Origin of the sequence: Nocardia sp. NPDC058114 (assembly GCF_042884695.1) — a bacterium.
GTDB lineage: Bacteria > Actinomycetota > Actinomycetes > Mycobacteriales > Mycobacteriaceae > Nocardia.
In genome coordinates, this window is sequence record NZ_JBHVTK010000009.1 from 112,407 (window position 1) to 170,077 (window position 57,671).

At 69.6% G+C, this 57,671-nt stretch carries 43 protein-coding genes (2 of these 43 cut by a window edge); 21 read left to right on the forward strand and 22 right to left on the reverse strand.

Annotated elements, in window-relative coordinates; genetic code table 11:
• The 5 genes from ACFVVI_RS28100 to ACFVVI_RS28120 form a co-directional block, all read right to left on the reverse strand.
• On the reverse strand, positions 1-2,456 hold the 5' portion of the coding sequence (locus tag ACFVVI_RS28100; protein ID WP_387447511.1) for a multifunctional oxoglutarate decarboxylase/oxoglutarate dehydrogenase thiamine pyrophosphate-binding subunit/dihydrolipoyllysine-residue succinyltransferase subunit. It extends 1,339 nt beyond the left edge of the window; 2,456 of the gene's 3,795 nt are visible here — the first part of the coding sequence; its start codon is at positions 2,454-2,456; its stop codon lies beyond the left edge, outside the window.
• A gap of 105 nt (positions 2,457-2,561) precedes the next feature.
• Positions 2,562-6,167: an ABC transporter ATP-binding protein gene (locus ACFVVI_RS28105; protein WP_387447512.1), complete on the reverse strand. Its 3,606-nt coding sequence runs from the start codon at positions 6,165-6,167 to the stop codon at positions 2,562-2,564.
• On the reverse strand, positions 6,167-6,952 hold the full coding sequence (locus ACFVVI_RS28110; RefSeq protein ID WP_378993440.1) for an ABC transporter permease: 786 nt from the start codon (positions 6,950-6,952) through the stop codon (positions 6,167-6,169). Before ACFVVI_RS28110 ends, ACFVVI_RS28105 begins: the two co-directional genes overlap by 1 nt.
• Positions 6,949-7,911 (reverse strand): ATP-binding cassette domain-containing protein, encoded by a 963-nt coding sequence (locus tag ACFVVI_RS28115; protein ID WP_387447513.1) that lies wholly within the window; start codon positions 7,909-7,911, stop codon positions 6,949-6,951. The genes ACFVVI_RS28110 and ACFVVI_RS28115 overlap by 4 nt, the downstream gene beginning before the upstream one ends.
• Entirely contained in the window at positions 7,908-8,627 is a 720-nt protein-coding gene (locus tag ACFVVI_RS28120; RefSeq protein WP_387447514.1) for a hypothetical protein, read from the reverse strand. Before ACFVVI_RS28120 ends, ACFVVI_RS28115 begins: the two co-directional genes overlap by 4 nt.
• 174 nt (positions 8,628-8,801) lie before the next feature.
• On the opposite strand from ACFVVI_RS28120, the gene ACFVVI_RS28125 reads away from it, so the two are divergent.
• Positions 8,802-9,596: an enoyl-CoA hydratase/isomerase family protein gene (locus tag ACFVVI_RS28125; protein ID WP_387447515.1), complete on the forward strand. Its 795-nt coding sequence runs from the start codon at positions 8,802-8,804 to the stop codon at positions 9,594-9,596.
• A 78-nt stretch (positions 9,597-9,674) separates the two neighbouring features.
• Positions 9,675-10,919, forward strand: coding sequence for a class I adenylate-forming enzyme family protein (locus ACFVVI_RS28130; protein WP_379314358.1), 1,245 nt, complete (start codon positions 9,675-9,677; stop codon positions 10,917-10,919).
• A 10-nt stretch (positions 10,920-10,929) separates the two neighbouring features.
• Here the strand turns inward: ACFVVI_RS28130 and ACFVVI_RS28135 are convergent, their stop codons facing one another.
• Positions 10,930-11,673: a tyrosine-protein phosphatase gene (locus ACFVVI_RS28135; protein WP_387447516.1), complete on the reverse strand. Its 744-nt coding sequence runs from the start codon at positions 11,671-11,673 to the stop codon at positions 10,930-10,932.
• A 303-nt stretch (positions 11,674-11,976) separates the two neighbouring features.
• Between ACFVVI_RS28135 and ACFVVI_RS28140 the strand changes: the two genes are divergently transcribed.
• Both ACFVVI_RS28140 and ACFVVI_RS28145 read left to right on the forward strand, forming a co-directional pair.
• Positions 11,977-12,546: a TetR family transcriptional regulator gene (locus tag ACFVVI_RS28140; RefSeq protein WP_378638373.1), complete on the forward strand. Its 570-nt coding sequence runs from the start codon at positions 11,977-11,979 to the stop codon at positions 12,544-12,546.
• Positions 12,547-12,591: 45 nt separating this feature from the next.
• On the forward strand, positions 12,592-13,770 hold the full coding sequence (locus ACFVVI_RS28145; RefSeq protein ID WP_387447517.1) for an amino acid deaminase/aldolase: 1,179 nt from the start codon (positions 12,592-12,594) through the stop codon (positions 13,768-13,770).
• 14 nt (positions 13,771-13,784) lie between these two features.
• Here ACFVVI_RS28145 and ACFVVI_RS28150 read toward each other — a convergent pair whose 3' ends face one another.
• Together ACFVVI_RS28150 and ACFVVI_RS28155 are read right to left on the reverse strand one after the other, a co-directional pair.
• Complete coding sequence (locus tag ACFVVI_RS28150; protein WP_387447518.1) at positions 13,785-14,405, reverse strand: phosphoribosyltransferase; 621 nt, start codon at positions 14,403-14,405, stop codon at positions 13,785-13,787.
• Positions 14,406-14,416: 11 nt separating this feature from the next.
• Entirely contained in the window at positions 14,417-15,274 is an 858-nt protein-coding gene (locus tag ACFVVI_RS28155) for a carbon-nitrogen hydrolase family protein (RefSeq protein WP_387447519.1), read from the reverse strand.
• A 62-nt stretch (positions 15,275-15,336) separates the two neighbouring features.
• Here ACFVVI_RS28155 and ACFVVI_RS28160 point away from each other — a divergent pair, with 62 nt between their 5' ends.
• Together ACFVVI_RS28160 and ACFVVI_RS28165 are read left to right on the forward strand one after the other, a co-directional pair.
• Entirely contained in the window at positions 15,337-17,139 is a 1,803-nt protein-coding gene (locus ACFVVI_RS28160) for a DEAD/DEAH box helicase (RefSeq protein WP_378993449.1), read from the forward strand.
• Positions 17,140-17,270: 131 nt separating this feature from the next.
• Positions 17,271-21,071, forward strand: a complete 3,801-nt coding sequence (locus tag ACFVVI_RS28165; RefSeq protein ID WP_387447572.1) for an AAA domain-containing protein — start codon at positions 17,271-17,273, stop codon at positions 21,069-21,071.
• Between the two features lies 1 nt (position 21,072).
• On the opposite strand, the gene ACFVVI_RS28170 is transcribed toward ACFVVI_RS28165, so the two are convergent.
• Genes ACFVVI_RS28170 through ACFVVI_RS28185 form a run of 4 tightly spaced genes read right to left on the reverse strand, consistent with a single transcriptional unit; the run spans position 21,073 to position 24,144 of the window.
• A complete protein-coding gene (locus ACFVVI_RS28170; protein ID WP_379313689.1) occupies positions 21,073-21,777 on the reverse strand; it encodes an ESX secretion-associated protein EspG in 705 nt (234 codons plus the stop codon).
• A complete protein-coding gene (locus tag ACFVVI_RS28175; RefSeq protein WP_387447520.1) occupies positions 21,774-23,129 on the reverse strand; it encodes a hypothetical protein in 1,356 nt (451 codons plus the stop codon). The genes ACFVVI_RS28170 and ACFVVI_RS28175 overlap by 4 nt, the downstream gene beginning before the upstream one ends.
• Complete coding sequence (locus ACFVVI_RS28180) at positions 23,122-23,520, reverse strand: hypothetical protein (protein ID WP_378993453.1); 399 nt, start codon at positions 23,518-23,520, stop codon at positions 23,122-23,124. The genes ACFVVI_RS28175 and ACFVVI_RS28180 overlap by 8 nt, the downstream gene beginning before the upstream one ends.
• An 18-nt stretch (positions 23,521-23,538) precedes the next feature.
• Positions 23,539-24,144: an alpha/beta hydrolase gene (locus ACFVVI_RS28185; RefSeq protein ID WP_378993454.1), complete on the reverse strand. Its 606-nt coding sequence runs from the start codon at positions 24,142-24,144 to the stop codon at positions 23,539-23,541.
• 161 nt (positions 24,145-24,305) lie between these two features.
• Between ACFVVI_RS28185 and ACFVVI_RS28190 the strand changes: the two genes are divergently transcribed.
• The gene (locus ACFVVI_RS28190) at positions 24,306-25,220 is read left to right on the forward strand and encodes an SMP-30/gluconolactonase/LRE family protein (RefSeq protein ID WP_387447521.1); all 915 of its coding nucleotides are present in this window, start codon (positions 24,306-24,308) and stop codon (positions 25,218-25,220) included.
• Between the two features lie 92 nt (positions 25,221-25,312).
• Here the strand turns inward: ACFVVI_RS28190 and ACFVVI_RS28195 are convergent, their stop codons facing one another.
• Positions 25,313-26,116, reverse strand: coding sequence for a hypothetical protein (locus ACFVVI_RS28195; protein ID WP_378993456.1), 804 nt, complete (start codon positions 26,114-26,116; stop codon positions 25,313-25,315).
• A 197-nt stretch (positions 26,117-26,313) separates the two neighbouring features.
• Between ACFVVI_RS28195 and ACFVVI_RS28200 the strand changes: the two genes are divergently transcribed.
• Positions 26,314-27,486, forward strand: coding sequence for an acyl-CoA dehydrogenase family protein (locus ACFVVI_RS28200; RefSeq protein WP_378993458.1), 1,173 nt, complete (start codon positions 26,314-26,316; stop codon positions 27,484-27,486).
• A gap of 9 nt (positions 27,487-27,495) precedes the next feature.
• Positions 27,496-28,623, forward strand: coding sequence for an acyl-CoA dehydrogenase family protein (locus ACFVVI_RS28205; RefSeq protein WP_378993460.1), 1,128 nt, complete (start codon positions 27,496-27,498; stop codon positions 28,621-28,623).
• 51 nt (positions 28,624-28,674) lie between these two features.
• Here ACFVVI_RS28205 and ACFVVI_RS28210 read toward each other — a convergent pair whose 3' ends face one another.
• Positions 28,675-29,304, reverse strand: a complete 630-nt coding sequence (locus ACFVVI_RS28210; RefSeq protein WP_387447522.1) for a hypothetical protein — start codon at positions 29,302-29,304, stop codon at positions 28,675-28,677.
• A gap of 175 nt (positions 29,305-29,479) precedes the next feature.
• Between ACFVVI_RS28210 and ACFVVI_RS28215 the strand changes: the two genes are divergently transcribed.
• Positions 29,480-29,839 (forward strand): hypothetical protein, encoded by a 360-nt coding sequence (locus tag ACFVVI_RS28215; RefSeq protein WP_378993464.1) that lies wholly within the window; start codon positions 29,480-29,482, stop codon positions 29,837-29,839.
• Positions 29,840-29,892: 53 nt separating this feature from the next.
• Positions 29,893-30,720 carry a GNAT family N-acetyltransferase gene (locus tag ACFVVI_RS28220; protein ID WP_387447523.1) on the forward strand — a complete coding sequence of 276 codons (828 nt, stop codon included), beginning with the start codon at positions 29,893-29,895 and terminating at the stop codon, positions 30,718-30,720.
• A 56-nt stretch (positions 30,721-30,776) separates the two neighbouring features.
• On the opposite strand, the gene ACFVVI_RS28225 is transcribed toward ACFVVI_RS28220, so the two are convergent.
• From ACFVVI_RS28225 to ACFVVI_RS28235, 3 genes are all read right to left on the reverse strand, one after another.
• Complete coding sequence (locus ACFVVI_RS28225) at positions 30,777-32,744, reverse strand: protein kinase (protein WP_387447573.1); 1,968 nt, start codon at positions 32,742-32,744, stop codon at positions 30,777-30,779.
• A complete protein-coding gene (locus tag ACFVVI_RS28230; RefSeq protein ID WP_387447524.1) occupies positions 32,720-34,546 on the reverse strand; it encodes a serine/threonine protein kinase in 1,827 nt (608 codons plus the stop codon). The genes ACFVVI_RS28225 and ACFVVI_RS28230 overlap by 25 nt, the downstream gene beginning before the upstream one ends.
• Before the next feature lie 137 nt (positions 34,547-34,683).
• Entirely contained in the window at positions 34,684-35,850 is a 1,167-nt protein-coding gene (locus tag ACFVVI_RS28235; RefSeq protein WP_387447525.1) for a protein kinase, read from the reverse strand.
• A 120-nt stretch (positions 35,851-35,970) separates the two neighbouring features.
• Between ACFVVI_RS28235 and ACFVVI_RS28240 the strand changes: the two genes are divergently transcribed.
• The 7 genes from ACFVVI_RS28240 (at position 35,971) to ACFVVI_RS28270 (ending at position 43,510) form a co-directional block, all read left to right on the forward strand.
• A complete protein-coding gene (locus ACFVVI_RS28240) occupies positions 35,971-36,741 on the forward strand; it encodes a deoxyribonuclease IV (protein ID WP_387447526.1) in 771 nt (256 codons plus the stop codon).
• Positions 36,742-36,843: 102 nt separating this feature from the next.
• Positions 36,844-37,773 carry a TauD/TfdA dioxygenase family protein gene (locus tag ACFVVI_RS28245; RefSeq protein ID WP_387447527.1) on the forward strand — a complete coding sequence of 310 codons (930 nt, stop codon included), beginning with the start codon at positions 36,844-36,846 and terminating at the stop codon, positions 37,771-37,773.
• Positions 37,774-37,841: 68 nt separating this feature from the next.
• A complete protein-coding gene (locus ACFVVI_RS28250) occupies positions 37,842-39,053 on the forward strand; it encodes a CaiB/BaiF CoA transferase family protein (RefSeq protein WP_387447528.1) in 1,212 nt (403 codons plus the stop codon).
• Positions 39,050-39,220 carry a hypothetical protein gene (locus ACFVVI_RS28255; RefSeq protein WP_378609018.1) on the forward strand — a complete coding sequence of 57 codons (171 nt, stop codon included), beginning with the start codon at positions 39,050-39,052 and terminating at the stop codon, positions 39,218-39,220. Before ACFVVI_RS28250 ends, ACFVVI_RS28255 begins: the two co-directional genes overlap by 4 nt.
• Positions 39,217-40,131, forward strand: coding sequence for a hydroxymethylglutaryl-CoA lyase (locus ACFVVI_RS28260; RefSeq protein ID WP_379311939.1), 915 nt, complete (start codon positions 39,217-39,219; stop codon positions 40,129-40,131). The genes ACFVVI_RS28255 and ACFVVI_RS28260 overlap by 4 nt, the downstream gene beginning before the upstream one ends.
• 74 nt (positions 40,132-40,205) lie before the next feature.
• Positions 40,206-40,982: an ABC transporter ATP-binding protein gene (locus tag ACFVVI_RS28265; RefSeq protein WP_378993477.1), complete on the forward strand. Its 777-nt coding sequence runs from the start codon at positions 40,206-40,208 to the stop codon at positions 40,980-40,982.
• Positions 40,979-43,510, forward strand: a complete 2,532-nt coding sequence (locus tag ACFVVI_RS28270; protein ID WP_378993479.1) for an ABC transporter permease — start codon at positions 40,979-40,981, stop codon at positions 43,508-43,510. The genes ACFVVI_RS28265 and ACFVVI_RS28270 overlap by 4 nt, the downstream gene beginning before the upstream one ends.
• A 129-nt stretch (positions 43,511-43,639) precedes the next feature.
• Here the strand turns inward: ACFVVI_RS28270 and ACFVVI_RS28275 are convergent, their stop codons facing one another.
• From ACFVVI_RS28275 to ACFVVI_RS28295, 5 genes are all read right to left on the reverse strand, one after another.
• Positions 43,640-46,006, reverse strand: coding sequence for an ADP-ribosylglycohydrolase family protein (locus ACFVVI_RS28275; RefSeq protein ID WP_387447529.1), 2,367 nt, complete (start codon positions 46,004-46,006; stop codon positions 43,640-43,642).
• Between the two features lie 93 nt (positions 46,007-46,099).
• Complete coding sequence (locus ACFVVI_RS28280; protein ID WP_378993482.1) at positions 46,100-47,263, reverse strand: VWA domain-containing protein; 1,164 nt, start codon at positions 47,261-47,263, stop codon at positions 46,100-46,102.
• Between the two features lie 64 nt (positions 47,264-47,327).
• Positions 47,328-49,886, reverse strand: coding sequence for a DUF5682 family protein (locus ACFVVI_RS28285; protein WP_387447530.1), 2,559 nt, complete (start codon positions 49,884-49,886; stop codon positions 47,328-47,330).
• A gap of 49 nt (positions 49,887-49,935) precedes the next feature.
• Positions 49,936-51,036, reverse strand: a complete 1,101-nt coding sequence (locus tag ACFVVI_RS28290; protein WP_378632496.1) for an AAA family ATPase — start codon at positions 51,034-51,036, stop codon at positions 49,936-49,938.
• Positions 51,033-54,074 carry a DUF5691 domain-containing protein gene (locus tag ACFVVI_RS28295; RefSeq protein ID WP_387447531.1) on the reverse strand — a complete coding sequence of 1,014 codons (3,042 nt, stop codon included), beginning with the start codon at positions 54,072-54,074 and terminating at the stop codon, positions 51,033-51,035. Before ACFVVI_RS28295 ends, ACFVVI_RS28290 begins: the two co-directional genes overlap by 4 nt.
• A gap of 393 nt (positions 54,075-54,467) precedes the next feature.
• Between ACFVVI_RS28295 and ACFVVI_RS28300 the strand changes: the two genes are divergently transcribed.
• The 3 genes from ACFVVI_RS28300 to ACFVVI_RS28310 form a co-directional block, all read left to right on the forward strand.
• Complete coding sequence (locus tag ACFVVI_RS28300; RefSeq protein ID WP_387447532.1) at positions 54,468-56,990, forward strand: AAA family ATPase; 2,523 nt, start codon at positions 54,468-54,470, stop codon at positions 56,988-56,990.
• 85 nt (positions 56,991-57,075) lie between these two features.
• A complete protein-coding gene (locus ACFVVI_RS28305; RefSeq protein ID WP_170112314.1) occupies positions 57,076-57,501 on the forward strand; it encodes a hypothetical protein in 426 nt (141 codons plus the stop codon).
• A gap of 58 nt (positions 57,502-57,559) precedes the next feature.
• Positions 57,560-57,671 carry the beginning of a YchJ family protein gene (locus tag ACFVVI_RS28310; protein ID WP_387447533.1) on the forward strand. It continues 278 nt past the right edge of the window, so the window shows 112 of its 390 coding nt (coding positions 1-112); it begins with the start codon at positions 57,560-57,562; its stop codon lies beyond the right edge, outside the window.

Sequence of the window (57,671 nt, forward strand, 5' to 3'; positions counted from 1 at the left end):
CCGATCAGCGATTCGGTGTACGCCTTACGCACCGAACGCTTGGTGTCGATGATGTCGTACATCTCCGGCTGGGTCATCGAGGGATCGTCACCCTCGTTGTGCCCGCGACGGCGGTAGCAGACGAGGTCGATGACGACGTCCTTGCGGAACTTCTGCCGGAAGTCGACCGCGAGGCGCGCGACCCAGTCGCAGGCCTCCGGGTCGTCACCGTTGACGTGGAAGATCGGCGCGCCGATGAACTTCGCGATGTCGGTGGAGTACTCGGTGGAGCGGCTGTTCTCCGGCGCCGTGGTGAACCCGATCTGGTTGTTCACCACGATGTGGATGGTGCCGCCCACGCGGTAACCACGCAGACCCGACAGGTTCAGCGTCTCGGCCACCACGCCCTGACCGGCGAACGCGGCGTCACCGTGCAGCATCAGCGGCATCACCGAGAAGCCGTCGGGGCCGTCGCCCTTGTCGAGCAGGTCCTGCTTGGCGCGGACCAGACCCTCGAGCACGGGGTCGACCGCCTCGAGGTGCGAGGGGTTGGCGGTGAGCGAGACCTCGATCTCGTTGTCGCCGAACATCTGCAGGTACTGGCCGTGCGCACCGAGGTGGTACTTCACGTCGCCGGAGCCGTGGGTGGCCGCCGGGTTCATGTTGCCCTCGAACTCGGTGAAGATCTTCGAGTACGGCTTGCCGACGATGTTGGCCAGCACGTTGAGGCGACCGCGGTGCGGCATGCCGATGATGACCTCGTCCATGCCGTACTCGGCGCACTGGTCGATGGTGGCGTCCATCATCGGGATGACAGCCTCGGCGCCTTCGAGCGAGAAACGCTTCTGGCCCACGTACTTGGTCTGCAGGAAGGTCTCGAACGCCTCCGCGGCGTTGAGCCGGTTCAGGATGTACTTCTGCTGCGCGACAGTCGGTTTGACGTGCTTCTGCTCGACCCGCTCCTGCATCCACTTGAGCTGATCGGTCTCGAGGATGTGGGTGTACTCCACACCGACGTGGCGGCAGTACGCGTCACGCAGGATCGACAGCACATCGCGCAGCTTCATCCGCTCCTGGCCGTGGAAACCGCCCACGTCGAAGGTGCGGTCCAGGTCCCACAGGGTGAGGCCGTGCTCGGTGACGTCGAGGTCGGGGTGGCTGCGGAACTTGTCCTTGACCAGGCGCAGCGGATCGGTGTCGGCCATCAGGTGACCGCGGTTGCGGTAGGCCGCGATCATCTCGAGCACCCGCGCGCTCTTGTCGACACCGCGCGCGCTGATGTCCTTGCGCCAGCGGATCGGCTCGTACGGCACGCCGAGGCCGTGGAAGATCTCGTCGTAGAACTCGTCGGAGATCAGCAGGTTGTGGATGGTGCGCAGGAAATCGCCCGACTCGGCGCCCTGGATGATGCGGTGGTCGTAGGTCGAGGTCAGTGTCATCAGCTTGCCGACGCCGATATCGGCGATCCGCTCGTCGCTCATGCCCTGGAACTCGGCGGGGTACTCCATCGCACCGGCGCCGATGATCGCGCCCTGGCCCGGCATGAGGCGCGGCACCGAGTGCACGGTACCGATGGTGCCGGGGTTGGTCAGCGAGATGGTGACGCCGGAGAAGTCGTCGTTACCGAGCTTGCCCTCGCGGGCCCGGCGCACGACGTCCTCGTAGGCCGCGTGGAACTGACCGAAGCTCATGTCTTCGGTTTCCTTGATGGCGGCCACGGCCAGCGATCGGTTGCCGTCCTTGCCCTGGAGGTCGATCGCCAGGCCCAGGTTGGTGTGGGCCGGGGTGACCGAGTTCGGCTTGCCGTCGATCTCGGCGAAGTGGCGGTTCAGGTTCGGGAACGTCTTGATCGCCTGCACGATCGCGTAACCCAGCAGGTGGGTGAACGAGATCTTGCCGCCGCGGGTGCGGGCGAGGTGGTTGTTGATCACCAGGCGGTTGTCGATCATCAGCTTGGCCGGGATCGCGCGCACCGACGTCGCGGTGGGGATCGTCAGCGAGGCCGACATGTTCTTGGCGATCGCGGCGGCGGGGCCGCGCAGCACCTTGTTCTCCGGACCGGCGGCGGCAGCCTTGGGCGCGGTGGTGGCCGGTGCGTTAGACACCGGTGCAGGTGTGGTCTGCGGTGCGCGCACCGTCTTGGCGGCCGGAGCCGGAGCGGCGGCTGGAGCCGGAGCCGGAGCGGCGGCTGGAGCCGCGGCGGGCTTGGGCGGTGCCGTCGCTACCACGGCTTTGGGAGCCGGGGTCTGCGCAGCAGCCGCCTTGGGGGCTGCGGCTGCTGAGGGAGCGGAGGAGGCGACCGGTGTCTGGCTGTTAGCGGATTCGGTGGCTTCCGGCGTGTAGTCCGCGAGAAACTCGTGCCAACTCGCGTCGACCGAGGACGGGTCCTGTTTGAACTTCTGATACATCTCGTCGACTAGCCACTGGTTCTGTCCGAACTGGGAAGTTGAGCTGCTCACAGCTGGTGTTCGCCTCATTTCGTTCTTCGCGCTGCGACGTTTGTGACGTGCCCGGCAGGGGAATCAGCGGATGGCTGCCGATGCGCCCTCACCGAGCATATGCCCAGCGGTTGACAGGCGTCGCTACCGGTCTTGGGTCGACACTATGCCCTCTGCCTCCAGCCCCGCCGCCCAGAGTCGGGAGTACCGGCCGTTACTGGCGAGTAGGTCTGACGGTGCGCCGAATTCCACGATACGGCCGTGTTCGACCACCGCGACCAGATCGGCGCGCGCCGCGGTCGCGAGTCGATGCGCGACCACCACGGTGGTCCGCCCCCGTGTCAGCGATCGGCTCGCTACCAGCACCGATGCCTCGGTTTCCGGATCGAGGGTGGAGGTGGCCTCGTCGAGGAGCAGCAGGTCGGGATCGACCAGTTCGGCCCTGGCCAAGGCGATCAGCTGGCGCTGTCCGGCGGACAGCCCGCGGCCGCGTTCACCGACCGGATGATGCATTTTTCGAGGTAAACCATTGATCATTTCCGACGCCCCGACGGTGTCGGCCGCGATCGCGATGTCCACCGATGTGGCAAATGTTTGCCCGAATGCAATGTTGCTCGCCACGTCGCCGGTGAACAAGTGAACTTCCTGGGGCACAATTCCCAGCCGCGTCCGGTACTCGGTGAGGACATATTTACGCAGATCCACACCGTCGACCCGGATCGCGCCCGCCGCCGGATCGGGCGGGAGGTCGTAGAGACGGGCCAGCAGCTTCACGATCGTCGACTTGCCCGCGCCGGTCGGGCCCACCAGTGCCAGCGTCGCGCCGGGCGCAACGGTGAAGGTGACGCCGTCGAGGGCGGGGGCGCTCGCACCGGGGTAGCGGAAGTGAACGTCGTCGAAGCTGATCTCACCGCGCAGGCGATCGACAGATATCGCGTCGGGTGGGTCGGCGGCGATCGACGATGTGGTGCGCAGCAGGTCGCCGATGCGCCGGAGTCCGACCCTGGCCTGCTGGTAGCCGTCGAAGACCTGGGACAGATCCTGGATGGGACTGAACAGCAGACCGAGGTAGAGCACGAACGCGACCAGCGTTCCGGTGGACGTGCGTCCGTCGGCGACGGCGTTGGCGCCCAGGTAGACCACCACGGCCAAGGCCACGTCGGCCCAGGCGAGGCCGAAGGAGAAGTAGGCCGCGATCGCGCGCTGGGCGCGGATCCTGGCATCGCGATAGCGGTGGGAGTATTCGGCGAAACGCCGCGCGGCGGCAGGCTCGTAGCGGGCGGCCTGCACGGCGCGCAGGCCCGCGATGTTCTCCTGGAATCCGGCGTTGACCACCGAGACCCGTTCGCGCGAGACGGTGTAGGCGACCGAGGACACCCGCCGGAAGGCAAGGGTGGCCAGCAGCATCGGCGCGACGGCGATCAGCACCACCACGGCCAGCCCCGCATCGATGAGGAACAGCCCGAGGGCGACGCCGATCAGGGTGATCAGCGCGACCAGCCCGGTGGCGACCCCGGTCTGCAGGAACGTCGACAGCGCGTCGACGTCGGTGGTCATCCTGGTCATGATGCGGCCGGACAGTTCACGCTCGTAGAAGTCCAGGCCGAGCCGCTGCAACTGGGCGTAACTACGCACCCGCAGACCGAACAGCACGCGCTCGCCCGTGCGCGCGGTGAGGACGGTGACCACGGCGCCGACCACCAGACCGACCAGTACCAGACCGATCCCGATCACCGCCGAGACGAGCAGCGCGGTGTCGTCGCCGGCGGTGACACCGGTGTCGATGGCATAGCGGACCAGCGGCGGGAAGGCGATCCCGACCAGCGCGTCGACGACGAGCAACAGGACGACCACACACACCAGGCCGCGGACCGGGCGCAGCAGTGCGCGCAGGCCGAAGTCGGGTTGGGGTGCGCGCAGGTCGCCGGGCAGGGCGGGGTCTTCGGTGGCCGGTGGCAGTGCGTCGACGGCGGCGCGCAGCTCCGGCGTTTCGCTGAGGTCGGTCGACGCCGACGCCATGGATCGGGGTCTGCCCGCGTCGTCGCGCGGGGTGGTCGGGTCGGCGGCCGTCGGCACCACCGAACCGGTGGGTGCGGGCAGCCGGATGACACGGTCGGCCTGGGCCAGCGTCGATTCGCGGTGCGCCAGGATCAACGTGGTCCGCCCGCCCGGATCGGGCAGGCGACGGAAGATCTCGGCTTCGGTGACGGCGTCCACCGCGGAGGTGGCGTCGTCGAGCACCAGCACGCGGGGACGGGTGAGCAGCACCCTGGCCAGGGCGATGCGCTGGCGTTGACCGCCCGAGAGCGTCAGCCCGCGTTCGCCGATGACGGTGTCGTAGCCCTCCGGCAGTGCGGCGATGAACTCGTCCGCGGCGGCGGCCCTCGCGGCCGCCGCGATCTCCGCGTCGGTGGCGTCGGGCCTGCCGAGCGCGATGTTGGCGGCGATGGTGTCGGAGAACAGGAACGGATCGTCGAAGACGACACCGACCGCGCCGCGCAGCTCGTCGGCGCGCAGGTCGGCCAGGTCGACGCGGGTGCCGTCGGCGCCGACGAGGTTGATCCGGCCCGTATCGGGTGCGTAGAAGCGGGGGAGCAGCAGCGAGAGCGTGGACTTACCCGAGCCCGCCGGGCCGATCACCGCCACCGTCTCGCCGGGGTGCACGGTGAGATCGAGTTCCTGCAACACCGGTTGATCCGGTTCGAAACCGAAACCGACAGCATCGAATTCGATCCCGAGTGGTCCCGGCGGCAGCTCGGTGGGGTCCGCTGGATCGACGAGTATCGGCGCCGCGTCGATCACCCCGAAGACCCGATCGACGGCGGCCTTGGTGAGCTGAGCCATGATCACCACCGAGGTGATCGTGCGGGCCGAGGACGTCATGGTGGCGAGATAGGCGGTGAACGCGAGGAAGGTGCCGATGCCGATCGCGCCGTGCGCGGCGAGCACCCCGCCCACGATGATCACCGCGACCAGCCCGGCCTGGGGCAGCGCCGACACCACCGGCGCGAACCTGGCATTGATCCGCGCGGCGCGCATCCGCTCGGCGAACAGCAGCCGACCGTGGTCTTCGAGGATGTCGACCATCCGGGATTCCTGCCCGAATCCCTTCACCACCCGGACTCCGGTCACCGTCTGTTCGACGTGTTCGGCGAGGTCGGCCGCGCGCTGCTGGGCCGACCAGGTCGCCGCGTAGAGCCGGGGCCGCATCCGCAACACGATCAATGCCATCGCGGGCGCGACCAGCAGCGCGGCCAGCGCCAGCGGCGGACTCAGCCACACCATCACCACCGCCGACAGCACGAACTGCAACACGGCCAGTCCCGACCACGGCACCATCGCCAGCAGTCCCTGCACCAGTTGCAGATCGGTGATGGAGCGCGACACCACCTGTCCGGTGCGGATCGCGTCCTGACCCGCGCCGTCGAGCCGCTGGAGGGCGGCGAGCAGCGAAATCCGCAGGCTGTGCTGCGCTTCCAGCGACAGTTTGCCCGCCCAGAGCCTGCGCGCGAACGTGACGACGAACCGGGTCACAGCCAGCCCGGCGAGCACAGCGGCGGCGCTGCCGATCACCGCGGTGTCGCCCACCTGTGCGGCGTCGACCGCGCGTTTGGTGGCCAGCGGTGCGGCGATCGCGACGGCCGCACCCGCCAGCACCGAGACCACGATGCCCGCCAGCAGCCGCGGATGTTCCAGGCACAGCCGCCAGAGCCTGCGGATCCAGCCCGACGAACCCGCGGTCGCGGGCACTACAGGTCTCGGTTGCGCAGGTCCCACCACCCCGCGGCGCCGACCGCTGCGGTCCACAGCAGCAGTACCACCAGGGCCGCCGGTGTCGGTGCGAAGACCTCGGCCTCGTCGAACGAGCCCGCGCTCACTCCGGCCACCGTGGCCGAGACGGGCAGCAGCGCGGCGAATCCGCCCGCGCCGAAACCCTTGGCCACCACCCAGATCAGCGGTTCGAGCGCGAACGCCCAGCCGAGCACCAGCCACACCGCGCCGCTGAAGGTGCGCAGCAGCAGCCCGATTCCGGCGCCGAGCACCGCCCAGCACATGGCGACCAGCAGACCGGCGGCGAGCACCTCGATCAGCTGCCAGCCGAGTGCGAATTTTCCGCGCGCCGCGACGAGCAGCACCAGGAAGCTCACCAGCTCGGCGGCCAGCGCGACAGCGAAGGCGAACGCGGCGGTGGCGAGGTATTTCACGATGGCCAACCGGTCGCGATCGGGCGCGAACAGCACGCTCAGCGCCATGGTCTTGTGCCGGTACTCACCTCCGGTGGCGGCGATGCCGAGCAGTGCGGCGACCACGAAGACCGCGATCATCCCGAGGTAGAGCCCGACCGTGGCGGCGCCGGTCGCGGGCTGACCCTTCGGATCGGCAGGCCCGGACATGATCGCGGTGATCAGCGTCCCGACCAGTGCCAGCGCGATCGGCGCGGCCAGCAGCAACCGGGTCTGTCGCAGCGCGACGATCTTGCGCGCCTCGGTATCGATACCGGGAACGAGATCGGCGGGCAGCACGGAGGTGGTCATCGGGGCATCCCATACGAGGTCGGCGCCGGGGCGTACGCGGCGGGATTCGGTGTGGGCAGGGTGTGCCGGTGACGGCGTGGCTTGGTGAGCGAGGCGAGCACCCGGTCGGGGTGGATGGGGTCGGCCACGATGCTGCCGATCCGGACCTGCGCGAGCTCCGCGACGGCACGGATGGTGGCCTCGTCCGCCTCGGCGACGGCCAGCCGGCCGTCGGGGCGCATCACCGCGTCGGTGAAGCCCCGTCCCGCCAGCGCGGTCGCCAGTGCGATGGACGGGGACGCGGCGACGACGAGCCGGTCGGGATGGCCGCGGCGCAGCTTGGCCGGTGCGCCCTGCCAGACGACAGTGCCTTCGCTGAGCACCACGAGTTGATCGGCGCTCGCCACCACATCGGCCAGTGCGTCCGAACTCACCAGCACGGTGCCGCCGCGGTTCACCTGGCGGCGCAGCAGCTCGTGCAGCCAGCCGCGTTCGATGCCGTTCGCACCCGCGAACAGATCGTCGAGCACCAGCAGCGGGGGATCGGCCAGCAACGCCATGGCCAGGGCCAGACGCGTCTGCTGACCCGGATGCAGCTGCGCCACCACGGTTTCGGCGACGGCGGTGAGCCCGGTCTCGTCGAGCACCGCCGCGACCCGGCGACGGGACGCGCCCGCGACCGGCGCGTAGCACCGCAGCTGCTCGCGCACGGTGCGTGCCGGATGCAGCCCACGGGGGCTCAGTACCGCCCCGACCGCGGCGGGACCGTGGCCGGGGCCTTCGATATCGCCGGTGGTCGGCTGCTGGAGTCCCAGCACCATCCGCAGCACCGTCGACTTGCCTGCTCCCGCGGGACCGACGAGCGCGGTGACCGACCCCGCCGGGACGGTGAAGTCGATCTCGTGGACCGCGCTCACCGGACCGAACTGTTTGCCGACGCCACGCACCAGCACAGCGTCACCGCCGCGGCTCCTGCTCACTTCTTGTTCACCTTGCCGGTGCCGATCGCGGGCAGCGGATCGGCGTCGATCACGTTGTGCAGCGGAGTGGGCCACATCGTCGGCGCGGGGCCGAAAGCCTTGTGCGCGTTCTCGATGGTGACCTTGCCCAGCGCCCGGTTGCCCGCGCCACCGATGGCGGCGCCGATGCCGGCGGGCAGCACTTTGCCCGCCATCAGCGCGGCGCGCTTGGTGATGAAGCGCTTCATGAACTGTTGCAGCAGTTTGCTGTTGATCCCGCCGAGGCCGGGAACCTTGCCTGCCAGCGCGCCCGCCCAGTTCTTCGACTGGGTGCTCAGCCCCTTCTGCACGATCGCCATTCCGGCGTCACCGAGCACGACCGCGAGCACCAGCGCGCGCCGGGCTTCCTTGTTCTCGGGCTCGATGCCGTGCACCGCGGCCTGGGCCAGGGTGAACAGCGCCGATGCCTCCATGAAGAACACGGTCTCGGCGCTCACGGCCCCGAGCGCGGCGATCGTGCCGACCCCGGGCACCGCCGCGGTGGCGCCGACCGCGGCGCCACTGCCGGTGACGGCGAGCAGATACTGCTTTTCGAGCCGTGTCACGATCTGGGCCGGACTCTCCCCGGGATGACGCTCACGCAGGAACTCGACATAGCGGCGTACGGCCGGCGCCTGCAGCTTCGATCCGGTGTCGAGCACATCGACCACGGCTTTTTCGATCGCGTTCTTGAACACGGCGTCGTCCTCCTCTTCGCCCCAACGAGTCGAACTGTAGGGCACTTGCGCGCCCCAGAGCTCATCATGCCAACGACCACCGACAGCCCGCGGTTCCGTGACGTGCGCGACCGATTCCGGTCGGCCGGTCCGACTGACGCTGTCGGCCGCGGGCCCGGGTTCTACGCTGACCCGATGAGTGAAAACCAGCCAACCCGACTCATCCGCGATTTCACCGAAGCCGGTGCCGAGTTCGCGACGATCACCCTCGACCACCCGCCGCTGAACCTGTTCGATCGCACACTCATCGCGTCGCTGATCGCCGATATCGCCGCGGTGCGCCGGCTGCCGCCGCGGGCATTGCTGATCAGGGCCGAGGGAAAGGTCGTCTCGGGCGGAGTCGACGTGAACATCTTCGACGGCCGAACCGTCGAGGAGGGCGCGCAGCTGTGGCGTGAGCTGTTCGAGCAGATCATCCACCCCCTGGAAGCGCTGCCGTGTCCGGTGGTGTTCGCCGCGCACGGGCTGACCCTGACCGCCGCCTTCGAGATCTCGCTGGCCTGCGACATCATCCTGGCCGCGCCGAAGGCGAAGTTCGGGCTGGTGGAGACCGTGGTGGGGCTCACGCCGTCGATGGGCGGGCCGCAGCGGCTCGCCGAGCGGGCGGGTTCGGGCCGCGCCCGCGAGTTCGTGATGACCGGCGACCTCTACCCTGCCGCGACGATGGCCGAGTGGGGCGTGGTCAACGCGGTCCACGAGGACCTGGAGACCGAGGCTCGCGCGCTGGTCACCCGTCTCGCCGACGGCCCGACACGCGCGCACGCGGCGACCAAGCAGATCATCGAGGCGTGGCGTTCCCGCGGTGTGGCACACGCTGATTCGGTGACGCCGGAGGTCTCGGGCGAGCTGTTCGCCACCGCGGACCTGCGCGGCGCGGTCCGCAGCTTTCTCGATATCGGACCGGGTAAGGCGACCTATCGCGGCGAATGAGCGCGCCGACTGCCTGACAGTGATGTGATCCACGTCATATAGTCACAGGTGCGGCTGTATCGACGTACGGAGGTCCGGATGGGTCATGGCGAGCACGAACCGGGCGCGGCCGTCTTCGAGTTCCCCGCCACCAGTGCGGCAACGCAGCTGCGGCGGGGCTCCGACGGCGTGCTGCGCTACGGCGACCTCAGCCCGGCCCTCACCGAACTGCTGGACCTGCGCGTGCACTCGTTCACGAATCGGGAGGCGGTCGTGGAGGTCGGCGGGCCGCGGCTGACCTACCGCGAACTCTGGCACAGCGCCTCGCGGATCGCGGGCGGCCTGCAGGGTCACGGCATCGGCTACGGCGATCGGGTCGCGGTGCACATGCCGACCAGCGCGCGCTGGGTGCAGGCGTTTCTCGGCGCGTTGCTCTCGGGTGCAGTGCCGGTGCTGGTGCCCGACGCCCTGCCCGCCGCGATCGCCGACCGCGTGATCGCCGACAGCAGAGCCGATTTCGTCCTCGGCCCCGACGGCCCGCTGCCCGACAGCACCGCCTACATCGATGACGGTGCGGCCCTGGATGATCCGGCGCTGCTCTGCTACACCGGCACCCGTCGGTCCATGCCCGCGGGTGTGGAGCTGTCCAACGAGAACCTGCTGTCGGCGGTGTCGTCGGTGGTCGGCGCGCTCGGGCTGCCCGCCGACGGGTTGCGCAATCTGGTGTTGCTGCCGCTCGCCCATGCCAGCGGGTGCGTGGATCAGCTGCTGCCCACCTTCGCGGTGGGTGGCACGGTCGTGCTCGCGCCGGGTGCGCGCAGTCTCGCCGACGTGCTGGTGCGGGAGCGGATCGACACCGTCTCGGGGACGCCGCGGATCCTCGCCGGGCTGGTACCCGAACTCGTCGCCCGCCGTGCCGGCGCCGGTGTACGCCGGATCAGCAAGGCCTGTCACCGCTCCGAACGCGCCGCCGCGGCGGCCCCCGCCACCCTCACCGCCGCGCTGCGCGGGCTGTTCCCCGCGGCCAAGCAGTGGTCGGTCTGGGGGGCCACCGAGACCAGTGGAATCGGCCTCGTGGTCGACGACACCGAGCGTGTCGACGCCGGATCGGCCCTCGGATTCGCCTTCGGCGGAACCGAATTGGCCCTGGCCGGCCCGCAGGCAGGCACCGGTCACGGCGAATTGCTGTGTCGCGGACCGAATGTCAGCCGCCGCTACTGGAACAACCCCGACGCCTCGGCCGCCCGGTTCAGCGGAAGCTGGTTCCACACGGGCGATTTCGTGAGCATCGATGCCGACGGACTGGTCCGGGTGGACCCGAGCCGTCGCGTCAGCGGGCTCTGATCCGGGCGGGTCAGAGCAAGCGCGCTCGCAGGGCATCGCGGAGGTCGCCGGTGAGGCCGACCGTGGTGAGGTAGGTCTCGATGTCGCCGTGGGTCTCGCGGACGCTGGCGTCGGCGGTGCGCAGGTATTCCTCGCGGACGCCGAGCAGGTCGTCGGAGAGCGCGTCGCCGTTGCCGATCTTCGGCTCCAGCAGCCTGCGCAGCGGTTCGACCGCCGCGTTGCTGGCCAGGAAGTCGGTGTACACGTCCTCCTCGGTGACGCCGACCGCGCGTAGCAGCGTGGCCACGGCCCAGCCGGTGCGGTCTTTGCCCGCCGCGCAGTGCACCAGCACCGCGCCGTCGCCGCGCACGACCGAGCCGGCCAGCTCGGCGATCGCGGTGTGCGCCTCGGGCAGCGTCGGGAAGGCGCGGTAGACCTCGATCATGTGCGCGAACGCCGAGATGGTCTTCGCCTCGTGCGGCGGCGCCTCTTCCATCCGCGAATCGAACGGCGTCACGTGCAGCCGTACGTCGCCGGGCAGGGTGTCGTGGCCGATGTGGTCGATCTCCACGATGCCGCGCAGATCGTGCACATCGGTGACCCGCAATTCACGCAGGGTGTCGTGCCCCTTGTCGTCGAGACCGCTCAGCTGGGCCGACCGCAGCAGGACGCCGGGGCGAACGGTGGTGCCGTCGGCGGTACGAAGGCCGCCCACATCGCGGAAATTGAAGGTGCCGCTGAGAGCGAACTGGTCGGCAGGAGGCGAAAGAGTCACCTGACCAGGTTATCGGCGACTCCGTCGCCGCCGCGCCGAGTTCGCGGATCGGTCACCGGATGTGTTGCGTCCGTTCCGGTGGGTGCCACTGTGCCGTCGCACACACCTCCGGAGCGTCGTCGCTCACACCCACGGAGCTGACCAGGGCCTACTTGTACAATCGACCAGGTGCGCGGATTCCGGCGCGGGGGTGTCGGATATCCAGGAATGCGACAAATTGAGGCCGTATGGTCGGTTTTACAAAAGGTCGCATTCGGATAACAAAACAATCTTTCAGTCTGAAAAGGATGGCTGAACCAGTTCGTGAATCCTGAAAACCTTCTAAGATCGAGCTCGGTGACCACCAAGCTCGCATCGCCGCGGGCAGCGATATTTGTTGCCGAGGAGTCGTCGTTGAGCGCCAGCCGTGAACTAACTGAAATTTCGCTACGGCCCGCCGTATGTGATGCCGTCGAACAAGCCGCCGCCAGTTCGGACGCTACCGGCGTTCGGGCGCTGCGGGTGTTCTTACATGCCGGGCTCAGCACCTACTGGCCGTTGGTGAAGGCCGCGCCAGCCCGGCGAATCGCCGCCTATGAAGCCGCGTTGCAGACCTTGCGTCTGCGGTGGGCGCCCACCGGTGACACCATCGGCGACCCGACCGCCGTCGCGATGTTCCGCGAGATGGACGACGAGGCCGCCGACTTCCTCGGGATGTGCGCGCGCCTGTCCGGCACGCAGTGGCTGGAGCCGGTCGACTCGGTGGCGGGCTACCTCGTGTCGGTGTTCCACGGCGCGGTGCTGCGCTGGCTGGCCGACGGAAACGACGAGACGATCCTCGTGGTGATCGACGACCTGGTCGGCTGCTTGACGCTGAAGGCGGTCGAAAGCTGACCCGCAATGCTGGACGACTGACCAAATAGGTGGTTCAGTAGTCGTGTGACACCGACGACATCGCTGCATCATCTGCACGCGGCGACCGCGGAGCTCGACCCGCCGCTGGCCGCCGTCGACCTGACCGCGCTCGACCGCAACGCCGCCGACCTGGTCCGGCGCGCGAACGGCATCGCGGTGCGGGTGGCGAGTAAATCCGTGCGCTGCCGGGCGGTGCTCGAGCGCGTACTCGGCGACGGACTGACCGCCCGCGACGGCTTCGCCGGGATCATGGCGTACTCGCTGCGTGAGGCCATCTGGCTGGTCCGCCTCGGTGCCCGCGACGTGCTGCTCGGGTACCCGGTTCTCGACCGTGCCGCGCTGGCCGAACTGGCCGCCGCCCCGGCCCTGCTCGAGGCGATCACGCTGATGATCGACGATGTCGCCCAGCTCGAACTCACCCGGGCCGCGCTCGGCACCGAGCTGGTCCACCCCCGCGTCTGCCTCGACGTCGACGCGGCTTTGCGGATCGGCCCCCTGCACCTGGGTGCCCGGCGCTCGCCCGTGCGCAGCCCCGAGGACGCCGCCGCGCTGGCCGCCGAGGCGCTGCGGCGCGGGTTCGCTGTGGTCGGTGTGATGACCTACGAGTCGCAGATCGCCGGACTGCCCGACAGCAACCCCGCGGTGCGCGTGGTGAAACGCCTGTCCGCACTCGAAATCGGGCGCCGCCGTACCCGGGTGGTCGATGCTGTCCGGGCGGTGACGGGCCCGCTGGAGATCGTCAACAGCGGTGGCACCGGTTCGATCGAAGTCTCGATCACCGATCCCGATGTCACCGAGGTGACCGCCGGTTCCGGCCTCTACGTGCCGACCCTGTTCGACCACTACCGCTCGTTCACGCCCCGCCCCGCGCTGTTCTTCGCCACCCCTGTCCTGCGCAAACCCGCACCGACCATCGCGACCGTCTTCGCGGGCGGCTACATCGCGTCGGGCCCCGCGGGTCCGAGCCGCGTCCCGGTCCCCGTGTGGCCCGCGGGGCTGAAGCTGCTCGGCTCCGAAGGCGCGGGCGAGGTCCAGACGCCCCTGGCCGGTGGCGCCGAACTCGAGATCGGTGATCGCGTCTGGTTCCGCCATGCCAAGGCGGGCGAACTGTGCGAACGCTTCGCCGAGCTCCATCTGGTCGACGAGGCGGGCACCCGCACGACGGTTCCCACCTACCGCGGCGAAGGTCAGTGCTTCGGCTGAGGTCGACAGGCGTCTCAGCGCAGGAGCGCGATGACCTCGTCATCGTCCAGTTGGTGAAAGTCGCTGTACGCCATGCCGACTCCACCCAGGTCGGTGGGCGTCCACAGGCAGACGAGCTCGTCACATTCGCGCTCGACCCGCCGCGCCGCCTCGGGCGCGGACACCGGCACGGCCACCACCAGCAGATCCGGCCGCTGCGCCCGCGCCACCCGGCACGCGGCCACCATCGTGGCCCCGGTCGCGATCCCGTCATCGACGATCACCACCGTGCGCCGCGCCAGGGGGATCGAGTCGCCGACCCGCAGGATCGCCTGCCGACGGCGTAGTTCGGCCCGCTCGGCCAGTTCCACCTCGTCGAACGCCTCTGTGCTCACCCGGCTGTGTTCGACGACGTCACGATTGAGGACCAGCAGTCCGCTCTCTCCGAGCGCCCCCATCGCCAGCTCCGGCTGCGATGGCAGCCCCAGCTTGCGGACCAGCAGGACATCGAGTTCCCCGCCGATCGCCGCGCTCACCGCCGCCGCCACCGGCACACCCCCACGTGGCAACCCGAGCACCAGTGGACGGGTGGTCCGCAGGTGTTCGAGGGCCGTGCCGAGAGCGCGGCCCGCCGCTGCCCGATCGGGGTACACCATCGCCTCGAACGCTACTCCGCTCCGGACGCCTCGGAAACGGTGAACCGTCGCAGCGACAGGCTGGGATTGGCGGTGCGCACCCTGGCCAGATGCGCCGTGTCGACCGTTGCCGAGGCCACGCCCGGTTCATCGCCCAGTTCGGCCAGCACCGTGCCCGCCGGGTCGATGATCATCGACGAACCCGCGCCGCGTGGCGCGCACTGATCGGCCGCGGCCACGTACACCGTGTTCTCGATGGCGCGTGCCCGCAGCAGCGTCGTCCACTGGTCGACCTTGGCCGGTCCCGGAATCCACTGCGCGGGCAGCAGCAACACGTGTGCGCCCGCCGCCGCGACACGCCGACACCCTTCCGGAAATCGCAGATCGAAACAGGTCTGCATGCCGAATACCACACCGTCGACAGCGAAAGTCGCAGGCGCGACGAGCGGCCCCGCTGCCACCACATCCGATTCCAGATGACCGAACGCGTCGTAGAGATGCACCTTGCGATACACCGCGACGCGCGCGCCGTCGGGCCCGTGCGCGACGAGGGTATTGCTGATCCGGGTCGCCCCCGGTGACGGCAACTCCACCACACCGGCAACCATGAATACGCCGAATTCGGCGGCGAGCGCCGCGAGTCCACTGGTGAACGGACCGTCGAGTGGTTGCGCGATCGCCACCACCCGCTCATCGAGCCGAGTCACAGCGAACATCGAGTATTCGGGCGCGAGCACCACGCGCGCACCCGCTGCGGCCGCCGTCCGCACGTGTTCTCGCAGGGTCGACAGATTGGTTTCGGGATCGGTTCCGGGGGCGAATTGGACCACCGCGATCCCTACTGTCACCGGCTGAAGTTCCTGATGTGCTGACCCGTCGCGCAGTTGCATAGGTCTCACCGTATTCACCTGGTGGTTGGGGCAGCTACCGCCAGGCAGTAAACTCGTGGTCAATGAGTACAAATGAGGTCGACAGCGTTCCTGCCGACAACGACAGGAACGACACCGGCCCGACTTTCGCCGATCTCGGGATCGATGACCGCGTGCTGCGGGCCATCGCCGATGTGGGCTACGAGTCGCCGTCCCCGATTCAGGCGGCGACGATTCCCCCGCTGCTCTCCGGCGCCGACGTGGTGGGCCTCGCACAGACGGGCACCGGCAAAACCGCGGCATTCGCGATCCCGATCCTGATGAACCTGGACACCGCGCAGCGCAAGCCGAGCGCCCTGGTGCTCGCGCCGACTCGTGAGCTCGCGATCCAGGTCGCCGAGGCGTTCGGCAAATACTCCTCGCACATCCCGGGTCTGCACGTGCTGCCGATCTACGGCGGGCAGAGCTACGGCGTGCAGCTGTCGGGTTTGCGCCGTGGCGCGCACGTCGTGGTCGGTACGCCCGGCCGCGTGATCGATCACCTGGAGAAGGGCACGCTGGACCTGTCGCAGCTGCGCTACCTGGTGCTCGACGAGGCCGACGAGATGCTCAAGATGGGCTTCCAGGAAGACGTCGAGCGCATCCTGCGTGACACCCCCAAGGACAAGCAGGTCGCGCTGTTCTCGGCCACCATGCCGGGTGTGATCCGCAAGATCTCCAAGCAGTACCTCAACGATCCGGTCGAGATCACGGTCAAGTCCACGACGCAGACCAGCTCCAACATCACCCAGCGCTATGTGCAGGTGTCGCATCAGCGCAAGCTCGATGCCCTCACTCGCGTGCTCGAGGTCGAAACCTTCGAGGCGATGATCATCTTCGTGCGCACCAAGCAGGCCACCGAAGAGCTGGCCGAGAAGCTGCGCTCGCGTGGTTTCTCCGCCGCCGCGATCAACGGTGACATCGCGCAGAACCAGCGCGAACGCACCATCGGCCAGCTGAAGGCGGGTGGCATCGATATCCTGGTCGCCACCGATGTCGCCGCGCGTGGTCTCGACGTGGACCGCATCTCCCATGTCGTCAACTACGACATCCCGCACGACACCGAGTCCTACGTGCACCGCATCGGCCGCACCGGCCGGGCCGGCCGTTCGGGCGAGGCGCTGTTGTTCGTGGCCCCGCGCGAGCGTCACCTGCTCAAGTCGATCGAGCGGGCCACCAAGAGCGCGCTCACCGAGATGCAGTTGCCGAGCGTCGACGACGTGAACGCCACGCGTGCCTCCAAGTTCGGTGACTCGATCACCGAGAACCTGGCCTCGGACAACATCGCGCTGTTCCGCAAGCTGATCGAGGACTACGAGGCCGAGCACAACACCCCGCTCGCCGACATCGCCGCGGCACTGGCCGTGGGCGGCTACGACGGCGACAACTTCTTCATGTCGCCCGAGCCGGAGCCCGCCCCGCGCCGCGAGCGTGACTACGACCGCGACCGTGAGCGCGCACCGCGCCGCTACGACGACGAGGACCGCGCCCCGCGTCCGCCGTCGTTCAACCGGGAGAACGGCGAAGAACTCGCCACCTACCGGATCAGTGTCGGCAAGCGGCACCGTGTGGTGCCCGGCGCGATCGTCGGCGCCATCGCCAACGAGGGCGGCCTGCGTCGCAGCGACTTCGGTCACATCAGCATCCGGCCCGACTACAGCCTCGTCGAGCTGCCTGCCAACCTGCCCAACGAAACGCTGGAAGCCTTGCGGCGCACCAGGATCAGCGGTGTGCTGATCCAGCTGACGCCCGACCAGGGCGCACCGGCGCAGCGTTTGAACGCTCGCGGCCCGCGCCGCGACCGCGAGGCACGTCCGCGCACCGAACGGCGTAAGCCGCGCACCTAGTCCGCTCGTGCGCACCAGGGCCGAGGTCAGGCGCGTTCGTCCTGTCCGTGGGTAGTGCCCTGGTCGCTCGCAGCGCTGGTTAAGGTGATGGGCGTCGGGTGTGCGTGAACACAGGAGGGCCGCGCTTGTTCGTGTCCGGTGATCGGGTGGTCGGTGCCGTCGGCGATCTCGCGCGCGCGGCGAACTGTGAGTTCGCGGTGTTGCGCGGAATCGACGCCGCTCTCGGCAATCTGCCCGGGGTTCCCGACACGACAGCCCCGCTGGTGCGCGCGGCCGAACCGTCCGCCGAACTGGTCGCCCACTTCGGTGACAGGCTGGTCCGGATCCCGTCGCCCGAGGTGCTCGGTGGCGACGCGACGGCCAGGATCGCGGCGCTGACCGCCGCCGCGGAGCACACCGCGCGAGCGCTGAGTTCCGGCGCCGAGGCGATCTACGGCGCGGTGTTCTTCGACGGTCGATTCGCCTGTGGTGCCGACCTTCTGGTCCGTGGTCGCGCTGGTTACACCGTGCACAGCGCGCTCGGTGAGTATTCGGTCGGCGTTCCCGGCGCGCCGCATCGTGGCGACGGTCGCGGGAACGCGCCGTCGGCGTGGTCGCACGTCGAGGACGCTGCGGTGTCGCCAGGTCCGGCGGGAACGCCTCTGCCGGCACGCGATTCGGCATCGGTGGACGAGGAGTTCAGTAGTTTCGCCGGATCCGGCGCGGTATCTCCTGCCGACAGCCGGGTGCTGCGACGCGAATTGGCCGCGGGCCGGACGCCTTTCGAGCGCGTCGCGGCGTCGGTGCAGGCGATCAAGGTCGATCCGGCTCGTGAATTGCTGAGTGCGCGCCTGGAATTCGCGGCGTGCGCGCAGGCACTCGCCGATGCGGGGATCGGAGTCGATCCCTGCGCGTATCTGTGGACCGCCGAGGGTGTGCGGCGCGAAGTGAGCGCGGAACTGGCGCCGGTGTATTCGGCGCGGCGGGCTCGTGTGGAGCACATCATCGAGGACAAGCTGGCGGAATTGCTGCCGGTCCAGTGGGGTGACCCGCGCTATCTGGCCTGCGGGCGGTGCCCGAGCTGCCGTGCCGCGGCGGCGAATGCGCGAGACCTGCTGCTGGTCGCGGGGATCCGACCCACCCAGCGGGCCAGGCTGCGTGAGGCCGGTGTGCTCACGATCGATCGTCTCGCCACCACCGGTACGCCTGTCCCAGGACTGGCTCCGCGCACGCTGGCGGCCCTGCGTAAACAAGCCGATATCCAGCTCGTCCGCGAACGCACCGGCCGCCCGGCCTTCACCCTGCGCGACGCCACCGCGCTCGGGGCCCTGCCCGCACCGCGCCCCGGCGACCTCGCCCTGGTCATCGACCTGGACCGGCACGGCGCCATGACCGGCCTCGAACTCGCCGACGCCACCACCATCGTCTTCCGGCCGGTCGTTGCCGGTGTGGAGCAGCCGAACAGCGTCGGTTACCGGCCGCGTATGCCCGTCGGTCCGATGGACACCAACGCCGTGGTCTTCGGGCCCGGCGGCGTCGAACCCGCGAACGCGGCGGGCTACCCCAGCGCCGATCCGGCCGAAGCGGACACCATCTCGTTCGGGCGCATAGTCATCGGTGACGACTCGGCCATCGGCGACGACCCGGCGGATCCGCTTGCCGCCGATCCGCGCCAGACCGGTGTCGACGCGGTGCCGCGCAGCTCTCTCGGCCTCGAACACGCGGGCCCGTCGACGCAGGACGGGGGAGTGCTCGAGGAGCTGCTGGAGATCATCGCCGAGCATCGGGCGGCGGATCCGGATGTGCGCGTGTACCACTACGGTTCGGATATTCGCACGGCACTGCTCGATGGGGCGGGCAGGCTCGGCACCGGTGCCGATCTGCTGGACGAGCTGTTGGCCGAGGGCGCGCTGGTCGACCTGGCGCCGATCGTGCGCACGGCGCTGCTGATCGGCGAACAGTCCTATGACGCAACGGGACTCGCCGCGCTGCTGCCGGATACGCCGGGTCGGGCGGCGACGGTTCTGGGCATCCGCGACTGGCTGCTCGACCGCGCGGCCGACGCGGGAATCGCGGTGCCGGGCACCCGGTTCGCCGTGGCGGAATCCGACGTGCCGCCCTCGCTGCACCCCGGCTCGCTGGAAGCGGCGCTGAGCGAGTTCGCCGCGGACGCGCAGGGGGATTCGGCGCGCGCCGCCGCCCTGACGGCCGCGGTCCTGGGCTATCACCGGCGTGAACGGCAGCCGCGCTGGTGGGCCCACATCGATCGGCTCGGCCATCCGGTCGGCGACTGGGCCGACGCACCGGGTGTGCTCGTCGTCGAATGGGGCACCGTCGACACCAAATGGCATCGCACGCCACAGCTTCCGACGATGCGCCGCTACCTGACGCTCACCGGCAGGTTGGGCACGGGCGCGACGCTCACCCCGGGCACCCAGATGGTCACCATCTACGACGGTGCCGCCGCGGCGGGCATGACCCAGACGCTCGGCCGCCGCGCCACCGCCACCGCCACCGTGCTCGGGTGCGCCGTCGACCCGAATTTCGACGACACCGTCCGGCTGGAAGAGCTGCTCCCGGCAGGCTGCCCGCCCTACGACGACCTGCCCGCCGCCATCGCTCCCGGCCCGCCCGACGGGGAGGCCGAGATCGAGGCCGCACTGGAGCACACCGCTCAGGATCTGCTGATGAGCCTGCCGTGGGTGCCGGAGAACGCGGTCTACGATGTGCTGCTGCGTCGCGCGCCCCGGCTGCGCGACGGGATGGCGCTGCCGCAGCCCCACGACGATCTCGGCGCCGTCCTCGCCCACGCGGTCGGCGCACTGGACGCCTCGTACCTGGCCGTGCACGGGCCGCCCGGTACCGGCAAGACCGGCATCACCGGGCGTGCGCTCGAGCGGCTCGTCACCCGCCACAAATGGCGGATCGGGGTGGTGGCGCAGTCGCACGCGGTGATCGAGCGGATCTTCGACGCGGTCGTGGAAGCGGGCCTGCTGCCCGAACTCGTGGCGAAGAAGGACGTCGCCTCGGTCGGTCCGGATTGGTCGGCGATCGATGCCGCCCGGTACCCGCGCTTTCTGGACAATGCTGTCAACGGGTGCGTGATCGGTGGTACCACGGCGGATTTCGTCGACGAACGACTGATCGCGCCCGGCGCGCTCGACCTGCTGGTGATCGCCGACGCGGGCGAATGCTCACTGGCCGACACCGTCGCGGTCGCGGTGAGCGCGCGCAACCTGCTGCTGATCGGCGATCCGGTCCCGGCCAGGGCGCAGGCGAAACATCCGGAGCCCGTGCAGGTCTCGGCCCTGGAATGGCTGTGTGCAGGCGCGGGGACCCTGCCCGTCGAACGCGGCTACTTCCTCGACCGGACCTGGCGCATGCACCCCGCGATCTGCGAGCCCGTGTCGGCCTGCTGCTACGACGGCCGGCTGCGCGCGGACGAGGCCATCACGCTGACAAGGGATCTGGCGGGGATCGCGCCCGGGGTGAGCACGGTGCTCGTCGAGCACCGCGGCAGTGCCACCGAATCCGATGCCGAGGCACGCGAAGTGGTGCGCCAGGTCCGGATCCTGCTCGGCGAGACGTGGACCTCCGACGGCGGAACCCGCAAACTCCACCCACACGACATCTTCGTGGTCGCGCCGTACGCCGCCCAGGTGGCGCGGATCCGGACGCTGCTGGCCCGCGCCAAGATCGAAGACGTGCTGGTGGGTACTCCGGATCGCTTCCGTGGCCGGGAAGCCGCGGTGGTCCTGTTGTCGATGACCACGTCGACCCCCGCCGACGCGCCCTTCGGGATGCGGCCGCTGTTGTCGCGCACCGTCATCCATGCCACGCTGTGCCGGGCTATGTGGAAGGCGATCGTCATCCGCTCACCCCTGCTCACCGAGTACCTCCCGGATACCGCCGAAGAACTCGCGGACCTCGCCGGTTTTCTCCAGCTCGGCTGATTCAGACGCTGCGGAGTAGGCGGCGTAGCCATTCGACGGCGGTGTCGGGGGTGGCGGGGGTAATGTCGATGTGGCGGCTGGCGTGGACCAGGTAGCGGCCGTCGCCGGTGAGGTCGATCCACGACAGCACGCCCGAGGGCTTGGGGTCGGTGCCTGCCGCGACGAGGATCTGGCCGATGCCAGTGCGGGGGCGCTGGAGGAGCCGGCGTATGCGCGCCGCGTCGGACGGGCCGGCGACGGGGGCGGTCACCAGGTCGCGGCTGTCCTCCTCGACCCGGGTCGCCGGTGCCGTGATGCGCGGGGTGAGTCCGGGGCGTTGGGCGGGGAGCCGGGAGAACACCTGGGCGGCAAGACGTTTCGTACTACCGACCTGCACGTGCACCGAACCGCCACGGTCGGCAGCGCTACCGGGATCCTGCACCGCGAGAACCGCGACATCCGCGGTGACCGCGCCGAGCATCCGCACCGGCGCGGGCGCGTGACCACAGACCTCGACCCGGATCTCCGGTTTCGCCAGCACCCGCAGGGCGGCCGCGAGGTCGGCGTCGAGGGTGCGAGCACACCAGGCGTCGAGCGCGGGTTGCTGGGCTGCCCGCTCGACGGTGTCGCGTGCGGACGCACGGACGGCGAGCGGATAGGGGATCCGGTCGCCGTCGGTGCGCGCCCAGCCCAGCGCGAACTGGTCCGGGGTGAAGTGCCAGTTCACTCCCGTTCGGTCCACTCACCGAGCACCGCGGGACTGGTCGGCTCCATCTTCCCGATCAGCGCGTTCACTTCGTCGGCGGGCTCGAGGTAGGTCGGCTCCTCCTCGAGGAACCGCAGGAACTCGTCTTCCTCGTCCTCGAGCTCCTCGGCCACCTGGGCGGGACGCGGACCACCGGAGGGCCGCGTCTGATCCGCGGCGGCGATCGCCCCACCCATCATTCCGCCGATCGCGCCCGCGCCCATCCCGGTGGCGGCTTCGCCACCGGACACCGAGGGATCGCGCTCCTGCCTGCCCTCGCTCGCTGCCTCCGTGGCCGTATCGCTTCCCGTCGCGTTGCCGGCGGCCGCGGTGTTCGCCGAGTGGGTCTCGTCGTTCGATTCGCCGGGGGGCGGTGTCGCGCCGGCGGGTACGGACGTAGTCGAGGTTCCCGCGCGACGGGTTCGGGCACTGACGGACATCGTGCCGGGGAAGGCCGTGGTCGAGGCCGGGGTGGTGGTGCTCACCCTGCTGGCGTTGGCAGGCGGCTGGTTCGGGGCTGTTGTCGCGGCAGGGGCGGTAGTCGCCGGAGTCGTCCCGTTCGCGACCACGCCCGGGGTCGCGGCGGTCCCGTTGGTCGGGAGCGCGCCGTTGCCGGTGGAGAGGGTGCCCGCAGTTCCGGCGACCGGCGCGGATGCGGCGGGCATCGTGGCGGCGGTGACGGTGGCCGGTGTCGTCGCCGACGAGACGACGGCGCTCGCCTGCGGAATTCCGGCCGGGAGAGCGGCACCCGACGCCGTCGCAGCGGCGGTGACAGTTCCTGTCTCCGTGGCGATTCCGGTGAAGGCGGGTACCCCGGACCCGGTCGGCAGGAAGGCTCCGGCGTAGATCGTCTCCATCGCCTGCACCGCGTCGAGGCGGGCGTTCTCGGCCTCGCGGGTGATGGTGGCGTTGTTCGCGGCCTGCTCGGAGTCCAGGAGCGCGGCCGCCGGATCGGGCTGTGCCCCCTCGGGTTCCGCGACCGCGGAGCGCAGGGACTCGGCGGCGTCACCGGCCTGGCTGAGCCGGACGCCGACCGCGGTCAAGACATCGGCGATGCGCCGACCGGCCTGCTCGAAGTCGCGTACCGCGTCGGCGGCCTGCTGGGCCGCCGCGCCGCGCCAGCCGTCGGCGATGGCGGCACGGATCTCACCGTGTGCGATCTCGACGCCGTCGCCGAGGCCCGAGGCGGTGGTGAGGAACGTCTCGCCCGCGCCTGCCAGTGCGGCTGGATCGAGTTGCCTTACCGCACTGTGAATGTCGGCATGGGACAGGTTGTCGAAGACTTCGACGACGGAAACGTAGTCCACATCGGTACGGCCGGAAATGCTACGCATCGCCATCACCGGGAACCTCGATCGCGGCGACCGCGCCCGCCAGTGCCTGATCGGCCTCGCGGAAGTTCGCCCCGGCGGCGCGGAACACGGCGGCCAGGTCACGCGCGGTGCTCGCGTAGGCGCGCAGTTCGTCGAGTGCCTCGGTGGCCTTGGACTCGAAACCGGTGCGCAGGGCGCCGCCCGAGGGGAGACCACCGAAACCGGGGATGACAGCGGTCGCGCTGAGCGCCCGCACCTGGGCCTCGACCTCATCGGCCAGCCGTTCGTAGCGCAGCGCGCAGCGCTCGGGCGCGCCGTCGGCGACGAGCACCCCGTCGATCCACAACCCGCCCTCGTCGACGGCTTGGCCGAGAGCCGCCGTATTCGGCAGCCCCGTTCGATTCGGTTGCACCGGTTCCCCCTTCGTCGTTCATCGCACCGCGGTGAGTACCCACTCCGCGATATCGGCCGCCACGCGGTGCTGCACCGGTTCGTGCAACAGGTCGTGTCCGGCGTCGGCGTACTCGCGCAAATCTACCGATCGGTGCCGTGCTGTCCATAGCCGGATTACATCGACGGGTGCGCGCCGGTCGTCCACGCCGTGCACCGCGAGCAGCGCGAGACCGGGCTCCGGCGCGATGTCGGCGACGCGGCGCGGAGTACCACACAGGATGAGTCCGGCCAGGTCAGCGGAGTTTTCGTGGGCGAGGTGCACGGCGGTCACGGCGCCGAGGGAGTGCCCCATCAACACCGGCGGGTCCGGGTGATCGGCGCGGACGAGTTCGAGAAATCCCCGCGCGTCGGCGGTCAGCTCGTCGATGGTGCCCGGCGCGTCGGGATCGCCCTCGCTCAGTCCCTGCCCCGAGGTGTCGAGGGCCCACAGCTCGATCCCGGCGGGACGCAACGCCGCGGCGAAGCGGTGATAGTGGCCGCTGTGCTGACCGGTACCCGGCAGCAGCGCCAGCCGCGCCGCCGGTCGGTCGACGGACCAGCACCGGCAGTGCAATCGTCCACGCTCGCTGTCGAAATAGGGCACCTGTCGATTATCGCTGTTCGGCCGATCGAATTGTTCTGGGAGACAGCACTAGTACGTGGTACCCCGTGATGGGAACCGCAGGTGACGTGGGCTGCACACGGTGGGCCCGCAGCCGTTAGACTTCGCGCGTCGAACCGGGTCAACAGAGTCGAGGGTTACAGATGTTGTCGTTCCGTCGTTGCGTCGTCCGTGTTGTGGTCGGTGCGGCTGTCGTGACCAGCGCCTCGCTCGGTTCCGGCGCCGTCGCGGGCGCCGCCCCGCTGTCCCTGTGCGGACAGGCGCGCCAGGACGTCGCGATCAGGTCGAGTGTGCCGCTGCTGGACTGGTCGGAGAACTTCGGCATCGACGCCCAGGGTGACCTGTGGGTTTCGCGGGTCATGCGCGGCGAGGTCCAGCGCTACGACCGCGACGGGCGCCTGACCGCCACGGTGGCCGTGCCCTCGCCCGGTGCCGTCCGGCTCGGTCCCGACGGACTGCTGTACGTGGTCACCGGTAACTCGCCGCTGGCCGGCTCGGGCGGCATCGTCCGCTTCGACCCGGCGGCCGCGCGCCCGAACCCCGTCGCCTTCGCCACCGGCTTCCCGCAGCCCAACGGTGCCGCCTTCGACGCCGACGGCAATCTGTACGTGACCACCGGCAACGGACTCCACCGCCTGCGCCGCGACGGCAGCGAGGACATGGACTGGTGGTCGGCCGTCAGCATCGAGGGACCCAACGGTGTTGTGGTGTCGGGTGACTCGGTCTACGTCACCGCGAACTTCGTCGGTGCGGGTGGACCCGTCGGTCGCGTACTGCGACTGTCCCGTACCCACCCGGGCGCGGCGACCACTGTCGCCGACCTGACCTCGTTCGGCACACTGCCCGATTTCGTCGATGACCTGGTTGTGCGCGACGGTGCCCTGTACGTCACGACGCTGGCCGGGCACCTGGTCCGCGTCAACCCGAACACCGGCACCGCGTGCACCGTCGTCGCCACTCAGCCGCTCACGGCCGTCGTCGCCGACCCGTCCGACCCGTCGGCGCTGCTCGCGGGCTCCGAGGAGGGCACGGTCCTGCGCATCCGCCCGATCGGCTGACGCGACCGTCGAGGTGACCGGCGCGCGGAACCGGGCCGCCGTTGTCCGGTCGGCGAATTCGTCCGCCGGCCAGGGGACCTACTGAACCCGGCTCAGCCGCCGACGTTGGTCGCCGCGGGCGGGGCCGGGGGAGCGGGCACCGGGGCGGGCTGGGGCGTTTCGACCGGAGCGGGCGCCGGGGCCTTCGATGTCGGTGCGCTCGAGGAGGATTCACCCGAGCCCGGGCTCACGGCCTGCGGTTCGGGGGCCGGCGGTGCCGCGGGGGCTTCGGGGACCACCACCGGCAGATCGGGCACGACGAACGTGCCGACGGTCGGGGTCATCACGCAGCGGGCGCCCGCGTAGTCGATGGTTCCCCACATGGAGGCGACCACGGTGCCCGCACCGCTGTGCACCGTCTTCGACAGTGACGGCAGATTGAACTCGGTCTGGTCGTCGAGGCCGACGATGCCGCTCTGACCGTTGTTGACGTTGACCCACGCGACACTGAGGCCGGAGGCCAGCGGAACGCCGGAGTGGCGCGGGCTCGCGCTGAAACGGATATCGCCCGGCGTCAGGCTCGTCGCGGTGCGCGGGCCCGGCCCTTCGAACGACGCCGCGGCGATGATCGTGGTGATCGGGCCATTGCTGCCGCAGCCGAAGGTGGGGGCCGCGTAGGTGAAGGGGGTGAACTGCGTCGAGATGTCACGCAGGGCGTCGACGCCGACGATGCCGGTGAAGCTCGCGATCGCGCCGACACCGGCCTTCGCCGTGGTGTCCTCGCCGGCGAGGTGGGTGAGGTGGCCGATCGCGTCGTCGGTGGGCGACGCGATCGCGCTCGGGGCCAGCAGGGCCAGCGCGCCGATGCTCGCGGCGGTGACGACCGCTGCTCTACCTGCGATGGATCTGCCGTTCACCCGTGACTCCTCGATGGATGCTCGTCGCCGGATAGTCCGGTTCGTCTGGCAACGTACCAGGTCGTCGCGCGGGTCGCCGAGCCGCCGACAGCGCGGCGGGGGCCGCTGGGACAGCCATCGTGTGTGATGTAGTCGACACCGAGGATTACCGAAGGGTAGGTTTCTCTTCGACGGCTACGAGTGACTGGGAGACCCGTATGAAGTTAGCCCTGTCCCCGGAAGAGGTCGCTTTCCGCGACGAGCTCCGGCATTTCTACGCGACCGAGATCCCCGCCGACATCCGCGATCGGGTGAAGCACGGCCAGGATCTGTCCCGCGAGGACATCGTCACCGCGAACAAGATCCTCAACGACAACGGCCTGTGCGTGCCGAACTGGCCGGTGGCCTGGGGCGGCAAGGACTGGACGCCGATGCAGCGCCACCTCTGGCTCGACGAGATGCAGCTGGCCTCGGTACCGGAGCCGCTCACGTTCAACGCCTCGATGGTCGGCCCGGTGATCGCCCAGTTCGGTTCCGAGGAACTCAAGCAGCGCTTCCTGCCGCCCACCGCCGCGCTCGACATCTGGTGGTGCCAGGGCTTTTCCGAACCCGACGCGGGCTCGGACCTCGCGTCACTGCGTACCACGGCGGTGCGCGACGGCGACTCCTACATCGTGAACGGCCAGAAGATCTGGACCACGCTCGGCCAGTACGCCGACTGGATCTTCTGCCTCGTGCGCACCGACCCGAACGCGCCGAAGAAGCAGGCGGGCATCTCCTTCCTGCTCTTCGACGTGAAGTCGCCCGGTGTCACCATGCGCCCGATCAAGCTGATCGACGGCAGCTACGAAGTCAACGAGGTGTTCTTCGAGAACGTCCGGGTGCCCGCCGATCAGCTCGTCGGCGAGGAGAACCAGGGTTGGACCTACGCCAAGTATCTGCTCGGCAACGAACGCACCTCCATCACCGGCGTCGGCAAGACCAAGGTCAAGCTCGGCCTCGCGAAGGATTACGCCCGCGCGACCAGGACCGGGCGCGGCACGCTGCTCGACGACCCGGTGTTCGCGGCGCGGCTGGCCGAGCTGGAGAACGAACTGCTCGCCCTGGAACTGACCCAGTTGCGGGTGGTCTCCAATTCTGTTGAAGGCAAGCCGAATCCGGCGTCGTCGGTACTGAAGCTCAAGGGCACCGATTTGCAGCAGGCCGCCACCGAACTGCTGCTCGACGTCGCGGGCGCCGACGCGCTGCCGGTCGACGCCGACAACATCGCCTCGCCCGCGTGGGCCCAGCACACCGGCCCCGGCTACCTGAACTACCGCAAGGTGACCATCTACGGAGGCTCGAGCGAGGTCCAGCGCTCGATCATTTCCTCCACGATCCTCGGATTGTGAGGCGCTGACATGGAACTCGCACTGACCGAAGAACAGACGATGCTGCGCGACACCGTGCGCGAACTGCTGCACCGGTTCTACGACGGCGAAGCCCTCACCAAGAGCGGCGACACCGACCCCGGCTGGAATCGCACGGTCTGGAAGCAACTCGCCGACCTCGGGGTGCTCGGGCTGACCATTCCCGAGGAGGACGGTGGTGTCGGCGCGGGCCCGGTCGAGGCGATGCTGGTGCAGGAGGAGCTCGGTCGCGCGCTGGCCCCGGAACCGGTGCTCGACTCGGTGGTGATCCCGGCCGAACTGCTGCGGCTGGCAGGCAGTGCCGAGCAGCGTCAACGGCTCTTGCCCGCGCTGGCGGAGGGAACCATCCTGCTCGCCTTCGCGCACGCCGAGCCCGGCCTGCGGTGGCCGTCCACGGAGCTCACCACCACCGCGGTGGCCCAGGGCGACAACTACGCGCTGACCGGTGTGAAGAATCCGGTGTTGCGCGGTGATGTGGCCGACGAGGTGATCGTCAGCGCACTGCTGCCCGGCGGCGGGACCGGGCTGTTCCTGGTCGACCCGAATCAGGATGGCGTGCAACGACGGTCGTACCGCACCTTCGACGGTCGTCGCGCCGCCCAGTTCGACTTCGACAACGCGGCGGGCCAGCTGCTCGGTGACGCCGTCGACGCCGCCGAGCAGATCGCCCTGACCCAGGGCTACGCGCAGGCGGCGCTGTGCGCGGAGTCGGTCGGGGCGATGGAGGTCGCGCTCACGCTCACCACCGAATACCTCAAGACCCGCAAGCAGTTCGGGGTCACGCTGTCGAAGTTCCAGGTGCTCACCCAGCGCGCGGCGGACTGCTACGTCTCGCTGGAACTGGCCCGCAGCATGAGCCTGTACGCGACGGCGGCGCTGGCCGACGGCGGCAACGATCCGGTGGTCGCGTCACGGGCGCGGTTGCAGGTGGGGAAGTCGGCCGAGCACATCGGCCAGGAGGCGATCCAGATGCACGGTGGCATCGGCGTCACCGCGGAGTACCCGGTGAGCCACTATGTCGCCCGGTTGACCGCGATCGGGCAGACACTCGGTGGGGCGCTGGAACATCGGCGGGAACTGGCCGACCGGATCGGCGAGTACGACCTGGTCGAGCTGTAGCTTCGTCGATGATGGTGCGTGCCCGGGGTTCGGGTGCGCACCATCGTTGTGTCAGCCCTCGGCGGTAGTGGGGGCCGGGGTTGCGGTGGTCGTCGCCGCCTCGGTGGTCGTCACCGTGGTCGGGGTGGCGCCGGTGTCGGCCGGGACGACAGTGGTCGGGGTCGCGCGGTCGAAGGCGTGGGTCGGCGGATAGTCCTCGGACGCTTCGTCATCGCCCACGCGGGGCGGGGTGACGGTTCGGGTGGGGTTCTGCCGGGTGGGGATCTGTGGCCGGGTGGTCGTCGGCTCGTCTTCGGTGGTCTCCGGCGGGCGCGTCGTCGTCTCGGCGGGCCGGGATTCGGTCGTCGCCTCGGCCGGGCGGGATTCGGGCGCCGGTTCGCCCTCGGGCGGTGGCGTCTCCGACGGCGAGGTCTCGGTGGAACTGAGGCTGAACGGCTTCCGCGGCGACATGTACGGCGCGATCCGCCAGCTGGGCGACGGCGGGATCGGGATGTGCACCGTGGTCGAGGTGGGCTCGTCCGCCGACCGCGCGGGGGCGGCGGCCAGGTCCGCGCTCAACGGCGGCGCCGGCACGTAGACATCCTGCTGCCCGACACCGCACGCACCGATGATGATCAGTCCGAGCGACACCGCGCCAACAGCGACTGCCGGACCCACGAACTTGGCCCTGCTGTTATCCATCGCCTGTTACTCCTCGTCGGCTTCGAGATCGCCTCACAGTAGTGCAGGTCGGGCAAAAGAGCGCATTTTAAACGTTAGTGGTCCAGATATCGGATTGATCAATTCAGCGTGTCGTGGGGACGTGTCGCGCGCGTTCGACGTCGCCGAGTCGTAGCGTGTGTGAGCAAAGTTACGCATGAGACGTCCGGCAACGTTACCCCTGACGCGCGAGGTCGCGCGGCGCAAGTATCTGATCGGCGTCATCGAGGAGAATCTCATGGGAGCACTCTCGACACCCCGGCTGGAAACCGCGGCGGCGAACACCGATTCGGCCACCGTCGGGCATCTTTCGTCGACACCGCCCGGCAACCGCACCCTCGCGGTGGTCGCGCGGATCATGGGCTGGTTGTTCTTCGTCGGCGGTCTCGTCGGCGCCGGCCTCGGGATCGCGGGCCTGCACGTGGAGATCACCGTCGCCGGGCTGATCCTGGCCTGTACGGCTGGACTCATCTTATTGAAGCTGCGCACCGATCGGGACATCCCCGAAACAACCTGAGACACCTCATAATTCGAATGCGGTCGCGGGTGTGACGGCTTACCGTCGGTGTGGTGCGCATCGACATCACCAGCGACGCTGCCCGGTTCATGGACGACGTGGAACCGTTCCTTCGCCGTGATCCGCTGCGGCACACGGTCATCGCCACCGTCCTGGTCAACCTGGCCAACGGTAGGTCCGGCGGTTTGTCCACTCGGTTCCTGAGCATTCGCGACAACGCCGGTCAGATCGTCGGCATTGCGCAATGCACCAATGGCGCCGCCTACCTCGGCGAGGTACCCGCGCACAGTATTTCGGCGGTCGTAGACGCCTTCGCCGCGCATGCGATCGCGCTGCGCAGCGTCGAGGGCCACGAGGCCGACGCCGTCACCTTCGCGACGCGGTGGTCGAAGACCACCGGTGGCAGCTACCGCATCCGGCACTCGGCCAGGCTGTTCCGCCTCGACGCCCTGCAGGTGCCCGACGCCCCCGGAGCCCCCAGACAGGCCACCGTCGACGACGTGGCCACCTGTATCGCGATGGTCGAGGACTTCGGCGTGGAGACCGGCGCACCCCATCGCCTGGACGAGACGGCGGTGCGCCGGCGAATCGAGGCCGGAAGCTCGTGGTTGTGGGAGCACGACGGCACGCCGGTCACCCTGGTCGCGCGGCAGCCCGCCGTCCTCGGCTGGGCCAGGATCGGCCCGGTCTACACACCGCCGCGGTTCCGGGGCAACGGCTTTGCGAGCGCGCTGACAGCGACGGTCGCCGGTCGGATTCGCGCGGAAGGCGCCGATGTCTGCCTGTTCACCGACCTGGCCAATCCGACCTCGAACAAGATCTATCAGCGAATCGGCTTCGAGCCGGTGCGCGACTTCGTGCACTACACACTGACCGCCTGATGGGCGCGGACGCGCAGCGGTCCTCGAACCGTGCGCAGCCTGGCGCGAACGCGCACCTAGACCAACGGGGCGGAGCGCCACCAATCCAGCACCTGGGCCTCGTCGGCGATGAAGCCGCGGCTGTACATGAGCATGGCGCCGCGGGCCGGGTCGCCGTCGAAGCGGGTGACCATGCGCGGCGACCTGGGCTGGCTGTCGTGCAGGACGAAGTTCGTACAGGTGTGGCCGGTGTGCGACATGGGGCGCACGTCGTTGGCGGGCAGACCCGCGATCGCCTGCGCGGCAAGATCTGCGGAGGGATAGAGGAAGAACTCGTAGGTGGCCTTGTTGCCGCCGCCGAAGCAATGCCACATCACCGACCAGTCGCCCATATCGGCGTCGTCGGAATCGCGGCTTGCGGTCGCGCGGTCGTAGGCGAAGCAGCCCGCGTTGCCCAGCCCCGAACCGGCATGGACCAGGTTGCTCGCCGAGGTGGCGGGCAGCATGCGGGGGAACTCGTCGCTGAGCTTCGCCGCGTTGGCGCCGATGACCCGTCGGTCGCTCGTCGGCGGGGTGGTCGACGTCAGCCGCTGGGGAGCGGAGGTCGTCGCGTCGACGGACGGTGTAGCGACCGCGGAGGTTTCGGAACCCTGCCCGCCCGACGCACCGGCGTTGCCGTCATCGCCGAAGGTGGTCACCAGAATCCAGCCGAGGAAGATCACGACGGCGATCATCGCCAGCCAGCCGATCGGCGATCCCTCCCAGCGGGATTTCCGCTTCTTGCCGAGATACTCCTCGGCGACCGAAGGGCGCGCGCCCCTACCCGTCGCCCTGGAATTCCCGGCGTCGCGACGACGTTGCGCGCCCGCGTTCGGCGCACTCGCGTGGTTCGCGGATTCGTTGGGCCACGACGGGTTCGGCTGCGCGGCCCAGGAGGAACCGCCACCGACCGCCGGCCACTGCTGACCGAGGCCGGGGGCGGCGTTGCCGGCCCACTGTGAACCGGCGGGTCGGCCGCTCACGGCCCACGGCTGATCGGGACCGGTCGTGCCCGGCCATGGCGGCTGTCCGCCAGACGAATTCGGGTCGGTACGACCTGCGATCGGGTATCCGGCACCGGGGGTATACGGCGAGTTCGGCGGGTAGGTTCTGGTGGCCGCCGAGCCGTGGAGTTGCTGCGGGGGAGCGTGACCGGCGAGGGCCCGCAGCGCGGCGGCGGCGAACTCGGCGCAGGTGGCGAAGCGCTCTTCGGGGCGCTTGGCCATGCCACGGGCGATGACCGCGTCGAGTGCGGGGGTGATGCCCGATCGGAGGGTGCTCGCGCGGGGCGGGGGTTGCTGGAGGTGGCCCTGGATCACCGCGACGGGGTTCGTGGCGTCGAAGGGGGTGGTTCCGGTGAGGAGCCGGAAAAGCGTGCAGGCCAGGGAATACTGGTCGGCGCGGCCGTCGAGGGCGATGCCGGAGAGCTGCTCGGGAGACGCGAAAGCCAGGGTGGCGGTGAAGGTTCCGGTCTGGGTCAGCTTGGCGGCGTTGTCGTCGTGCAGGCGGGCGATGCCGAAGTCGGTGAGGTAGACGCGTTCGGTGCCGTCGACCGATTCGATCAGGATGTTGGCGGGTTTCACGTCGCGGTGCAGCACGCCGCGGCTGTGCGCGAAGTCCAGTGCCGCGGCGGTTTCGGCGACGATGCGGACCGCCCGCGCCGGGTCGACCGGCGAGGGCAGCGACGACGCGTCGGCGCCGTCGATGTAGCGCATGGAGATCCACAGCTGGTCGTTCTCGACGCCCCGGTCGTACACGGTGACGATATTCGGGTGCTCGAGCTGCGCCACGAGATCGGCCTCGCGTTCGAACCTGGCCTTGATCTCGGTGTCGAAGAACAACTCCCGGTTCAGCAGCTTCATCGCGGTGCGCCGTGGCAGCCGTGGATGGCGTGCCAGATACACCGAGCCCATGCCGCCGCGGCCCAGCAGTCGTTCGATGGTGTATCCGGCGAAAACGCCGCCCTCGTCATACATCGCGGTCAGTTCAGCGGGGCCGAGCGCCACCAACGCAGCACCTCGTCGGCCGTGCCGTAGCCATCGGTGTACATCAGGAACTGGGCGCGGCCGGGATCGCCGGTGAACTGGGTGATGATCTTGTTCCCGTTGTCGGTGTACTTGTAGTTGGTGTACTGCTTGCCGCCGTTGCTGTCGGTGGACTTGGTGTTGGCCGGCAGTCCGTCGAGCACCGACTTGGCGTCGGCGGCCGAGTTGAAGGCATAGATCCGGTAGAACGGATCGTCGCTGTCGCCGCCGCCGAAGCAGCTCCACAGGTGCACCCAGGCGCCGAAGTCGGGTTCGCCTTCCGCGGGCGACGGCGGATCGCTGTTGTCGGTCTCCCAGCAGGTGGCGCCGTTGTATCCGGTGGAGTCGTCGACCGTGGCGGGCACGATCCGGCCGAACTCCGCGCTGATGGCGTCGGCGCTCGGGGTGATGTAGGTGCCCGCCGACGTGGTGGTCGTGCGGTCGCCGCCGCCCGCGTCATCGCCGCTGGCCGCGATACCGATGCCGATCAGCAGCACGATCACCAGGATCACCGCGACGACGATGCCGATGATCAGCCCGGTGTTGGACTTCGACGGCGGCCGCTGCCCGTGCGGATACTGGGCGAAACCACTCGCCTGTGGCCGCGGCGCCGACTGGTACTGCGGCCGCGACTGCTGGGTGTAGGGCTGCGAAGCGCCGGTGGGCGACTGGTTCATCGGACGCTGGGTGCCCATCGGGCCGCCGGTCATCGGGCCCTGGGCGGTGCCCATCGGGCCGCCGGTCATCGGGCCCTGGGCGGTGCCCATCGGGCCGCCGGTCATCGGGCCTTGCGCGGTGCCCATCGGGCCGCCGGTCATCGGGCCCTGTGTGGCAACGGGATACGGCAGACCGGTCTGCGGAATCGCGCCACCTGTCGTGGGCCGCCCGGCGATCGGCAGCGACCCACCGGTGCCCGGTCGTGGACCGACGATCGGCAACGCGGGTGCGCTCGGACTGTTCAACGCCTCGATCGCGGCTTCGGCGAAGTCCGAACAGGAGTCGAACCGGTCATCGGGCCGCTTGGCCATCGCCTTGGCGAGCACGCCGTCGAGTGCGTAGGACAGGCCGGGCCGGACGCTGCTCAGCGTGGGCGGCGGCTGCTGGAGATGACCCTGGATCACCGCGGCCGGGTTGGTCGCCGCGAACGGTCCCGAACCGGTGAACAGCCAGAACAGTGCGCAGGCCAGCGAATACTGGTCGGACCGGTGGTCCAGCGAGGCGCCGGTGAGCTGTTCGGGGGAGGCATAGGCCAGCGTCGCGGTGAAGGTACCGGTCTGGGTGAGATGGCCGGTGTCGTCGCGCAATCGGGCGATGCCGAAGTCGGTGAGGTAGACGCGTTCGCCCCGGCCCGCGCCCGAGCGGGCGAGCAGGATGTTGGCCGGCTTCACGTCGCGGTGCAGCACGCCCATACCGTGCGCGTAGTCCAGCGCGTCGGCGGTTTCCTTCACGATCTGCAGCGCGCGGGCGGGCGGCAGCGTCTGCGGATCCACCGATGCCGCGTCGACGCCGTCGATGAACTGCATGGAGATCCACAGCTGTTCGTCGTCGTGCCCGCGGTCGTAGACGGTGACGATGTTCGGATGATCGAGGCGCGAAACGAGATCGGCCTCCCGCTCGAACCGTGCCCGCACCTCGGCGTCGAAGAACATCTCGCGATTGAGCAGCTTCAGCGCCGTCATCCGCGGTAGGCGGGGGTGCTTGGCCAGATAGACCGAACCCATGCCACCGCGGCCGAGCTGCCGTTCGATGACGTAGCCGGCAAAAACATCTCCGTTGGCCAGCATGTCTGCTCCACTTCCCGCCGCGCGCCGGGACCCACCAGCGCACGCGCGTACAGCATAAAAGCCGCGGCCGACGTTGCCCGCCACGGGAAAATCAACGAAACCTTATCAGTCGGCGACGACGCCGACGGTTGCCACGATCACGGCGGACGCCGCTGCTGCGGCGGCACGATATAGCCGGGATGGTTACGGCCACCAGGGAAATCGATGGTGCCCGGGCGTGCGCTTCCGCGTCGCGGCGGGATGGCCGGACCGCCCGTCGACGGCCGCGGCGCGTGAGGATGCGGCTGTGCGGGAGTGGTCGGCTGCACGTGCGGGTGCGGTTGCGCGGGGGTGGTCGGCGGGGGCGCGTTGCGGTAGGGCTGCGCCGGGGTGGGCGGCCGGGGATATCCCGGCGCCTGCGGGTAGGACTCGCGGGCGCGCAGCACCACACCGGCCGCGGTGTACTGCTGCTGCTGATGCCACGGCCCCGGCACCGCGAACAGCGCCGCTTTGGCCGCCTGCGCGAACTCGGCGCAGCTGGCGAAACGGGACTCGACGCGCTTGGCGGTGGCTCTGGCCAGCACCGCGTCCAGGGTCGCGGGCAGGTCGGGGCGCAGACTGCGCAGCGGGGGAAGGGGCTTGCTCAGGTGCGCCTGGATCACCGCGCCCGGGCTGGGTCCGGGGAACGGCACCGAGCCCGTGAGCATCCAGAACAGCGTGCAGGCCAGCGAGTACTGATCGGCGCGATGATCCAGGGGTGCGCCCGCCAGATGCTCGGGCGCGGCATAGGCCAGGGTGGCGGTGATCGTGCCCGCCGAGGACAGCGTGGTCTCGCTGTCGCGCACCGCGGCGATGCCGAAGTCGGTGAGCACCACGCGTTCCGGGCGCCCGATCGGTGGCTTGGCGAGCAGGATGTTCGCCGGTTTCACGTCGCGGTGCAGCACGCCGCCCGCGTGCGCGAAGTCCAGTGCGGTGGCGGTCTCGGCGACGATCTGCACGGCCCGGCCGGGTGTCAGCACGTTCACGTCGGCGGTCGCGACATCGGTGCCCGCCACGAACTGCATGGAGATCCACAGCTGGTCGTCGTCGGTGCCGCGGTCGTAGACATTGACGATATTGGGGTGCTCGAGCTGGGCGACCAGATCGGCTTCGCGCTCGAAGCGGCGGCGGATCTCCTCGTCGGCGGACAGTTCACGGCTGAGCAGTTTCAGCGCGGTGAGCCGGGGCAGCCGGGGGTGCCTGGCCAGGTAGACCACGCCCATTCCACCCTGGCCCAGCACGCGCCGGATCGTGTATCCGGCGAACACGTCGCCTTTGCGCAACACGCGAAGTCACCCCCTCCAGGGCAGAGCACCCGTTTGAAATTCTACCGATGTATCTCCCGAACCCACCGCCGCGCAACATCGCGAGCGAAGTTGTCGGTGCCTGATATTAGGGTGGCAGCTATGCGCATTGGAGCACATGTTCGCGACGAGAGCGATCCGATCGGCTTCGGCGAGAAGCTCGGTGCCGAGGTCGTGCAGCTGTTCGTGGTCGATCCGCAGAGCTGGGACAAACCCCAGCCGCATCCCAGGGCCGCCGAGATTCTGGCCAGTCCGATCGATGTCGTTGTGCACTCGTCCTATCAGATCAATGTGGCGAGTCTGAACAACCGGTTGCGGATGCCCTCGCGCAACGCGGTGGCCCAGCAGGCGAAGGCCGCGGCCGACCTCGGTGCGTTCGGCCTGGTGGTGCACGGGGGACACGTACGCTCCGACGCCGAGCTCGATACCGGAATCGACAACTGGCGCAAGCTGTTCGAGCGTCAGCAGGACAAAGGCGGGTTCGCCGTGCCGATCCTGATCGAGAACACCGCGGGCGGCAATCACGCGATGGCCCGGCATTTCGATTCGATCGCGCGATTGTGGGACGCGGTCGGCGACTACGGCGCGGGCTTCTGCCTCGACACGTGTCACGCGTGGGCGGGTGGTGAGGAACTGGTCGGGGTGGTCGAGCGGATCAAGGCCATCACCGGGCGCATCGATCTCGTGCACCTGAACTCCTCGCGCGACGAATTCGACTCCGGCGCCGACCGGCACGCCAACTTCGCCGACGGCACCATCGACCCGCAACTGCTGGCCGAGGTCTGCCGCACGGCCGGTGCGCCGGTCATCCTGGAAACCCCGGCCGACGGGGTCGCCGAGGACCTGGCCTACCTGCGGGAGCACATCGGCTGACGCCGTTGGGATCACTCCGAGGCAAACCCTGTCTGTCGAACGGGATTCACGGTGTGCTTGATGCATACCAACCGATCGAGAACGACAGTGAAGGTGATCCCCATGACGGTCGACCACGCCCTCCCCGCCACCCTGACGGTGACCAAGCTCGGCGCCCACATCGGCGCGCAGATCGATGGTGTCCGGCTCGGCGGTGACCTGGACGCGGCGACCGTAGCCAAGATCCGGCGCGCGCTCAACGAGCACAAGGTCATCTTCTTCCGCGGTCAGAACCACCTCACCGAGGACGGTCAGTACGAATTCGCGGAGCTGCTCGGCAGCCCGACCACCCCGCATCCCACGGTGAAGTCGGCCGGTGTGAAGAGCCTGGCCATCGACTCCGAGCGCAGCCGCGCCAACTCCTGGCACACCGATGTGACGTTCGTGGACCGCGTGCCGAAGGCGTCGATCCTGCGCGCCGAGCACCTACCCACCTACGGCGGCTCGACCACCTGGGCGTCCACGGTCGCGGCCTACAACTCGCTGCCCGCTCCGCTCAAGGCGCTGGCCGAGAACCTGCGCGCGGTGCACACCAATCTCTACGACTACGCCGGAGCGGTCGACAAGGTGCGCCCGTCGCAGGTCGAGTACTCGACGGAATTCCAGTCCGATGTGTACGAGACCGAACACCCCGTCGTGCGGGTGCACCCCGAGACCGGCGAGCGTGCGCTGCTGCTGGGCCATTTCGTGAAGCAGTTCGTCGGGATTCCGTCCCGCGAGTCCGACCAACTGTTCCGTCTGCTCCAGGATCGGGTCATCCGCCTGGAGAACACCACCCGCTGGAACTGGTCCGACGGCGACGTCGCGATCTGGGACAACCGTGCCACTCAGCACTACGCCATCGACGACTACAACGACCAGCCGCGTCGCCTCACCCGGATCACCCTCGCCGGTGACATCCCGGTCGGCGTCGACGGACAGGCCAGCACCGTGTTGAAGGGCAATGCCGAGGACTACTCGATCATCGAGGAAGTGGAGCTCCTCGCCAGCTGAACTATCGGTTCGCCGCCGGGCCCGCACGTGCCCGGCGTCACCGGAGGTCGCACTGCGATACTGCCTGTATGAGTATTCGGCCGTTGGACGGTGTTCGCGTCCTGGAACTCGGTAACTATGTTGCCGCTCCCACTGCCGGACGTATCCTCGGCGATTTCGGCGCCGAGGTGATCAAGGTGGAACGCCCCGGCACGGGCGACGAATTACGCAACTGGCGGTTGTACGGTGGCGATACCTCGATGCTGTATCGCACCGTCAACCGCAACAAGAAATCGATCGTGCTGGATCTGCGGACCGAGGCGGGGCGCGCGATCGTACTCGATCTGGTGAAACAGTGCGATGTGCTGCTGGAGAACTTCCGGCCCGGAATGCTCGAGAAGTGGGGGCTGGGGCCCGAGGCGCTCGAGGAAGCGAACCCGAAGCTGGTGATCACGCGGATCTCGGCATACGGCCAGACCGGGCCGATGGCCGCGCGACCGGGATTCGCCGCGGTCGCGGAGGCGGTCGGTGGCCTGCGTGAGCTGGTGGGGGATCCCGATCGGCCGCCGGTGCGCACCGGGGTGTCGATCGGTGATTCGATCGCGGGCATCTACGCGGCGTTCGGGACCGTGATGGCACTGTTCCAGCGCGAACGGGTCACGGGTGCGGTGCCGCAGGCGGAGCGGATCATCGATGTCGCGCTGAACGAGTCGATCCTGTCGGTGATGGAATCGCTGATCCCCGACCATCTCGCCTACGGCATCAACCGGGAGCGGGTCGGCGGCCGGATGGAAGGCATCGCGCCGTCGAACGCCTACCCGACCAGCGATGGTTACTCCATCATCATCGGTGGCAACGGCGATGCCATCTTCCAGCGGTACATGCAGGTGATCGGCCGGCCCGACCTGGCCGTCGACCCCGAGCTCGCCGACAACAACGGCCGCTGGCGCAACCGCGAGCGCCTCGACGCCTCGATCGCGGAATGGTCGAGCAAACACACGCGCGCGCAGGCGCTGAAACTGCTCGATGACGCGGCCATCCCGTGCGGCCCGATCTACACCGCCGCCGACATCGTGGCCGACGAGCAGTACCGCGCACGCAATATGATCCAGATGTTCCCCGTCGACGTGGGCGAGGCCGAACCCAAGCAGGTGGGTTTCGGTGGCATCGTCCCGGTGATCGGGGACGCATCCCTGCCGATCCGCAATGTCGGCCCCGACCTCGGCGAGCACACCAGAGAGGTGCTCGGCGGGCTGCTCGGGATGAGTGAAGATCAGATCGACGCGCTGGAGGCACTGTGACGAGGCGAGTACACGGCAGGCGCCGCCCGCCGGTGCGCAACAAGTGGGAGCCGCGCGGCCCGGGTCATGTGCGTCCGACGGTCCACCCCACCCCGGCCAGCGTGGGCGACAAACCGTGCGGTGGCGTGATGTGCGTGCCCGCGCGGGAACCGGAGCAGCGGCGGTGACTGCACCGCTGCTGCGTGATGTGACGCTGCGCGACGGTTTGCAGCTCACCGGCAAGGTGCTGCCGGTGGAGCAGAAGATCGATGTGGTGCGCAGACTGCTCGCCGCGGGCGTGCCCGCGCTGGAGATCGGTTCGATGGCGCGGCCGGATCTGGTCGCGCCGATGGCCAACTCGCTCGAGTTGATCGCGGCGCTCACCCCGGACGAACTGGCGAAATGCTGGGTGTGGGTGGCGACCCCGCGCCATGTCGAGAAGGCCGCCGCAGCGGGCGCGCGCAATTTCCAGTACTGCTTCTCGGTGTCCGACGCGCACAACAGGGCCAATATCGGCCGCGATACCGAGACCTCGGTGGCGGCGATGCCCGCGGCGATCCGCCTCGCCCACGAGGCGGGCGGTGCGATCCAGCTGTGCCTGGCCACCACGTTCACCTGCCCGTTCGACGGTCCCGTCGATCCCGGCCGGGTGCTCGCCATCGCGAACGATCCGCGCACCGACGGCGCCGCCGACATCGTCCTCGCCGATACCCTCGGCCAGGCCCACCCTGGTCAGGTGGGCGCCCTGGTCGCCGCCGTCCGCGACACCACCCCGCCGCGCCGCATCGTCTTCCACGGTCACGACACCTGGGGCATGGGCGTGGCCAACACGCTCGCAGCCGTCGCCGCGGGCGCGACCATGGTCGACGGTGCGCTGGGCGGCCTCGGCGGCTGCCCCTTCGCTCCGGGTGCCAGCGGCAATACCGCGTCCGAGGACATCCTCTTCGCGACCAGGCCCGACTGGTTCACCCCGGCCTCGCTGGCCGACCTCGTCGGGCTCACCGAAGAACTCCTCGCCGAGCTCGGCGAGCCCAACCGCTCCCGCGCTCTGGAAGGCGCGCGCTCGGAGGCCGACGCCTTCGAATGGGTCGTTCGCTGAGAGGTCGGTAAGACCTGCGGTATCGGGGGGATCCCGGATGGCGCGGTTCTCGGTGGGCAGCCAGACTGGACAGCATGACTTCGCACGCCTTGGGCACCGAGGCCGCCGATGCGGCGGCCGCTACCGATATCGCGGCCGCCGCGCTCGATCTGGTCAAGCTGTACGGATCGGGAGATACACAGGTCAAGGCCCTGGACGGGGTGTCGGCTGACTTCGCGAAGGGCGAATTCACCGCGATCATGGGCCCATCGGGTTCGGGCAAGTCGACGCTGATGCACTGCTTGGCCGGGCTCGACAGCGCCAGCGCAGGTCAGGTCCGCATCGGCGACACCGCGCTCACCGGCCTGTCCGACAAACAGATGACGGCGCTGCGGCGCGACCGGATCGGTTTCGTCTTCCAGGCGTTCAACCTGGTCCCGACGCTCACCGCGCTGGAGAACATCACCCTCCCGCTCGATATCGCGGGTCGCAAGGCCGACCAGGAATGGCTCGACACCGTGGTCAAGCGCCTCGGTCTCGGCGACCGCCTCGAGCACCGGCCGTCCGAACTGTCCGGCGGCCAGCAGCAGCGGGTGGCGTGTGCGCGTGCGCTGGTGGGCAAGCCGGAGATCATCTTCGGTGACGAGCCGACCGGCAACCTGGACTCGCATTCCTCGGGCGAGGTGCTCTCGATCCTGCGCGCCTCGGTCGACGAGTTCGGCCAGACCGTCGTGATCGTCACCCACGACCCGCGCGCGGCCGCCTACGCCGACCGCGTCGTGTTCCTCGCCGACGGCCGCATCGTCGACGAGCTGCGCGACCCGACCCAGGATTCGATCCTCGACCGGATGAAGGCGCTGGAAACCCGATGAGCAATCCCATGCGCAAGGTCGCCTTGCGTAACCTCGCCGCGCACAAGGTGCGTTTGGCATTGACTCTGCTGTCGGTGGTGCTCGGTACCGCCTTCATCTCCGGATCGTTCGTTTTCACCGACACCCTGCAGCGCACCTTCGACGGGATCTTCGAAGGCCAGGCTCAGGGCGTGGACGTGCGCGTCGGCCCGGCGGACCGCCAATCACTGGGCGTACCGACGAACATCGTCGACGCGCTGGCCAAGACTCCCGGTGTGGCCAGGGTCGCGCCCGCCGTGAACGGCCCGGTCGTGCTGCTCGAGCCCGACGGCAAGAAGGCCGTGCAGACCGGTGGCGCACCGAGTTTCGGCCTGTCCTACCTGCCGCCCGACAAGTCCGTCGAGGAACCCGAGAAGTTCCTGTCGGGCGCCGCGCCCACCCAGCCGAACGAGATCGCGCTCAATGCCGGTGGCGCCGAGAAGGCCGGGCTGAAGGTCGGCGACAAGACCAAGGTGCTGATTCCGTCCAAGGGTGACCCGTTCGAGGTGACGCTGTCGGGCATCTACGAGATGCCGGGCGCCGAGGGCGGCGGTGTGGTCGCGGTGATGTTCACCGAGCCCCAGGGCCGCAAGCTGTTCACCGACGGGTCGCACGTGGCCTACGCCGACATCGCCGCGGCGCCCGGTGTTTCGGCCGATGACCTGCGCGATCAGCTCGCCGCCGGCCTGCCCAACTACAAGGTGCAGAACTCCGACGAGGTCCGCGAGGACATGAAGAAGGAGATCTCCGAGGCGCTCACCTTCATCAACTACTTCCTGCTCGCCTTCGGCGCGATCGCGCTGATCGTCGGCACGTTCATCATCTACAACACCTTCTCGATGATCGTGGCCCAGCGGCTGCGCGAACTCGCGCTGCTGCGCGCGATCGGAGCGAGTCGTCAGCAGGTCGGGCGATCGGTCGTGTCCGAGGCGATCGTGATCGGGCTGATCGGTAGCGCGCTCGGGCTGGCCGCGGGCATCGGGCTGGCCTACGGGTTGTCGGCGTTGCTCAACGCGTTCGATCTCGGACTGCCGACGGGGTCGCTGACCGTGTTGCCGCGTACCGCGATCGTCGCGCTGCTCGTCGGCCTGATCGTCACCGTGGCCAGCGCCTATGCTCCCGCTCGCCGGGCCGCGAAGGTGCCGCCGGTGGAGGCCATGCGGTCCGAGTTCGCCAGCGCGGGTGATTCGTTGCGGCTGCGCACGATCATCGGCGCGGTGATGGCCGTCGCCGGTGGCGTGCTCGTGTACGTGGGTGCGCAGGGCACCGGCAAGGGCTCCGCGGTGACCGTCGGTGTCGGCGCGCTCGGGCTCATTCTGGCGGTGCTGCTGGCGGCGCCGGCGTTGTCGCGGCCGATGGTGCTCGTGCTCGGCGTGCTCACCAGGCCGTTCGGCGCGATCGGGCAGATGGCGCGCAACAACGCCACGCGTAACCCGCGGCGTACCGCCGCCACCGCGTTCGCGCTCACCCTCGGCCTGATGCTGGTCTCGGCGATCGGCATTCTCGGTGCTTCGGCGAAGACGAGTGTCGGTGTGCTCATCGACAAGGGTGTGAAGGCCGAGTACGTGCTCGCCGGGCCGCAGATGATCGGTGCGCCGATCGGTGCGGTCGACGCGGTGCGCACCGATGTTCCCGGCGTCAGCGATGTCACCGGGATCCGAATCGTCGCGTTCAAGGTCGGCGACGAGCAGATCGGCGCCACCTCACCGGACGGTCCGATCGACCCGGTGATGGACATCGACATGATCAGCGGCACCACCACGATCCCCGCCGGTGGCGCGCTCATCGACGAGACCGAGGCGACCGAGCGCGGGTGGAAGCTCGGCGACAAGGTCACCATCACCAGTCTCGACAAGAAGCAGATCGAGCTCACGATCGGGGGCATCTTCGCCGACTCGCCGCTGCTCGGGCCCATGGTGGTCGATCCCGGTATCTACGAGCAGTTGATGCCACAGAGTCTGCGCACCAATGTCTTCGTGCTGGTCAAGGCCGCGCCGGGGGCCGATCTCACCGCGATGCGGGCGAACCTGGAGAAGGCCACCGAACCGTTCGTGGTGGTGCAGGTCCAGGACCACGAACAGTTCAAGGGCGCGCAGGGTCAGCAGATCAACACCCTGCTCGCCATCCTCTACGGGCTGCTCGCGCTGGCGGTGGTGATCGCGGTGCTCGGCATCATCAACACCCTGGCGCTGTCGGTGGTGGAGCGCAGGCGCGAGATCGGCATGCTGCGCGCGGTCGGCACCCAGCGTGCGCAGGTGCGTCGCACGATCTACCTGGAGTCCATGCTGATCGCCATCTTCGGCGCGATCGTCGGCCTGGTGCTCGGCATCGCGCTCGGGGTCGGATTCCTGCGCACCCTGCGCGATATGGGCATCGACCAGATCACCATTCCGTGGTCGCAGCTGGTGATCGTGCTGATCGCGTCCGGTGTGGTGGGTGTGCTGGCCGCGGTGTGGCCGGGTGTGCGGGCCGCGCGGACGCCGCCGTTGGCGGCTATCGCGGATCTGTAGGCGGCACAGGCACGTTCGACCCCCCACCGGAGTTCTCGGTGGGGGGTCGAACGGTGTCATGGGGCGCGGTACGCCGCTCGTGGTCGATCGACTGGGCAATATCTGACGGCCACTGGGGTCAGTGCGGAACTAGCCGGACGGGGGCCAGCCCGGGTAGCGGTTCCACCAGTGTTCGGGTGGTATCCCGTGGGAGTCACTCGGTGGTGTGAGGCCGAATTCGGTGCAGTAGCCAGTGGCCAGGAGATCGAGAATCGGGCGCGCATCGACCGCATTCGCCCAACCTCGCGGGAGTGCGGAACGGCCGTACCGGGCGCCGAGAAGACTGCCCGCGATCGAACCGGTGGCGTCGCTGTCGCCGGAGTGGTTGACCGACAGCAGGAGTCCGGTGCGGACGATGTCGTGGGGCGAGCCGCCGAGTCCCTCGGCGGCGAGGGTGGCGAAGACGGCGATCGACAGGGCCTCTGGACCGATCCATCCCTGGCCGAGCGTCTCGACATCTTCCGGTGTGGGATAGCGCCTTTCGCGTTCGATCCGGGCGGCCAGCCGGTTGGCCGCGTTCAAGGCGGCCGAGGTCTCCCCGTGGTCGGCGTAGCCCGTCAGCTCGGTGCGGGCGCGCGAGAGGGCGGTTGCGGTGTCGGCGCCGCGCGAGAGCTGATAGATCAGGGCGGACAGGGTGCCCGCGGGCAGCCAACCGCTGGGATGACCATGGGTGAGCGCGGCCGCATCGCAACCCAATTCGAAGATGGTATCGGTCGCGGCTCCGGAACGGTCTGCGGCGTAACCGAATCCGCAGGGGGCCGCGCGCATCACCGCGCCGCTGCCCTTGGAATGGTTGATGGGCTGGTCGCGGGTGCCGAGCGGATTCATCGGCGCTTTCCGGGCGGCCGCGTGACGCAGCGCGGTGTAGACCGAATTCGCCACGCCACGTTGCTCGATCAGCTCGGGGTAGTCGCTGAGGGCGCTGTACAGCGCGAAGGGCTGCTCCGGCATTTCGGTGACCTGCCCGCGCAACCACACGAGCATGCCCTGCTGCAGCAGGCCCATCGTCGCTCCGCCGATGCCCTTGGCCCTGGCCCGCACCGACCCGCGGATCAGCGCTTCTACGGTGAAGGCCGTCAGCTGGGTCTCCTCGGAGATGCGAAGCGGGTCGACGTCGGTCAGCCCGGCGTGGCCGTACTCGTTCCGGATCTGTTGCAGCGAACGGGTTTCCACCGGAGCGCCGAGGGCGTCACCGATCGCTCCGCCGAGCAGACAGCCGTGTACGGCGTCGAGCCATACCGGTGCGGTGCTGGTGTCTCGCGCGTCCCTGCCGTAGGTCGAGGAAGCGCGTGTATCGATCCGGCCGTGGGGAGAACGGGGATTCGCGGCCGGGTTCGAGGCGAGGTCGGGTGGCGTTCCCGGCCGGGCGGACATGGCGGTGTCGAAGCCACGAACGTCGACCGAGACGCTGCTTTCCGGCTCGGACATGGTGTTGCGGACAACGGTCGGGTCATGTCGCCGACCGGCATTCGGGTGACTCGAGGATGTGCGCGACTCAGGCCTGGAACCGGCGCTCGGCGGCAGCGGTGTTCCGGTCGGGCGCACCTCGGGAGCAGAGGCGGTTCGCCGCGGCCCGGCGGTCGGGATGCGGCCGGACGCCGGCGGTGTGGGTGGGCGATGGCGCAGTGCCTCGGTGAGCGCGGTGGCGAACGCGGTGCAGGTGGGGAAGCGGTGGCTGGGGTCTTTGGCCATGGCCTTCGACAGGACGGTGTCGACCGCGGTGGACAGGGTGGTGCGGCGGGTGCTGGCCGCGGGAGGCGGGGCGTTGAGGTGGCCGAGCATGACGGTGGCCGGGTTGGGGGCGTCGAAGGGGCCGGTGCCGGTGAGGAGGCGGAAAACCGTACAGGCCAAGGAGTATTGATCGCCGCGGCCGTCGAGTGGTGCGCTGCTGAGTTGTTCGGGCGAGGCGTAGGCGATGGTGGCGGTGAACTGGCCGGTGCGGGTGAGGCCGCCGGTGTCGTCGAGGAGTTTCGCGATGCCGAAGTCGGTCAGCACGACTCGTTCGTCGAAGCCCGCGCCGACACCCGCGGTGTGCGACAACAGGATGTTGGCGGGCTTCACGTCGCGGTGCAGAACGCCCTGGCGGTGGGCGTAGTCGAGCGCACTCGCGGTCTGGGTGACGATCTGGGCGATCCGCTCGCTCCCGAACTGCTGCACCGGCACCGCCGAGGCGTCGACACCGTCCACGAACTGCATGGCTATCCAGAGACGCTCTTCGTCGACGCCGCGGTCGTAGACGGTGATGATGTTCGGGTGGTCGAGCTGGGCCACCAGGTCGGCTTCGCGTTCGAATCTGGCGCGGATCTCGAAGTCGGCGAACAGGTCACGGTGCATCAGCTTCAACGCGGTCAGCCGCGGCAGCCTGCGGTCTCTGGCCGCGTACACCGCGCCCATGCCGCCACGTCCCAGCTCACGCTCGATGACGAAACCGGCGAACACCGCCCCGCGCCGCAACATCGCCTCACCCCGTCCAACGAACCCGATCGTTCGCAGCCTAGTTGGCGCGGGCTCGCAACGCTGCCGAGTCCCGCCACGTTCCCCGGGGCTCGATCACACCGCCGGGGCGTTGGTGTCGGCCCAGCGCGTGATGTCGCCGCGGTCCAGCGCGGTGGCGAGCAGGTCCGGGAACTTGTCGGGGGTGCAGGCGAAGGCGGGGATGCCGAGCGCTGCCAGTGCCGCGGCATTGTCGTGGTCGTAGGCGGGCGCGCCCTCGTCGGAGAGCGCGAGCAGCACCACCACCTGGACACCCGCCTCTTTCATCGCATGGCAGCGGCGCAGCATCTCGTTGCGTACGCCGCCTTCGTAGAGGTCGGAGATGAGCACGAAGAGGCTGTCGGTGGGCCGGGTGATCAGCGTCTGCGAGTAGGCGATGGCGCGATTGATGTCGGTGCCACCGCCGAGCTGTGTGCCGAACAGGACGTCGACCGGGTCGCTGAGCTGATCGGTGAGATCGACGATCTCGGTGTCGAACACGACCAGCGAGGTCTTCAGCGACCGCATGGACGCGAGGACGGCGCCGAACACCGAGGCGTAGACGACGCTGGCCGCCATCGAGCCGGATTGGTCGATGGCCAGCACCACATCGCGCTGGATCGACTGCGACTTGCGGCCGTAGCCGACGAGCCGCTCGGGCACGATGGTGCGGTGTTCGGGCAGGTAGTTGGCGAGATTCTTGCGGATGGTCCGGTTGAAATCGATATCGCGCAGTTTCGGGCGATGAGTGCGGGCGGCACGGTTGATGGCGCCCGAGACCGCGGCCACGGTCTTGGCGGCGATGCGCTGCTCGATCTCGCGCACCACCTTCTCGACCACCATGCGCGCGGTGGCCTTGGTGGTTTCGGGCATCACCCGGTTGAGGCCGAGCAGTGTGCCCACCAGATGTACATCGGGCTCGACCGATTCCAGCAGCTCGGGCTCCAGCAACAGTTGGGTGAGGTTGAGCCGGTCGACGGCGTCGCGCTGCATCACCTCGACCACGGTCGCGGGAAAGTAGGTGCGGATATCGCCGAGCCAGCGCGCGACTCGGGGCGCTGAACCACCCAGTCCACCAGACCTTTTCGTCGAACCGCCGGCTTCACCGGTGTTGTAGAGGGCGGACAGTGCCTGGTCCATCGCCTGATCGGCACCGGAGCTCAACCCGCCGAGCTGTTCTTCGGCGGCGGTTCCCAGCACGAGACGCCAACGGCGCGAATGGGTTTCGTCGGGTTCGGTCATCGGTGCTCCTGGTGGTCGAGCGGGATGCGGTGGCGAGTGGGTGTCGGGCGTCTGCGGAGGTGGGTCACCCAGCGGCCCCCAGGATCGCGGTCGCCGCGCGCAACGCCAGTTGCCCGCGGATCGGGTCGACCGCGGCGGGGCCGTCGGCGGCGGTCGGTGCTGAGCCGGTGTCTCGCAGGGCCTGGCTGATGGCCCGGCGTTCGCCGGATTCGAAGGAGCCGAAGGTGCGGCGCAGCAGCGGCAGGGTGGCGACGAACTGGTCTTCGTTGAGGTCGCGGAGCCATTCGTCGATGCGGCGCAACAGCTCTCGGTCGTGGACCAGGAGCAGACCGCGGCCGCCGAGGAAGCCGTCGATCCAGGCGGCCTTGGCGGCGGGGGTGTTGCCGACGGACAGTGCGGCGGCCAGCCGGCGGGCGGATTCGGCGTCGTCGATGCGTTCGGCGTCGCACAGCAGGCGCACCGCGCGGCCGCCGATCGCGCCGTGTACGTCGTCGCGATCGGCGATGCGGTGCAGGGTGGCCAGCCATTCGGTGGTGGCGTGCTCGTCGTCGCGGGTGCTGATCGCGGTGTGCGCGGCGTCGATCTGGGTGCGCAGGGCCTGGGCGGCATCGGTGTCGAGGCCGGTGACGGCGCCGGGCAGGCCCGCGCAGATCCGCACCAGCAGGCCGTCGGCGACGTGGGCCAGGGCCTTGGTGTCGGTGCCGCGGACATCGCCGTAGCGCAGGGTGCGGGTCAGGCCGGGGAGGGCGCCGAGCAGATGGGTGACATCGTGGTCGAGGGCGGCGGCGGCTTCGAGCCTGGTGATCAATCCTTCGGTGGCGCCGCCCAGGTCGGCGAGCAGGGCCATTTCCAGTGCGTCGGCGAGCGCGGTGACGGTGACGTCGTCGCGGCTCGCGGTGTCGAGGATCTTGGTCTCCGCGGCGGTGCGCAGGGTCGTGCCCCAGACCGCGGCTTCGACGATGCGGACCTCGAATTCGGGTTCCCAGCGCAGGGTCCACGTCTCACGGAAGGTGCCGGTGCTGCGGACCTCGCCGGTGGTCGGAGTGCCCCAACCGACACCGAGCAGGCGCAGGCGGTGCAGCAGATGCGACCGCTCGACATCGCGCTCTTTGCGCAGGTCGAGGTCAATATTTCGAGCGAGCGCCTCCTGCTTGAGCCGCAGGGTTTTACAGCGTGCCCGCAGGTCGGCCGCCAAGGGGACCGTCGGAGTGTCCTCGGGAACACCGCCGAGCGTCTCGCCGACGACCAGTTCGTCGACCACCAGTCGCAGCATGGTCTCGTCGCCACCGCACATCACCGACCGCACAGCCTCGGTGACCTCGGACAATCCCGGCAGCGGCCTGCCGCGCAACGCGGCGAGGGTGTCCGCCAGCCGCACCGCCTCGATGATGTGCGCACTCGACACCGGCAGATCGTGCGAGCGCAACACTCCGGCGACCTTGGTCAGCCAGCGCGCCACCGGCCGCTCGGTCTCGGTGAACAGGTGGTGATACCAGCCGGGCGAGGTGACGCCCGCCCCGTAGCCGGACCCGGCCGCCAACCGCGAATGCGTCCACGGCACCCAGGTCAACGCGGCCTTCGTCTTCGGCAAACCCTTGAGCAGTCGCATATCCGGTGCGGCGGGACCGAGCGGTTCGACCAACGCGGGCGCGTGCCAGGCACCACACACCACCGCCAACCGCTTCGCACCACCCTTGAGCACCTGCCGCATCACCTGCCGCATATGCGCCTCGCGGACCAGAGTGTGCTGGTCGACGATCAGCGGCGCCATCGCGGGGTCCGGTCGATCCGCGGCTGCCGGGAACTCGAACCCGTTCCCTGTCGAAGGCTTCTCCAGCAGCTCAGGAGCGTCGAGTGGCGAAAGTACCACCGGGTCGGGGACTTCGGTGTCGGTCGGTGCCGTCGCGCCGAGCTGCGATGGCGCGTCCGCTGTGGGTGACGTGATCGCGGCGTGTCGGGCATCCTCACGCAGGGCGGTCATCGCCTCGGTGATGGCGTCGAAAGCCGCGCTGTCGGGCACGGATTCGACGACCGCGTCCCACCAGCGTTCGGCGTCGTCGTAGCCCGCGGCCGAGGCCAGGGCGGCCAGCGGGTCGGAGCCGCCGCCACGGGCATCGTCGTCGGCGGCGAGGACGTTCGTGGCGGGGAGGTCGCAGAAGCGGACCGGGACGGCGTGCTCGACGCCGTAGCGCATCGCCTGCCACTCGGGGGAGAACACGGCGAACGGCCAGAATGCGGCGCGGGCAGGCGAATCCGGGACGTAGGCGAGCAACGCGACCGGTGGGGCCATCGTGTCGGCGGCGACGAACCCGACGAGCGGATCAGCGTCGGCGGGGCCTTCGATGAGAATGGCGTCGGGCCGGAACTCCTCGAGCGCGTGGCGCAGCGAGCGCGCTGATCCGGGCCCGTGGTGACGGATGCCGAACACCCGCGTCACCGCCGCCGCGCCCGCACTCGAATTGGTGTCGGTCACCGAACCCGCACCGGGTTCGGCCTCGGTGGTGACCGCGCGCGTCTCGCCCGTATCCGAGTCGGAGCTCTCGCGGATTCCGGCACGGCTCGCCGGCTCGCCCGGTGTGGTGTCACCGGTGGCCGGGTGGGTCGCCTTGTTGCGTTGACTCATCGAAAACCCCATGTGTGGTGTGTGTTCCGTCCTCCCCTGCGGGCGGTTCTCAGCCGGCGATTTCGCGGCAGGCCCGGTAGAAGTCGGCCCAGTCGGGGCGTTCCCGGACCACGGCCTCGAGGTATTCGGTCCAGATCACGGTGTCGGCCACCGGGTCCTTGATCACCGAGCCGAGCACGGCGCCCGCGATGTCGGAGGCGCGCAGCACGCCGTCGCCGAAGTGGGCGGACAGGGCGAGGCCGTTGGTGATCACCGAGATCGCCTCGGCGGTGGACAGGGTGCCCGAGGGGGATTTGAGCTTGGTGCGGCCGTCGGCGGTGATGCCGGAGCGCAATTCGCGGAAGACCCGCACCACGCGGCGGACTTCCTCGGCGGCGGCGGGAACGGTCGGCAATTCCAGTGCGGCGCCGAGCTGTTCGACGCGACGGCTGACGATGGCGACCTCGGAATCCTCGTCGGCGGGCAGCGGCAGCACCACGGTGTTGAAGCGGCGCCGCAGGGCCGAGGAGAGATCGTTGACGCCGCGGTCGCGATCGTTGGCGGTGGCGATGACGTTGAAACCCTTGGCCGCCTGTACTTCCCCACCGAGTTCGGGCACCGGCAGGGTCTTCTCGGACAGGATGGTGATCAGCGCGTCCTGCACATCGGAGGGGATGCGGGTGAGCTCCTCGATGCGTGCGATGGCGCCGGTGCGCATAGCGGTCATCACCGGTGACGCGACCAGGGCGGCGTCGCTCGGCCCCTCGGCGAGCAGGCGGGCGTAGTTCCAGCCGTAGCGGATCGCTTCTTCCGCCGTACCGGAGGTGCCCTGCACGAGCAGTGTCGACTCGCCGCTGATGGCGGCCGAAAGATGTTCGGAAACCCACGTTTTCGCGGTGCCGGGCACCCCGAGGAGCAGCAGGGCGCGGTCGGTGGCGAGGGTGGCGACCGCGACCTCCATCAGTCGGCGCGGGCCGACATATTTGGGCGTGATCACGGTGCCGTCGTCGAGGGTGCCGCCGAGAATATAGGTGACCACGGCCCACGGCGACAGTTTCCAGGACGGCGGGCGCACGCGATCGTCGACGCGGTCCAGGGCGGCCAATTCGTCGGCGAAGGCCTGTTCGGCGTGGGGACGCAGCAGGGTGGTGGAGGGTTCGATGGTGGTCAACGCAGCTCCTCGAGCATGGTGGCACGATCGGTGAGATCGTGGGCGAGTCGGTGGAATGCCTGGTGCCAGGCGGGATCGTCGGTGGTGTCGGCGAGCGCGCTGACGCGCGTCGCGAGTTCGACAGGCAGGTGGACGCTCGCGGCCGTGAGCAGCGCCCGGTCGGTGTACACGCCCGCACTGGCGTGCGGCTGCCGCGCGGTGGTGCGGGCGCGCTCGCCGAGCAAACGCAGCACATGGTCGGCGACGGGTTGCGGCCACGGATGATCGAGGCCGGGCAGGATCGCGTGGAGTTCGTTGAGCTGGTGCGCGTCCAGGTCGAGCACGTGCTCGACCCGGTCGGCGGCATCGAGCAGCGTGAACAGTTCGCGACGCCGCAGCACCGCCTGCTCGGTCGGGGTCGCGTGGGCGAACAGCGCACGGGCCCACGCGGTGTCGTGCTGGGCGAGCGTGGCATCGACCCAGCCGTCCACGATCGCCTTGGCGTAGCGGGGCGGCAGCGACAGGGTCAACGCGGTGGTCGGGGTCTGCCCGCCGGGGGCCCGCACGATCGAGGACCATGCGGTGAGCGGAGTGGCGGCGATCGCCTGGTGCAGCGTCGTGATCGTCGAATCAGGGGTGTCCCAGCGCAATTTCGCTTGATCGGTCGCATCGGTGATGCCGTCGCGCCGGGCCTGCGCGTCGAGCTCCGCGGGTACCCGTACGTCTACCGTCCCGTCGTCCGCCACCCGGATCCACGACGCCACCAGCGCCGCCATCCGCCGCCCGAAAGCGGCATCCGGCAGCTTGTTCAGCAGCGTCGTGGCGGTGCGCCGGACATCACCGCGCCGGTCGTCGAGGGCCCGCTCGAGCAGGGCTTCGTCGGCCGGACTCAGTCCCTCGGCGAGCAGCCCCAGCAGCTCCGCCTTCACCGGCCCCGACTCCTTCGGCCACGCAGCGGTCAACACGGTCAGCGCCGCGGCCGGATCGGCCCGGCGAGTACGCGCGAACCAGTCCTTTCGCTCGCCGGATGTGCCGAACAACCAGACATCGTGGACAGCGGGCGCGCCCGGCTCCGTACCGGAGCCCGAGTCGGCAGTGGTGCCGGAATCGGCATCGTGATCCGGGGACGTTGTCGGCCCGGCGCTCCGGGTCGTGCTCGCGTCGATGTCGACCTGGATGTCGGCGACGCTCGCCGTCAGCTCCGGCCGGCTGTTGCGGGTTTTCCCCTCCGCCGACGATGTGGCAACGTCGGCAGGGAACTCGTCGACCAGTTTCGCCCATGCCGGGTTGCGCGCGGCGAGCCAGCGTCCGCGGCGGCCTGCCAGTCGCAGCAGTGGCGGACGCAGCGTGGTGTCGGAGGCCGCCGAGAGCGCCTGGACACACAGCACATCGGGCAGGCGGAAGTCGAATGGTGTTGCCGCAGTGAACCATTCGGTCAAGAACGGGGACTTGTCCGCGAGGAGGCGGCTGAGGCGGTCGGCGGCGGGGCGCGGCAGAAGCGGGCGCGGATCATCGACGGCGGGTTCGGGTTTCGCCGCGGTACGGGGGAGTTGTCCGCCGCGCAGATACAGATCTTGTAGCGCGGCGGTGTGGAGCAGCCGGGTGGCCGGTTCGCCCGCGTGCTGCGGAACGGCGGCGGCGACCGCGGAGTCGAGGTGGACACCGTCGGCGCTGCGCCGGGCGGTACCGAGCAGCGCCACCGAGACGAGTTCGGCCAGCGCGGGGGTCGGGGTGGTTTCGGTGGGGAATTCGTTTTCCAGGTCGCTCACCTCGCCTGCGCACAACACCGAGATCGGGTCGAAGCCGTCGGCTCGCCACTCGCCGCACACCGTCACCGGGTGACCGCCCGCGACCGCGACCAGCCGCCACGGGCGCGCGCCCGCGGCCAGCGGTAGCGCGGTGCCGTCGGATGCGACGAGCTGCCATCCGGTCTCGTCGAGCACCGGCACGACATCGGTGAGCAGCGCGGGCCAGGAACGCAGCCACGGATCCGCACTCAACGCGCCCGCGTAGGCGTCGAGCGCGTCGTCGATCGTGGCGCCGCCGACCGAGGGGACGGTGGTGAAGGGTTCGGGTGCGCCGTGGCGGGTGCCCCACTGCGCGCGCAGGGACACCGCGCCGGGGTAATAGTGCAGTTCGGCGTCCACCTCGTTGCCGGGTGCGGGCACCTCGCCGGTGAAATTCGGGGTGGCGAAGGAATGTTCGATGAGCAGGGCCCACCGTCCGCTACCGCGACCGCGCAGCCAGGTGCGGCGCGTGTGCAGTCGCTCCTCCTCGCTCGCCCGCATGCCGAGCACCAGCCAGCGATCCCGCACCGCGGGCTCGTTCAGCACCGACTCGGCCGACGTCGGGTAGCCGATATGGGTGCGGATCCCCGCCCGCAGCGGTTCGGGGAGGGCGTCGAGCCTGCGATGGGCCAGCACCAGCAGGTGCAGGCGGGCGTACTCGCGCAACAGCAGTTCGGGCCAGTGTTCGGTGGTGACGACCGCGGTGGGCAGCCTGCGCAGGGCCTCGGCGATGCGGGGCGCCTGGGCATCGACCATCCGGGCCGCGATCGCCTCGTACGCGGCGTACGAACGGTCGGTCTGGGCCAGCCCGGTTCGGATCTGGTCGGTGAGCCAGACCTCCAGTTCGGTGAGCCCGGCGGATACCCGCGCCCGTCGCTGCTCGACGGTGGCCTGCGACGGCGTGCTCGCGGCCTTGGCCTTCGCCGGCGCGGCGGCCTTCGCGGCCCGCCCGGCCAGCCACTCGGCCGCGAAGTCGGCGGGTGCCTGCTGGACGGGGGTCTGGCCACTCGACCACGTGAGCAACAGCGACAGCGTGTGCTTACACGGGAACTTGCGGCTGGGGCACGAGCACTTGTACGCGGGCCCGTCCAGGTCGACGATCGCCTGATACGGCTTGGCGCCGCTGCCCTGACACAGCCCCCACACCGCATTGCCCGCGGTGCCGGTCTCGCGCCAGCGACCGGCCAGCTTGCGTGCGGCAGCCAGTGAGCTCGCATCGGGCGCGAGCGCGCGGACCTGGTCCTCGGTCCACGGCGTGCGTTGCTCGGTCATCGGTTCCCCCGTTCTCGTGTTCGCCGAATATCTACCGCAACCCACCGACAACTGGCGGACCCGGCGGCGTAACGCTCGGAAAACACTGGTGCCGCGGCAAATTCGTGCTCCAGCTCTTGCCCTGGGTGGCGATCTCTGGCATTCTGACCTGTTCGGCACCGCCCGGACCGCCCGCGCTGCTCGACGCAGCGTAACGCGGGTGTGAACACCTCATCGAGCTGCCCGCCGGGGTGGGCGAGGGGTGGACATCGAGGGCCCGCCGTGGCGCCGCGATGGCCATTCCACTCCCGCGGGCAGATTCGCTGAGGGCCCTGCGCATCCCCTGGGCGAACATCCGGCGATCGGGTAGCGTTTCAACCAGGATCGCCGCGTTGCGCGCCGACGCGAAGGGGGATGTCGCAAGTGTGCTCGGATCGGATCGCCGAGGTGGTCGCGCGCGAGCTCGCCGCCGACCCGGCAGTGGAGGAACGGGTCGCCGATTGCGTGCTCGCCGCGCTCACAGCTGTCGACGGTGACTCGGCCGCAACGGATTCCGGTGATACCGGGGTCTTTCTGCGGTCGATCACCGTGCAGGGTTTCCGGGGAATCGGTCCCGCGGCGACGCTGCGATTGAATCCGGGGCCCGGCCTGACCCTGGTGGTCGGTCGCAACGGCAGCGGGAAATCGAGTTTCGCCGAGGCCGCGGAATTCGCGTTGACCGGTGGGAATCGCCGCTGGGACGGTCGCTCGACCACCTGGCGCGAGGGATGGCGCAACCTGCACGAACCCGAGACCGCCCGGATCGACGTCGAGCTGCTCACCGCGGGCGACGACCCCGCACTCTCGGTCGCGACCAGCTGGGACCCGAGTGCGGACCTGGCCGACGCGCGGTGGACCGAGCGGCGTGGATCCGAACCGGCGGCCTCGGTCGACCCGCACGGACGGCGCAGGCGACTCGATCTGTACCGGCCGTTCCTGTCCTACAGCGAGCTCGGCGCGCTCGTCGACGGGAAGCCGAGCGACCTGTTCGACGCGCTGCATCGCCTGCTCGGCCTGGACGAGCTGGCCGCCGCGGCCGAACAGATCCGATTGCGCAAGCTGGAACTCGAACGCGCCGTGAAGGATTCGCGCCAGTCCCGCGCCGACCTGCTGGTCGAGCTGGCCGAGGCCGATGACGAACGTGCCCGTGCCGTGGCCGACCTGTTGCGCACGCCGGACCCCGATCTCGACGCGGTGGCGGGCGCGGTGGCCGGTTCGGTCCTCGGCATCGACGGGCCGGAGGGTTTGCGCGCGATCCTGCGTCTGTCGTTGCCCGATGTCGCGCGGGTTGCCGCCACGACCGATCGACTCGCCGAAGCAGCCCGGAATGTGGCGCGCCACGAGACCGTCGATACCGAAGCCGATCTGCGAGTGCTCGAATTGCTCACGCGGGCGCGCGCACACGTCTCGACGGCAGGTTCGTGCCCCTGCCCGGTCTGTGGACGCGACGAACTCGACGCCGACTGGCTCGCCGCCGCCGATACCGAAATCACCTACCGCACTAGGGAACTCGCGGCCCTACAGTCGGCCACGGCGGAATTCGACACGGCTCTGACAGCGGCCCGCAACCTCCCCGCAGACCTGCCGATCGAGTTCGGTTCGGCAATCGCGGTCGGTGCCGGCGCAGTGAGTCTCTCGGGGCCGGTGTTCGATCCGGCGGGGCGCCGGGCGGATGCGCCCGCGCCGTACGCCACGTCGGACTCGTTGCGTAAACAGCGCGACATCGTCGGACAGCTCTGGTCGGAGTGGGCCGCGCTCGCGACGGCCGACTACGAAGGCCGGCTTCCGGACCGGCTGCGCACGATTCACGCCGACCTCACCGCGGAACTCGCCGCACTGCAACGGGATACGCGCACCGAACTGGACCGTCTGGATGCGGTGTGGTCGCCGTTGGTCCCGCGCGTTCTCGCGTGGCTCGACCCCGCCCGCGCCGTCGCCGACCACGCGAGCGAACTGCGGGTGGTGAAGAGGGCGGCCGAGTGGCTCAAGGCGGCGACGGCGACGATCCGCGAGGAGCGGATGCGGCCGCTGGAGACCACGGCACGGTGGGTGTGGAGCACCCTGCGGCAGCAGAGCAATGTCGAGCTCGGGGCGATTCGGTTGCAGGGCAGCGCGGGCACAGCGCGGCGGGTGCTGCTCGATGTGACCGTCGACGAGGTGGACGGCGCGGCGCTCGGCGTGATGAGCCAGGGGGAGCTGCACGCGCTCGGACTGTCGCTGTTCCTGCCGCGAGCCACGGTGGCGCACAGCCCTTTCCGGTTCGTGATGATCGACGACCCGGTGCAGGCGATGGATCCCGCGAAGGTGGACGGGCTGGCCAGGGTGCTCGCCGAGGTGGCGGCCTCCCGGCAGGTGGTGGTGTTCACCCATGACGAGCGCCTCGCCGAGGCGGTGCGCCGCATGCAGCTCGACGCGACAGTGCTCGAGGTGCAGCGTCGCGAGCGGTCGATCGTCGAGGTCAGGGTGACCGGCGACCCGGTCCGCCGCTATCTCGACGATGCCCGATCCCTGCTGCGCACACCGCAACTCCCCCCGGCGATCGCCGATGAGCTCGTCGCTACCTGCTGCCGTTCGGCGATCGAAGCGGCCGGGCTGGCGAAAGCCCGCCAGGAACTCCTGGCGGTGGGCCTCGAGCACGGGGAAGTGGAGCGGCGCGTGCGCAACGCGCACACCACCCGTGCCATGATCACCCTCGCCATCATGGGTGTCGGCGCCCGCGTGGACGACCTGAACAAGCACCTGAGCGCGGTCGGCGGACGCTGGCTCGTCGGCGTCCTTCGCGATGCGACCGCGGGAGCGCACGTGCCGATCGATCGTCCGATGCGCGAGTTGATCAGTGACACGGAACGATTCATCACCTGGCTGCGGGCGCACGAGCCGGCGGCGGTGCGCCCATGAGTGGGCTCGCCGGAGACTCCGGCAGGCGTCTTCGCGGCCGACGGGAGGCGATGGCCGCGCGCACCCGTGCCGGTACGGTGGGGTCGTGAATCGTCGCGGCAGGCCGGCTCGCGCGAAGTTCAGCCCACGGCCCTCGGTGGCGCAGCGGCTGGAAGCCGCCGAGAACCTGTTGGACGGGTCGGTATCGGACGCCGGCGGGGTGTGGTCGCGGGCAGTGGCCTGGATCCTGCGGTTGGCGCTCGAGCAGGCGGTGGACCAGCTGTGGGCGCAGGTGGCGCCGGAGCTGATGCGGTGTCCGATGCGGGCGCAGCTGCTCGCGTTGCGGGTGTACGCGGGGCCGGAGACCGCCGGTCAGGTCGGTGCGTTGTGGGCGGCGCTGTCGCGGGCGGCGCATCATCTCGACTACGAGATGGCGCCCAGTGTCACCGATCTGCGGCGTTGGCGGGATCAGACCGCGGAGCTGGCGCGGGCGTTGGAGCTCGCGCCCCTCGCGCACCAGCCGTTCGGGTGACCAGCGGACCGAGCGGACCTGTGCGTGGCGTGGGGGTTGGGTCCGGCAGGATGACGGTATGGGTGAAGTGAGAGCGTGTCCGTGTCGTCGAGGTGAGTCGTTCGATGCCTGCTGTGGACCGATTCTGGCCGGGGAGAAGGCCGCGCCGACCGCGGAGACGCTGATGCGTT

Excerpts from the sequence above, each read along its gene's own strand:
- ACFVVI_RS28110 (WP_378993440.1), bottom strand. The coding sequence starts at position 6,952 with ATGACCACCTCCGTGCTGCCCGCCGATCTCGTTCCCGGTATCGATACC.
- ACFVVI_RS28125 (WP_387447515.1), top strand. The coding sequence starts at position 8,802 with ATGAGTGAAAACCAGCCAACCCGACTCATCCGCGATTTCACCGAAGCC.
- ACFVVI_RS28130 (WP_379314358.1), top strand. The coding sequence starts at position 9,675 with ATGGGTCATGGCGAGCACGAACCGGGCGCGGCCGTCTTCGAGTTCCCC.
- ACFVVI_RS28150 (WP_387447518.1), bottom strand. The coding sequence starts at position 14,405 with ATGGTGTACCCCGATCGGGCAGCGGCGGGCCGCGCTCTCGGCACGGCC.
- ACFVVI_RS28155 (WP_387447519.1), bottom strand. The coding sequence starts at position 15,274 with ATGCAACTGCGCGACGGGTCAGCACATCAGGAACTTCAGCCGGTGACA.
- ACFVVI_RS28160 (WP_378993449.1), top strand. The coding sequence starts at position 15,337 with ATGAGTACAAATGAGGTCGACAGCGTTCCTGCCGACAACGACAGGAAC.
- ACFVVI_RS28175 (WP_387447520.1), bottom strand. The coding sequence starts at position 23,129 with ATGCGTAGCATTTCCGGCCGTACCGATGTGGACTACGTTTCCGTCGTC.
- ACFVVI_RS28190 (WP_387447521.1), top strand. The coding sequence starts at position 24,306 with ATGTTGTCGTTCCGTCGTTGCGTCGTCCGTGTTGTGGTCGGTGCGGCT.
- ACFVVI_RS28200 (WP_378993458.1), top strand. The coding sequence starts at position 26,314 with ATGAAGTTAGCCCTGTCCCCGGAAGAGGTCGCTTTCCGCGACGAGCTC.
- ACFVVI_RS28205 (WP_378993460.1), top strand. The coding sequence starts at position 27,496 with ATGGAACTCGCACTGACCGAAGAACAGACGATGCTGCGCGACACCGTG.
- ACFVVI_RS28210 (WP_387447522.1), bottom strand. The coding sequence starts at position 29,304 with ATGGATAACAGCAGGGCCAAGTTCGTGGGTCCGGCAGTCGCTGTTGGC.
- ACFVVI_RS28215 (WP_378993464.1), top strand. The coding sequence starts at position 29,480 with ATGAGACGTCCGGCAACGTTACCCCTGACGCGCGAGGTCGCGCGGCGC.
- ACFVVI_RS28230 (WP_387447524.1), bottom strand. The coding sequence starts at position 34,546 with ATGCTGGCCAACGGAGATGTTTTTGCCGGCTACGTCATCGAACGGCAG.
- ACFVVI_RS28240 (WP_387447526.1), top strand. The coding sequence starts at position 35,971 with ATGCGCATTGGAGCACATGTTCGCGACGAGAGCGATCCGATCGGCTTC.
- ACFVVI_RS28245 (WP_387447527.1), top strand. The coding sequence starts at position 36,844 with ATGACGGTCGACCACGCCCTCCCCGCCACCCTGACGGTGACCAAGCTC.
- ACFVVI_RS28250 (WP_387447528.1), top strand. The coding sequence starts at position 37,842 with ATGAGTATTCGGCCGTTGGACGGTGTTCGCGTCCTGGAACTCGGTAAC.
- ACFVVI_RS28265 (WP_378993477.1), top strand. The coding sequence starts at position 40,206 with ATGACTTCGCACGCCTTGGGCACCGAGGCCGCCGATGCGGCGGCCGCT.
- ACFVVI_RS28270 (WP_378993479.1), top strand. The coding sequence starts at position 40,979 with ATGAGCAATCCCATGCGCAAGGTCGCCTTGCGTAACCTCGCCGCGCAC.
- ACFVVI_RS28275 (WP_387447529.1), bottom strand. The coding sequence starts at position 46,006 with ATGTTGCGGCGCGGGGCGGTGTTCGCCGGTTTCGTCATCGAGCGTGAG.
- ACFVVI_RS28280 (WP_378993482.1), bottom strand. The coding sequence starts at position 47,263 with ATGACCGAACCCGACGAAACCCATTCGCGCCGTTGGCGTCTCGTGCTG.
- ACFVVI_RS28285 (WP_387447530.1), bottom strand. The coding sequence starts at position 49,886 with ATGAGTCAACGCAACAAGGCGACCCACCCGGCCACCGGTGACACCACA.
- ACFVVI_RS28295 (WP_387447531.1), bottom strand. The coding sequence starts at position 54,074 with ATGACCGAGCAACGCACGCCGTGGACCGAGGACCAGGTCCGCGCGCTC.
- ACFVVI_RS28300 (WP_387447532.1), top strand. The coding sequence starts at position 54,468 with ATGTCGCAAGTGTGCTCGGATCGGATCGCCGAGGTGGTCGCGCGCGAG.